This window comes from Burkholderia sp. 9777_1386 (assembly GCF_015712265.1).
GTDB lineage: Bacteria > Pseudomonadota > Gammaproteobacteria > Burkholderiales > Burkholderiaceae > Burkholderia > Burkholderia cenocepacia.
The window spans coordinates 1-49,533 of sequence record NZ_JACCQB010000047.1; the positions used below are offsets into that span (position 1 = coordinate 1).

Below are 49,533 nucleotides of genomic sequence, written 5' to 3' on the forward strand. Positions count from 1 at the left end.
GTGGGGGGACTCGAGTGGAGCGGGCGCACCGGCGGTGAGGCAGCCGGCGTTGCCGCCGCTTACGCGCTGAAAGCGACGCCAGGACGCCGATCCGCTGTTGCGGGTCGGGCCGGCGTGCGGGCGGTTCGCCTCACCTCACAGTGAGCGAGAGGGAATGCGCGGCGCGCATGGCCGCTCGGCGTCGATCGGTTTCGGATGCCGCCGTTCGAGATGCAGCACCGTCGGCAGCGTGCCTGACAGGATCACGCGCAGCCACGCGAACGCCATTACGCGGTCACCGGTTTCGAAAGCGTCGCCGATCGACATGAGGTGTCCTTCCCGCTGGCCGCGGCTTGACGCTCGCCAGCCCGTCGCCCACACTGGGCCGCACGACGGCCACGCGTGCGGGTGCGCGCGAGCGGCCTGTCATGCGCGCGTCATGCGGTACGGCTCCCGCTCCGGCGCGCGGCGCTGACGTCCTGCAACGAACGCGCGGAGAGCTTCGACGTGGTGCGTTTTCCTTTCCGATGGACCGGCTGCCTGTTCGCGTGCGCCGTTGCGCTCGGCGCGGGTACGGCCGTGGCCGATACGCGCGACTCACACGACACGCGGGACGCCCGCGACGCGGCCGATATGGCGCCCGTCACGCTCGTCAGCGACGTCCACGAATTCGTGATCCAGCACGACGGCTCGCTCGACGAGCACGACGATTCGACGCTGCGCGCGAACGACGCGAACGGCATCGATGCCGTTGCGCAGCGCTACGTGTGGTACGACAAGAATCTCGAGAAGGTCGAGCTGCTCGCGGCCGAGACGATCGACCGCGACGGCGTCGCGCATCCGGTCGGCGCGGACGGCATCCGCGACGTGCAGGAGCCGCGCTCGGCCGGCGCACCGACGTTCCAGGACGGGCTGCTGCGCACCGTCGTGTTCCCCGGCGTCGAAGCCGGGTCGAGCACCCGCGTCGCGTTCCGCAAGACCCGCACGAAGCCGGTCAATCGCGGCTACTTCGGCTACACCGTCGAGCCGTCGCGCGAGCCGGTCGACAGTCAGCGGCTGATCTTCGACGTGCCGGCCGACATGCCGCTGTATGCGGATGCACGCGGCTACGTCGCGCTGCCGCCCGTCACGGCGAACGGCCGCACGCGCTACGAATTCGACTACCGGCACGGCGCGTACGATCGCATCGAGAGCGGCTCGGTCGGCTATCCGACCTACGGCGACCGGCTCGTCGTGTCGACGCTGCCCGACTACGCGGCGTTCGCCGCGCGCTACCGCAACGCGGCCGTCGACCCGAGCGCGAACGATGCGGCCGTCGTGCAGCTGGCGCGTGCGCTCACGGCGAATGCCGCCGATCCGCGCGACAAGGCGCGCATCCTGTACGACTGGGTGCAGGCGAACGTGCGCTACGTCGGGTTGTTTCTCGGCGAGACGGCCGCCGCGCCGCATCGCGTGACCGACATCCTGCGCAACCGCTACGGCGACTGCAAGGATCATGTCGCGCTGTTCGGCGCGTTGCTCGCGGCGGTCGGCATTCGCAGCGAACCGGTGCTGATCAATCTCGGCGCCGTGTACACGCTGCCGTCGGTGCCCGGCTACGGCGCCGGCGCGATCAATCACGCGATCACGTGGCTGCCCGATCTCGCGCTCTACGCGGATACGACGACGGCCGGCATCGCGTTCGGCTACCTGCCGCCGATCGTGATGGATCGCCCGGCGCTGCTGGTCGATACGGGCGTGCTGTCGCGCACGCCGGCCACGCAGCCGCGCGCCCGCACCGCGCGGATCTCGATCGATGCCGCGCAGCCGGGCGCCGCACGTGTTCAGGCCTATGTCGAGGACGACGGCTGGACCGCCGAACTCGAACGCAACCTGTTTCGCCGCGCGTCGCGCGAGCGCATCGCGCAGCTCGCGACCGAGCGCCTGCGGCAAAGCGGCCTGCGCGGCCGCGCGCAACTGTCGACCAGCGACCGGCGCGTGACGGACGGGCCGTTCGACGTGACCGTCATCGGCACGCTCGATCATTTCGTCTGGCCGGACGGCACGACCGCGTTGCCCGCGCTGTCGAGCGTCACGGGCGGTATCGCGACCCAGGTCGAGACCTGGCTGGCCGAGCCGGTGCGCACGCAGCCGTGGGGCTGCATCGGCGGCGCGTTCGACGAGACCGGCCAGATCGCGTTGCCGGCGGGCGTGGTCGTGACCGACCTGCCGGCCGATACGGCCGTGCACGACCGCTTCGTCGATTTCACGTCGCATTACGTGTTCGATGCGGCCGCGCGCGTCGTGCAGGTCACGCGGCGGATGAACGCGGATTTCGGGCGGCAGGTCTGCACGCCGGACGAATTCGCGGCGCTGCGCGCGTCGCTCGAGCGCATCGAGCGCGACACGCAGACGCAGATCGTCGTGCGGGCGAAGCAGCGTTGAGCGGCGCGGGCACGGCATTCGCTCCGGACGGGCGAATCACCGGAATCGCCGACGCGCAGGAGGGACATCATGACGGAACGGGATCACGAGATCGCCGAACTCTCGAAGGAATTGCTGGGCCGGATCGTGCAGGGTACGGTCGCGGCCGGCGCGCCCGTCGACGTGGAGCAGTGCGCGGCGCTCGCCGTGCAGTGCGCGACGGCGCTGGTCGACCGGCTCGACGCGTTGAAGTGACGGCCTGCGGGCCGGCACCGCCGCCGGCCCCGCGCGCCGCGCGTTACGCTTCGGCGGGTACGTCGCCGTCCGCGCGCACGGCGCCCGGCGGCTTGCCGACCACGCGCTTGAACGCACGGCTGAACGCCGCGAGCGAACCGTAGCCGAGCCGGTACGCGACCGCTTCGATCGTCTCGCGGTCGCGGGCGATCCATTGCGCGGCGAGCCGCATCCGCAGCTCGGTGAGGTAGCGCACGGGCGTCATCCCGGTGGCCGCGAGGAAGCGCTCGGCGAACACCGAGCGCGACACGCCTGCCTCGGTCGCGAGCTCCGCGACGCTCCAGTTGCGGCCCGGGTCGCGATGCAGCGCGACGATCGCGCGGCCGAGCTTCGGCTCGCGCAGCGCCTGCACCCAGCCGGTCGCATCGCCGCATCCGCATTCGACCCAGCCGCGCACGATGAACGCCGCGACCACGTCCGCGAGCCGCGCGAGGATGCCCGCGAAGCCCGCGCGCGCCGTGCACGCCTCGCGTTCCATCGCATCGAGCATCGGGCGGATTTCCGGGTAGCGCGCGAGCAGCGTGCCCACGTGCATGAACGCGGGCATCGTGCCGACCAGCGGCTGCATGCCGCCGAGGTCGAGTTCCATGCAGGCGCTGAAGATCAGCGCATCGCCGGCGCCGGGTTCCTTCGTCGCGCAGCTCGTGGGCGACACGCCGGCCGACGCCACCGACGCGACCGTATCGCAGATCTTCGCGACCTCGAAGCCGTCGATCTCGCGGCACGGCACATCCGGATCGGACACCAGTGCGTGCATGCCGCCGTGCGGCAACAGGATCGCGTCGCCGGCCTCGAGCCGCATCGTCTCGCCCGTCGCGTCGCGCAGCAGCACGGGCCCGCGCACGATGAAATGGAACTGCGCGCGGCCCGTCCCGTGGCCGAAACTCAGTCCGAACGGCCGCGCGACCTGGATGCGGCGGTACTGGACGCCGCTCAGGCGCATCCCCAGCAGCAGCTCGCTGACGAGGTCGTGCGTGTCGGGAATCGGGGGCAGAAGGGGCTCGGACATATCGAGATACGGACGTTCGATCAACAAGAACGGATTGTATGTCATAGACCGTCCTGCCGCCGTTCCTTACGATACGCCCTCATCAGTACTTTCCCTAACCGACACGGAACCTCGCATGAATCCCGGAATCTCCTCGGCCGCCTCGACGGCGGCCCCCCACGAACCGGCCTGGGGCGCGGTATTCGCGATGGCGCTCGGCGTGTTCGGGCTCGTCACGGCCGAATTCCTGCCGGCGAGCCTGCTCACGCCGATGGCCGAGAGCCTCGGCGTGACCGAAGGCGTGGCCGGACAGGCCGTCACGGCCACCGCCACGGTCGCGCTCGTCACGAGCCTGCTGATCTCGGCGCTCACGCGCACGATCGACCGGCGGCGCGTGCTGCTGGTGTTCTCGGTGCTGCTCGTCGCATCGAATCTCGCCGTCGCGTTCGCGCCGAATCTGGCGATGCTGCTGATCGGCCGCGTCGTGCTCGGCATCGCGCTCGGCGGCTTCTGGACGATGGCGACCGCCACCGCGATGCGGCTCGTGCCGACGGCGATGGTGCCGCGCGCGCTGTCGATCATCTTCAGCGGCGTGGCGGTCGCGACCATCGCGTCCGCGCCGATGGGCAGCTACTTCGGTCACCTGATCGGCTGGCGCAACGTGTTCCTGATCGCGGCCGTGCTCGGCGGCCTCGCGTTCGTGTCGCAGCTTGTCACGCTGCCGTCGATGCCGCCGAGCGGCACGACGCGGCTGCGCACGCTGATCGACGTGCTGCGCCGGCCGACCGTCGGCCTCGGGATGTTCGCGACGATCCTCGTGTTCACCGGCCATTTCGCGTTCTTCACGTATCTGCGGCCGTTCCTCGAACAGGTCGCGGGCGTCGGCGTGAACGGGCTGTCGGCGATCCTGCTCGGCTACGGCATCGCGAACTTCGTCGGCACGTCGCTCGCGGGCCGCGTGCTCGAACACCGGCTGCGGCCGATGCTGATCGGCATGCCGGCGCTGATGGTCGTGCTCGGCATCGCGCTCGTCGTGCTCGGCCGCGCGCCGATGATCGACGCGGTGCTGGTCGCGTTGTGGGGGATGGCGTTCGGCGGCGTGCCGGTCGCGTGGTCGACGTGGGTCACGCGCACCGTGCCCGACGAGGCCGAGAGCGCGGGCGGGCTGATCGTCGCGGCGATCCAGCTCGCGATCGCGACGGGCGCGGCCGCCGGCGGCGTCGTGTTCGACGCGAACGGCGCGGCAGGCGTGTTCGTCGGCGCGGCGATCGTGCTGGCGGTGGCGGTCGCGACGATCGTGACCGGCGTGCCGAAGCGGGTCGGCGTGGTCGCGTCCTGACCGGCCCGGCGGCCCGCAGCCCGCGTGGTACGGGCCGCCAGGCGATCGTCCGCGCGTCAGGCGGCGCCGGCGCCCGCGATGCGGTCGAGTGCCGCGAGCGCGTCGGCCGGCAGATCGAGGTCGGCGGCCGCGAGATTCTCGCGCAGATGCGCGACCGACGACGTGCCGGGAATCAGCAGGAGATTCGGCGCGCGGCGCAGCAGCCACGCCAGCGCGACCTGCATCGGCGTCGCGCCGAGGCGACCCGCGACGCCGGACAGCGTCGACGACTGCAGCGGCGAGAAGCCGCCGAGCGGAAAGTACGGCACGTACGCGATGCCGTCACGGGCCAGCGTGTCGATCAGCGCATCGTCGCCGCGATGCGCGATGTTGTAGTGGTTCTGCACGCAGACGATGTCGCAGATCCGCCGGCCTTGCGCGACCTGCGCGGGCGTGACGTTGCTCAGGCCGATGTGCCGCACGAGCCCGCGCCGCTGCAGCTCCGCGAGCGTGGCCAGGGGTGCCTCGATCGATCCTTCGGCCGGCCCGTGCGTATCGAACATGATGCGCAGGTTGACGACGTCGAGCACGTCGAGCCCCAGGTTGCGCAGGTTGTCGTGCACGGCCCGCTCGAGCTCGTCGGGCGTGAACGCGGGCAGCCATGATGCGTCGTCGCCGCGTCGCGCGCCGATCTTGGTGACGATCACGAGATCGTCGCGATACGGATGCAACGCGTCGCGAATCAACTGGTTCGTCACGTGCGGGCCGTAGAAGTCGCTGGTGTCGAGATGGTCGACGCCGGATTCGACGGCTTCGCGCAACACGTTCAATGCGGCTTCGCGATCTTTCGGCGGGCCGAATACACCGGGGCCCGCGAGCTGCATCGCGCCGTAGCCGATCCGTCTGACGTGGCGATCGCCGAGCCTGAAGGTGGCGGTGTGGCGAATATCGGGCATGACCTTGCTCCTGTCGAAGAGATGAATGCGTTCAGCATAAGGACGAGTCGCCTGCGCGATAAGCCGGCATAATTCGCACGGGTTGTACGAAAAGGCGAACAATGCAAACCGATCTGGGCGATCTGAACGCGTTCATGGCCGTGGCACGCGCCAGGGGATTCCGCGATGCCGCACGCGTGACGGGCCTCAGCGCGTCGGGGCTGAGCGAGGCCGTGCGCCGGCTGGAAGCGCGGCTCGGCGTGCGGCTGCTGCACCGCACGACGCGTAGCGTCGTGCCCACCGAAGCCGGCGAGCGCCTGCTCGCGCGTCTCGCGCCCGCGCTGACCGAAGTGGCGGCGGCGCTCGATGGGATCGACGAATTCAGGGGCCGACCGGCCGGCACGCTGAAGCTCAACGTGCCGGTCAGCGCATCGCGGCTCGTGTTGCCGGCGATCGTGCCGCGCTTTCTCGAGGCGTATCCGGACATCCGGCTGGAAGTGACCGCCGACGAAAATTTCGTCGACGTGCTGGCGGCCGGCTGCGACGCGGGCATCCGCTACGACGAACGGCTCGAACAGGACATGATCGCGGTGCCGATCGGCCCGCGCATCCAGCGGTTCGCGACCGCGGCGGCGCCCGGCTATCTCGACCGGCACGGCCGGCCGCGGCATCCGCGCGACCTGCTTGGCCATCGGTGCCTGCGCGGACGCTTCGCCAGCGGCGCGATGCCGCCGTGGGAGTACGAGCGCGACGGCGAGGTCGTGCGGGTCGAGCCGGCCGCCGGGCCGCTGCTGGTCCAGATCGGCGGGGCGACGGAGCTGATGGTCGACGCGGCGATCGCCGGGACGGGGATCCTGTATCTGTTCGAAGACTGGGTGCGCCCGCATTTCGAAAGCGGTGCGCTCGAACCGGTGCTCGAACCGTGGTGGCGGCCGTTCTCGGGGCCCTTTCTGTATTACCCGGGGCGGCGTCTCGTGCCGCCGGCGTTGCGCGCGTTCATCGATTTCGTCAAGGCATCCTGAACGTCGGTCAGCGCACCGGCGCGTGCGCGTCGAGCAATTGCCGGTGGCGCGCGTCGGTCGCGTCGTCGGCCGGAAACATGCACTCCATGCGCAGCTCCTGCGCGGCCGCGCTTTGCGGCGTACCGATCGTCGTGATCGGCGAGAAGTAGCGCAGCACGACGCCTGCGTGAACAAAGCCGATCGGGATGACCGACAGCGACGGCGCGGCGGCCGCCCGCCGCCCCGCGAATCCGTCAGCCGCCTTGCTTGACCAGCGCCGCCAGCGTCTTCATTGCCTGCAGATACGGATACGGCCCGTGGCTGATGCGCGCCACGCCGTACTCCGCGAGTTCCGCGAGCGTCGGCGTTTCCGCGACGCGCATCACGTTCACCGGCAGCGGCGACGCGGCCGTCAGCGCGCGAATGAGCGCCGGCGAGCGCAGGCCGGGCACGAACAGGCCGTCGGCGCCGGCCGCCGCGTACGCGCGGGCGCGCGCCAGCGTGGCGTCGAGCAATCGTTCGTCGTGCGTCTCGGTTGCCGCCTTGAAGAACACGTCGGTGCGCGCGTTGATGAAATAGTCGACGCCCGCGCGATCGGCCGCCTGCCGGGCCGCCGCGATACGGGCCGCCGCTTCGTCGACGTCACGCAGTTCGCCCGTCGACGGAAAACTGTCTTCGAGATTGCAGCCGATCGCGCCGGCCCGGATGCTCATCGCGATCGTCTCGGCGACATCTTCCGGCCGCTCGCCGTAGCCGCTTTCGAGATCGACGGTGACGGGCAAGTCCGTCGCACGCACGATCCGCTCCAGCACCTCCATCATTAGCGCGCGCGGCATCTGCTCGCCGTCGACGAAACCGTTGGCTGCCGCGACCGACCAGCTGCCGGTGGCCAGCGCGACGGCGCCGGCGTCGGCCACCGCGCGCGCACTGCCGGCGTCCCACACGTTGAACAGCGCCAGCGGCTGGCCCGCGCGATGAAGCGACCGGAAAATCGCGCACTTCTCGTTGTTGCCCATGCTCGTCTCCTTATGGATACCGGATCGGTTGTCGTGCCGAGCGATATTGCCATCGAATCGGGCGGTGCGACGGACGCCGGCAATGTCTGCTGACAGCGCGTGACAGCAAGTGCGCATGATCGCCAGCGCTGGGCGATCCGCGCGCCGCCTCAGTCGCGCGAACCCGGATCGATCGACAGCGTGCGCAACTGGCCGCGCAACTGGTCGACTTCGCCCGGCGCGAACGGCCGCTCGATCTCGGCATGCGTCTGCTGCCACAGCGGGAACGCTTCGGCCAGCAGCTCGTGCCCGGCCGGTGTCAGTTCCAGCAGGCGGCTGCGCCGGTCGTCCGGGTCCTGCGTAATCGTGACGAGGCCGCGCCGCTCGAGCGGCTTGAGCGCCGCGGTGAGCGTGGTTCGGTCCATCGCGAGCAGCGACGCAACCGATTTCATCGGGGCCGGTTGCGGCCGGTTCAACGACATCAACAGCGAAAACTGGCCGTTGGTGAGGTCGAGCGGGCGCAGCACATCGTCGAAGATGCGCGCCAGATTGCGCGCCGCGCGCTGCATGTGCAGGCACAGGCAGCAATCGCGCACCATCAGCGTCGTTTCGAAGGGAAGCTTTTCTTTTCGTGCCATGTTGCAATTGTGTTGATATCAACCTATCTTGTCAAGGTCGAGGCGCGGCAACCCGCCGTGCCCGTCATCGGAGGAGAAGGCATGAGTGCGCAACAACAGTTGTATCTCGCCGTATTTCTCGGAACCCAGGATAGCCCGGCGATGAAGGCATGGATGGCGCTGCCGGAGGACGAGCGGCGCACGCGCGAGCGCGACGGCATCGCCGCGTGGCATGCGTGGGTCGAGCGGCATCGCGACGCGATCGTCGAGCTGGGCGGCCCGCTCGGCAAGACCAAGACCATCGACGCCGGCGGCATCCGCGACACGTCCAATGCGCTGAGCGGCTTCAGCGTCGTGCGGGCGGCATCGCACGAGGCGGCCGCCGCGCTGTTCGAAGGTCATCCGCATTTCACGCTGTTCCCGGGCGTGTCGGTCGACGTGATGCCGGTGCTGGCGATTCCGGGCGCATGAGCGACGCGTGAGGCCGGACACGACGTGTCGCCCGATGCGATGCGCGTGGTCCGGATGCAGACATTTTCCCGACATTCTGGATGGAGATGGGCGATGAAGCTTTACGGATTTGCCGGCACCCGCTCGCAGCGGGCGCTGTGGGGTCTGAAGGAACTGGATGCGGATTTCGAATTCGTGTCGGTCAACCTGCTCGAGGGCGAGCACAAGCGGCCCGAATTCCTGCGCCTGAATCCGGCCGGCAAGGTGCCGGTGCTGGTGGACGGCGACCTCGTGATTCCCGAATCGGCCGCGATCGTGCTGTATCTCGCGGACAAGTACCCGGAGAAGGCGCTGCTGCCGGTCGAGCCGGCGCTGCGGGCGGAGGCCTATCGATGGGTCATGTTCGCGGTGACGGAGCTCGAGCAGCCGCTGTGGCGGATCACGCGGCATACGTTCATCTATCCGCCGGAGAAACGCTCGCCGGCCGATATCGAACTGGCGCGCGAGGATTTCACGACGATGGCCGCGATTCTCGACACGCATCTCGAAGGGCGCGAATTCATCGTCGGCGATTCGCTGACGGTGGCCGATTGCGTGACGGCTTACCTGATCGACTGGGCGAGCGAATGCCACCTGATCGAACCGTTCCCGCAACTGCGCGCGTATCTGGAGCGGTTGTATGCGCGGCCGAAGGCGCCGCAGCGGATCGCGGAGGCGCGCAAGGCGGCGTGACAGTGAAACGGGTGCCGGGTCATGCGCCGCATCGGCACGACCCGCCGCGTCCGCGTGCGATCACGACACCGTATCGGGTCCGCCGAGCGCACGACACAGCATCGCCAGATCGCGCAACGTGAGATGCGGTGTCGCCGCCTGCGGCGGAGCCGGTTCCCCGTCCGCCCGAGGCTCGCGCACGACCCACGCGGCCTGAAGCCCCGCATTCAGCGCGCCGACGATGTCGAGGTGGAAGTCGTCGCCCACATGCAGCAATTCGGCCGGCCGCACGCCGAGTGTGTCCGCCGCCGCATGGAAGATTTCGGGTTCCGGCTTGGCGAAGCCGAATGCACGTGCGCTGAGCGTCGTGCGGAAGAATTCGTCGCCGCCGGTCAGCCGGAGGTCGGCATTGCCGTTGGTGACCGCGATCAGCGGAAAGCGGGCGCTCAACCACGCCAGCGCCGGCAGCGCGTCTTCGTAGAATTCGACACGATTGCGCGCCGCGTAGAAGACGTCGTAGGCACGATCGGTCAGCGAGGCATCTTCGTTCGCGCGTTCCAGCGCAAGCCGGATCGAGCCGATTCGCATCGCGCGATAGTCGCTGGCGAGATCCGGGCGCAACTGTTCGTATTCCTCACGGAGCGCGCTGAGTGCCTGTTGCGTCGGCAACACGCTCGCGGTATTGGGCGCGTGCTCGATCAGCCATGTGCGCAGCGTCGCCTCGGCCCGGACGACGGACGGCCCGAACGGCCACAGGGTGTCGTCGAGGTCGAACGAGAGGGCGGAAACTTTGGCGAGACGCATGGCGGTTGAAAGCGGGAAGTCGTTTTACCAGGGCCACGGAACGGAGGTTCCGCTGCCGTTGTCGAGCGCGTGTCGATACAGGAAGCGCGCGACGGTCAGATCCTGCAGCGCGAGCCCCGTCATGTCGAAGACGGTGATCTCGTGCGCGGAACGCTCGACCGATGCCGCACCCGCGAGGATGTCACCGATTTCCGTGCGCGGCAAATCCGGCGCCCACTGGCACTCGCCGATGCCGCGCGCCTGATCGTGATCGTCCACGACGATGCGCGCGCGTTCCAGCACGCCAGGCGGTAGTTCGCGCTTGCCCGCGGTATCGGCGCCCACGCAGGTCAGGTGGGTGCCCGGCCGAACCGCATCCGCGTCGAACAACGGCCCGCCGCCGGGCGTGGCCGTGATCACCACGTCGCTGTGGGCGACCGCATCGTTCCGGTCGCGCGCCACGCCGATCGTGCATCGTTCGACGAAGTGCGATTCGAACGCCGGGTCCGGCTCGCCGCCGACGTTCACGTATTGCACCGTGCACCGCTGCGGCAGCAGCCGGAGCGCGTAGTCGAGCTGCACGCGCGCCTGCACGCCCGTGCCGAACACGCAGATCCGCGTGCTGTCGCGGCGTGCGAGCTGTTGCAGCCCGAGGCCGCCCGCGGCGCCGGTCCGCGCGGTGGTGATCGCGTTGCCGTCCATGATGCACAGCGGGCGGCCCGTCGCCGGATCGAACAACGCGACGGTCGCCTGATGCGGCTCGCCGCCGCGTGTACGGTTGCCGGGCCAGAACCCGGCCGCCTTGAAACCGAGCAGATCCTGGCCGGCGACGTCGCCCGACTTGATGCCGAACACGCCGCCGGTATGCAGCTTCTCGCGCACCACCGGGAATACGCGTCCGGCCCTTTGACTGTGCAGCACGAAGGCTTCGCGCACGGCCGCCATCACTTGCCCGGCTTGCAGGGCGGGCTCGACGGCATCGCGGTCGAGGAGAAGGAGGCGGGCGTCGGTCGGCATGGTCGGGGGTGCCTGTCCGGCACGAGACGAATCGAGGGTGTTTAAAGTTTGTCCAGAACTGGATAAATAGTCAATGCGCGGATGGCGCGGCATGGGCGCCGGACTTCGCTCACCACCCGTAGAAGCGTGGCCACGTCTGCGCGGCGTCGTCGTCGCCGATCGCGTGGTAGTCGGGATGTTGCGCGCCGGTCGCGCACGCGTGATTCGGCAGGATGCGCAGGCGCGTGCCGATCGGAAACCGCCGCGCGATGTCCGTATCCGGCGTGCCCGCGCGCGACACGATCCCGTGTTCCTGGTTGGCGGCGCTCATCAGGTAGTCGTCGAGCACTTCGCCGGCTTCGGTGCAGATTTGCCCGTAGCCGAAGTCGCGTGCCTGGCGCTGCGTGCCGCGGTCGCGGCTCATCGCCATCCAGCCCGCGTCGACGATCGCCCAGCCTTTCTTTTCCTGATGACCGATGACCGTGGTCAGCACCGACAGCGCGATGTCGGACTGTTCGCACACGCCGATGTTGTGCATCACGAGGTCGAACATCACGTACACGCCGGCGCGCACTTCGGTCACGCCATCGAGCCGCTCCGCCGCCAGCGCGGTGGGCGTCGAGCCGATGCTCACGACCGGGCACGGCAACCCGGCGGCCCTCAGACGCTCCGCGGCCCGCACGGTGCGGCTGCGCTCCTGTTCGGCGATCGCGGCCAGCGCGTCGGGCGTGTCGTATTCATAGCTGGAGCCCGCATGAGCGAGCACGCCGCCGAGCAGCATGCCGCCGCCGGTCAGCGCGCGGCCGACGTCGATCAGCAGGTCGGCTTCGGGCGGGATGCCCGAGCGGTGGCCGTCGACGTCGACTTCGATCCATACGTCGAACCGTTCGCCGTGCTCGCGCCCGAAGGCGGCGATCGCCTGCGCGGCCGGCAGGCTGTCGGCGACGATCTTCAGGTCGCAGCCCTGCCGGCGCAGCGCGAGCGCCTGCCCGAGTTTGGCGGGCACCATGCCGACCGCATAGACGATGTCGCGGATGCCGTGCGCGAAGAACTGCTCGGCTTCCTTGAGCGTCGACACCGTGATGCCTTGCGCGCCCGCCGCGATCTGCGCGTCGACGACGTGCCGGCATTTGGTGGTCTTGACGTGCGGCCGGAACCGGACGCCGAGTGCGTCCAGATGCGTTTGCATGCGCGCGATGTTGCGCTGCATGCGGCCGACGTCGATCAGGGCGGCCGGGGTATTGAGCGTATGAAGGTTCACGAGGTGTCCGATGGCGTGGTTGCCGATGCGGACACTGTAGGGCGGTTGGGCCGCCTCGTGTTTAATGCGCGGCTAATCTGCCATTAAGCCATATTTAACGCTTATGCCTTGCCGCGCCACGGCGGCGGATCGAGAAACCGCCGAGCGGCGTCGAGAAACACCCGCTGCCGCGCGGAGCGGCCGGTACGCGACGGCAACAGCGCGGTCACCGGCGCGGCCGGCAGGTTCCAGCCGGGCAGCAGCCGCACGAGCTTGCCGTTCGCCAGCAGCGGCGCGACGTCCCACTCGGAGCGCTCGACGATGCCGAGCCCGGCGAGCGCCCATTCGGTGATGACGGTGCCGTCGTTGGACGACAGCGCGCCGCTCACGCGGATGACGGTAGCCCGCCGCGATTCGCCCTCGATGCCGCTGCCGGGCGAGAAGCGCCAGCGCGGGATGTCTTCGTCGTTCTCGCGCAGGCACAGGCAGTCGTAGCGCGTCAGGTCGGACGGATGCTTCAGATCCTTGAGGCGGCGCGCGTACGCGGGGCTCGCGCACAGGAAGCGCTCGTTGGGGGCGAGCGGATAGCCGATCCACGACGACGACTTGAGGCTGCCGACATGGACGACCACGTCGGCCCCCGCCGCGCTCGTCAACGGGCTTTCCGACAGATGGAGCGAGATGTCGAGTTTCGGATGCGCGCGCTGCAGGTCGCGCACGATCCGTGCGACGTATTTGCGGCCGAAGCCGAGCGGGGCGACGACGCGCAGCGTGCCCTGCACGTCGCCGTGGTCGCCCGCGAGGCTGCCCGGCAGCGCTTCCACGCGCTCGAGAATGCCGACGGCTTCCTGGTACAGCCGCTGCCCTTCGTCGGTCAGCGCGATCCCTTTCGGCTGCCGCACGGCGAGCCTTGCGTTCAGCCGTGCCTCCATCCGCTGCAGGCGAATCGTGACCGCGGGCGGCGTGAGGTCGAGCAGCCGGGCGGCAGCGGCCAGGGAGCGCGACGTGCCGATCGCGCGGACGAGTCGAAGGTCGTCGAGGTCGAGCATTTCATGGCTCTTAATGCCGGTGATGTCGAGCATTAAACCGCACATCGTGCGGCGAAGCCATCGACGCGGCGTCGAGGGGCGGCGACAAGCTCGACCGGAACGCGCCTGTCACATTCGCCCGATACATTGAATTTTTCGATGCCATCCGGCATTCGGCACGTATTTCCCGATCGATTTGACCGCCCGTCATGACACTGACCCAGCTTCGCAGCTTCATTGCCGTCGTCCAGTACGGCGGTTTCACCGCGGCCGCCCGCGCGCTGTCCACCAGCCAGACGACGATCACGTCGCAGATCCAGACCCTCGAACACGAACACGGCGTCGAGCTGTTCCACCGCCGCGGCCGGCGCGTCGAGCTGTCGGCGGTCGGGCTCGAATTCCTGCCGATCGCGCGCCGCATCTGCAGCGACGAGAGCGATGCCGCCGCGCTGCTGCGCGACAGCGGCGCATTGCAGCGCGGCTCGCTGAAGATCGGCGCGGTCGGCCCGTTTCACGTCACCGAGATGATCGACGCGTATCACAAGCTGCATCCGCACATGCACCTGTCGGTCGCGCTCGGCAATTCGGAAACCGTCTTGCGCGATCTCGACGAGTACGTGTGCGACGTCGGCGTGGTGGCCCGCGCGTTCGAGGACGCGCGCTACTTCACGCAGCGCTATGCGAGCTTTCCGGTGATCGCGTTCGTGCGCTCGACGCACCGCTTCGCGACGCGCGACGCGATCACGCTGCACGAACTGGCCGGCGAGCCGCTGCTGATGCGCGAACCGGGCTCGACGACGCGCCGCGCGCTCGAAGACGCGATGGCGGCGGCCGGCCTGACGCCGCGCATCGCGATGGACATCGGCAGCCGCGAGGCGTTGCGCGAGGCCGTCACGCGCGGGCTCGGCGTCGGCACGGTATCGAAGGCCGAATACGTGCCCGACGAGCGGCTGCGGCCGCTGCGCATCGACGGCGACCCGGTCGAAACCCATATCCACGTGTGTTGCCTGAGCGAACGGCGCGGCAGCCGGCTGGTCGCGTCGTTTTTCGATGCGGTCGCGCGGTGCCGGCCGCTCGACGCGTGACCGCGGGCAACGACGCACCGGCATGCGGCGGCGATCGATCGAAAAATTCGGTCGATCCATAGCCGATGACCGGGATTTTCGATCATGAACGCGTCATCGCGGATGCCTAACCTGATGCTCGTCCCCATTCCATTCAGGTGCGAGCATGTATTGCGCGGAAGATCGGTTTTTCGTATTGGTTCGTCATGCAGAATATCGGGTCGTGAACGGACAAGTGTGCGATACGCGGCGTCGCGCGGGAGCGGCGGCATGAGCGACTGGCACTTCCACAATCCCGTGCGGATCCGCTTCGGCGTCGACGCGCTCACGGATTTGAGCGATGCGCTCGGCGGACGCAGCTATGCGATCGTCACGTATCCCGATGCCGTGTTCGCGCGGCTGGCCGACCGTGTCGAAGCGCAGCTCGGGCCGGCGCTCGCGCGGATCGACTGCGTCGAGGCGAACCCGTCGGTGCCGATGCTGCGACGCGCGTGCGAGCGGCTCGCCGCGCTGTCCGCCAAACCGGACGTGCTGATCGCGCTCGGCGGCGGCTCGGTGATCGATTCGGCGAAAGTGCTCGCCGCCGAACACGGCGATTTCGATCGCGTGCTGCGCATCCTGTCCGGCGCCGCGGGCACGACGGGCGACGCACCGGTGCGGCCTGCGCTGCCGATCGTCGCGATCCCGACCACGGCCGGCACCGGCAGCGAAGTGACGCGGTGGGCGACCGTCTGGGATCCGCACAACGCGCGCAAGCTGTCGCTGTCGCGGCCCGATCTCTTTCCGGAAACGGTGATCGTCGATCCGCGCCTGATGGTCGGCCTGCCGATGCAGCCGACGCTCGCCAGCGGTCTCGACGCGTTGTCGCACGCGCTCGAAAGCATCTGGAACGTCCATGCGAACCCCGTCACGCGCGGCCTTGCCGTGCAGGCGGCACGCGAACTGATGCACGGCCTCGGGCGCGTGAATGCGCACCCCGACGATCTCGACGCGCGCAGCGACATGGCGCTCGGCGCGCTGCGCGCGGGGCTCGCGTTCTCGAATACGCACACCGCGCTCGCGCACAGCATTTCCTATGCGATCACGCTGACGCGCGGCGTCGCGCACGGCATCGCGTGCTCGTTCTGCCTGCCGGCCGTGATGCAGGCGGCGCTCGGCGTCGACGCCGCGTGCGACGCCGCGCTGCGCGAGATCTTCGGCGATACGGCGTCCGCCCCCGCGCAGCTCGTCGCATTGCTCGACGCGCTCGGCGTCGCGAGCCACCCGGCCGCGTACGGGATCGACGCGCCCGAATGGGCGCGCATCGTGGATCACGCATTCGACGGCGCACGTGGGCGCAACTTCATCGGCACCCGCGCGCGCTTCCCGCATTTCGACTTCAGCCCGGAGCAGCCCGAGCGGGCGCTTCACTGACGAGGAGCCCTCATCATGCAACCGTCTCATCCGATCGAAACGGACGCGCTCACGCGTCTCGACAACCTGCCGTGGACCCGCTTCCACACGCTGATGCTGGTCGCGCTCGGCGTCGGCTGGGCGCTCGATTCGTTCGAAACCAACATCATCGGCAGCGTGTTCGGCGTGCTGAAGTCGCACTGGCACCTGAGCGCCGCGCAGGGCTCGCTCGCGGTCAGCATCTGGGTGTTCGGGATGCTGGTGGGCGCGATCGCGTTCGGCTATCTCGCCGACCGCTATGGCCGCAAGCGCCTGTTCCTCGCGACGCTGCTCTGGTACGCGTGCTTCAGCGTCGCGACCGTGCTGTCGTGGAACTACGAATCGTTCCTGTTCTTCCGCGCGATGACGGCGCTGGCCGTCGGCGGCGAATATTCGGCGGTGACCGCGACGATGGGCGAATTCATTCCGACGCGCCATCGCGGCCGGACCGACGCGCTGATCCTGTCGGGTTTTCCGGTCGGCGCGCTGCTGTCGGCGGCCGTGTCGTATCTGGTGCTGAACCAGTTGCCGCCCGAGTGGGCATGGCGCGTGGGCTTCGGCCTCGGCACGACGATGGCGCTGGTGTTCTTCTGGATCCGCCGCGTGATTCCGGAATCGCCGCGCTGGCTGATCCAGCAGGGGCGCGTGGCGGAAGCCGAAGCGATCGTCGAGCAGATCGTCGCGAGCGTGGCGCGCGCGCCGCGCGCGCAGGCCGACCGCGCGCAATTGACGAAGCGCTACACGCCGACCCGCTTCGCGCACCAGGCGCCCGCGTTCTGGCGCAACGTCGGCGAACTGTTCGGCGCGTATCGCGCGCGCTGCGCGCTGGCCGGCGCGCTGAACTTCTCGCAGGCGGCCGTCGTGTACGGCGTGCTGTCGCTGATGGCGCTCGTGCTGCTGCCGTACCTGAAGGTGGCGTCGACGGACATGCCGATCTACTACATGATCGGCAACGCCGCGGCGCTCGCGGGCGGCATCGTCGCGGCGTTCCTGGTCGAGGCCTGGGGGCGGCGCGCGTCGTTGTTCGCAAGCTATACGTTCACCGTCGCGGCGATCGTCTTCATCTATGCGATGCATGCATTGCCCGGCATGGTGTTCGGCTACTGCCTGATCCAGTTCGGCGTCACGTGGGCGTACATCTCGGGCTATGTGGTGTCGTCCGAAATCCTGCCGACGCGGATTCGCGCGACGGGGCTCGGCGTGTCGGTCGCGATCGGCCGGCTCGGCGCGGTGATCGCGCCGCTGATGCTGACGAATGTTTACGCAATATCGGGCTCGCCGTCGGCCGCGCTGGTCGTGCTGCTGGTGCTTGCGCTGCCGGGGCCGCTCGCGGCCGGCCTGTGGTGGCTCAACGGGCGCGAGACGCGGCGGATTTCGCTGGAAGCGTGCAGCGCCGAGGGGGACGCGCAGCCGGCGGTGGACGCCGCGCCGCGCGCGGCGTGACGCCCGGCTGCCCATCCACCTACGCGTCCAGCCCGAAAACCAGCGACCGGTGCGCGCCCACGCCGGCCGCCACACCCGATGCCGACGCGAACGTCGCGTTGGTCATCAGGCTCGACGCGTCGCCGGCCGCATATACGCCGGCGACGCTCGTCCGCTTCCACGTGTCGACGCGAATCGCGGTGCCGAGCGGCCCGTCGTCGAACGCGCAGCCGAGCTGCTGCGCAAGGTCGCTCGCCATGTCGGTGCGCGCGCCGATGAACAGTGCGTCGATCGACACGAGCTGACCGTCGGCGAGCCGCAGCGCGTCGATACGCGGCGCATCGCCGAGGATCTCGACGACCGGCGAGCGCTCGATGCGCACGCCGCGCGCGGCGAGCAACGCGGCTTCTTCGTCGTTCGGTTCGACCACGCCCTGCGTGAACCACGTCGTCGGGCCCCAGTCCGGAATCAGGATCGCCTGATGGACCGACAGCGGATGCGTGGCGAGCACGCCGAGCCGCTGGCCGCTGACCTCGTACCCGTGGCAGTACGGGCAATGCAGCACGCTGATGCCCCAGCGTTCGGCCAGCCCCGGCAGCGCGGGCAACGCGTCGCGGATGCCGGTCGCGAGAATCAGCCGGTCGGCGCTCGCGCGGCTGCCGTCGGCCAGCGTCACGTGAAAGCGCCCGTCCGCGTCGCGCTCGGCGGTGCGTGCCTCGCCGTCGATGCGCTGCACGGTCGGATACGCGGCGAGCTGCGCACGCGCTTCGGCGACGATCTGCGCGGGCGGCTTGCCGTCCTGGCCGAAGAAGCCGTGCGCGTGTTCGGCAAAGCGGTTGCGCGGCCGACCGGCGTCGATCACGAGCACGCGGCGGCGTGCCCGCGCCAGTTGCATCGCGGCCGACAGCCCGGCGAAGCTGCCGCCGATCACGATCACTTCATGATGGGAATGCATGCATCAACTCCTTTCTGGACCTGCGTGAATGATCCACGTGCTCCGCTGGCGGCCAACTCATGAAACACGAGAAGTTGCATGATAGGGCGATGGTATCATTCATGCAACTTCAAAAGTTTCGAGAGAAGGGGAGCCTCGCCCGTGAGAACCGACAGCCGTTTGTCGCGCATGCTGCATGCGCTGATCCACATGGACCAGGCCGACGGCCCGCTGACGTCGGAGACGATCGCGACGATGCTGTGCACGAACCCGGTCGTCGTGCGGCGCCTGCTCGGCGGGTTGCGCGACTGCGGCTACGTGCAGTCGGAGAAGGGGCACGGCGGCGGCTGGGCGCTGAGCGTCGCGCTCGACGACATCACGCTGCTCGACGTCTATCGCGCGGTGGGCGAGCCGCCGCTGTTTTCCGACCTGGTGCCCGAGGATGCACCCGAATGCCTGGTCGAACAGGCCGTCAACGCGCACCTGTCGGCGACGCTGAAGGAAGCCGAAGCGTCGCTGCTCGCGCGCTTCGGCGAAGTCACGCTCGGCATGCTGTCGCGCGATTTCGAAGCGAAGGCGGCGCGGCTGAGCAAGTCGCGCTGACGCGTCGCAGCATCGCGCTCGATCGCATCTGACGCGCGATCCGGCGCGGCGGAAACCGCCGCGCCGCCATGTTCTGTCCCCCGACTTCTGCCCGGTTCGTCCGCCACAGGGCAAAATACGGGTTTTCCGCACCCGCGAGGGTGCGTTCGAATCACGCGCCGGGCGGCGCCGGTGCGCATGCCGCACGCCGCCGCCGGGCGCCCAGGCAAGAAACGCTCGCCGTGCTGCGAGCCCACAGGAGTCCAGACCCCATGCCCGAATCCAACCTGTCCTTCTTCGGCCGGCTGTCGCTGGCCGTCGGCACGTTCTTCTCCGTGCTCGGCAATCGCGAGTTCGCGGCCGAAGTGCTGCGCGTGCGCGATGGCGCGCCGGCCCCGGTCGCGCCGGCCCCGACCCCCGCGCCGGCTGCCGCGCCGGTCGCCCCCGCGCCGGTGAAGGCGCCGGCGCCCGAGCTGCGCGAAGCGAGCCCGCAGGCCGCCCTGCAACTGCTCGGCCTGCTGCAACGCGATGCGCGCTTCATCGATTTCGTCGAGGAAGACATCGCCGGCTATGCGGACGCCGACATCGGCGCCGCCGCGCGCCTCGTGCACGACGGCTGCCGCGCCGCGCTGCGCGAACACTTCACGATCGTGCCGGTGCGCGACGAAGCCGAAGGCAGCCGCGTGACGCTGCCGGCCGGCTTCGACGCGACCGCCGTGCGCGTGACGGGCAACGTGGTCGGCTCCGCGCCGTTTACCGGCACCGTCAGCCATCGCGGCTGGCGCGTGTCCGACGTGCGCCTGCCGAAGCTGACGGGCAGCCACGACGCATCGGTGATCGCACCGGCGGAGGTGGAACTGTGAGCGATCCGCGCTATTCGATCGGTATCGACCTCGGGACGACCCATTGCGCGCTGTCGTACGTCGACAGCAGCACGAGCGATGGCGAAAAGATCGTGCAGCAGGTGCTGCCGATCGCGCAGCTCACCGCGCCCGGCGCGCTGGAATCGCGCGACCTGCTGCCGTCGTTCCTCTACCTGCCGCATGAAAGCGAGCTGACCCAGGGCGACCTGACGCTGCCGTGGACGGCCTCGCGCGCTTTCGCGGTCGGCGAGATGGCGCGCACGCGCGGCGCCGGCACGCCGATCCGCCTCGTGTCGAGCGCGAAGAGCTGGCTGTGCCATCCGGGCGTCGACCGCCGCGCGGCGATCCTGCCGAGCGATGCACCGCCGGAAGTGGCGCGCGTGTCGCCGCTGGAAAGCTCGATCCGCTACCTGACGCACCTGCGCGAAGCGTGGGACCACGCGCATCCCGACGCGCCGTTCGCCGACCAGGACGTGACGGTCACGATCCCCGCGTCGTTCGATCCGGCCGCGCGCGAACTGACGGCGGAAGCCGCGCGTGCCGCCGGTTATTCGCGGATGACGCTGCTGGAAGAGCCGCAAGCGGCGCTGTACAGCTGGATCCAGAAGAGCGAGGGCGGCTGGCGCAAGCAGGTGCAGGTCGGCGACCTGATCCTGTGCGTCGACGTCGGCGGCGGCACGACCGACCTGTCGCTGATCGCGGTGGTCGAGCGCGACGGCAATCTCGAACTGCATCGCGTGGCCGTCGGCGAGCACATCCTGCTCGGCGGCGACAACATGGACCTCGCCCTCGCGCACGTGGTCGCACGCAAGCTCGCGCAGCAGGGCACGCAGGCCGATCCGTGGCAACTGCGCGCGCTGACCTACGCGTGCCGCTCGGCCAAGGAAACGCTGCTGTCCGACCCGACCACCGATGCGGTGCCGCTCGTCGTGCCGAGCCGCGGCTCGAAGCTGATCGGCGGCTCGATCCGCACGGAACTGACGCGCGCGGAACTCACGCAGACGATCCTCGAAGGCTTCTTCCCGCAAGTCGATGCCGCCGCGCGGCCGGTGAGCCGCGCGCGTGTCGGCCTGACGCAGCTCGGCCTGCCGTATGCGCAGGACGCCGGCATCACGCGCCATCTCGCGGCGTTCCTCGGCCGCCAGGTCGCGGCGCTCGACACGCTCGAAGGCGTGCAGCGCACGCTGCCGCAGGGCGCGACGTTCCTGCATCCGACCGCCGTACTGTTCAACGGCGGCGTGTTCAAGTCGACGCTGCTCACGCAGCGCGTGCTCGACACGCTCAACGGCTGGCTCGCCGCCGAAGGCGCGCCGCCCGCGCGCCTGCTCGAAGGCGCCGATCTCGATCTCGCGGTCGCGCGCGGCGCGGCGTACTACGGCTACGTGAAGCGCGGCCGTGGCGTGCGCATTCGCGGCGGCACGGCGCGTGCGTACTACGTCGCAATCGAATCGGCGATGCCCGCGGTGCCGGGGCTCGAGCCGCCGGTGCAGGCGCTGTGCGTCGCGCCGTTCGGGATGGAGGAAGGCTCGGATGCGGCGCTGCCGCCGCAGGAGTTCGGCCTCGTCGTCGGCGAACCGGTGCAGTTCCGCTTCTTCGGTTCGTCGGTGCGCCGCCAGGATCAGGTCGGCACGCTGCTCGACTACTGGTCGCCGGAAGAGCTGCAGGAGCTGGAGGAAATCCAGGCGACGCTGCCCGCCGAAGGGCGCACCGTCGGCGAAGTCGTGCCGGTGAAGCTGCACGCGCGCGTGACCGAAGCCGGCACGCTCGAACTCGAGGCGATCCCGAGCGGCACGAACGAGCGCTGGAAGGTCGAGTTCGACGTGCGCGGCGCCGCCTGAGCGCGATGAAGCGTTATACGGTCGGCATCGACCTCGGCACGAGCAATACGGTCGTCGCGTACGTCGAGGCCGGTTCCGACGCGATCCGCGTGTTCGACGTCGAGCAACTCGTCGGGCCCGGCGCGGTGGCCGCGCAGCCGCTGCTGCCGTCGGTGCGTTATCACCCGGCGGCGGGCGAGCTGCCGCCGGACGCGCTGCGGCTGCCGTGGGCGGCCGAGCCGAAGGCCGACACGAAGGCGGGCGCGGTCGGCGCGCCGCCGGCCGTGATCGGCCGCTACGCGCGCACGCTGGGCGCGCAGGTGCCGGGCCGGCTCGTGTCGAGCGCGAAGAGCTGGCTGTCGCACGCGTCGGTCGATCGGCTCGCGGCGATCCTGCCGTGGGGCGCGGCCGACGGCGTCGACAAGGTGTCGCCGGTCGAGGCGAGCGCGAGCTATCTCGCGCATGTGCGCGACGCGTGGGACGCGCATTTTCCCGACGCGCCGCTCGCGCGGCAGGACGTGATCCTGACGGTGCCCGCGTCGTTCGACGACGGCGCACGCGCGTTGACCGTCGAGGCCGCACGGCGCGCGAAGCTGCCAGCGCTGCGGTTGCTGGAAGAGCCGCAAGCCGCGTTCTACGACTGGTTGTACGGCCAGCGCGACACGTTGCGCGAGACGTTCGCCGCGGCGCGGCGCGTGCTGATCTGCGACGTCGGCGGCGGCACGACCGACCTCACGCTCGTCGACGTCGCGCCGGGCGACGATGGCGAGCCGACCTTCACGCGCGTCGGCGTCGGCAACCACCTGATGCTCGGCGGCGACAACATGGACCTCGCGCTCGCGCGCCTGGTCGAGTCACGGCTGACCGAGCCCGGTACGCGGCTGTCGGCCGCGAGCCTGTCGCAGCTCGTCGAGCGCTGCCGCGCGGCGAAGGAGCGGCTGCTCGGCGACGACGCGCCGGCGTCCGTCACCGTCACGCTGCTCGGCGCGGGCAGCAAGCTCGTCGGCGGCGCGCGCTCGGCCGAGCTGACGCGGCAGGAAGTCGAGCAGATCGTCGTCGACGGGTTCTTTCCGCAGGTCGAGGCCGGCGAACTGCCGCGCCGGGCGCGCGCGGCGATCGTCGAATTCGGCTTGCCGTATGCGAGCGACGCGGCCGTCACGCGCCACGTCGCCGCGTTCCTGAATCGTCATGCGGAAGGCCCGCTGCCGGACACGCTATTGCTCAACGGCGGCGTGTTCCGCGCGGGCGCGCTCGCCGGCCGGCTTGCGCAGACGCTCGGTGCGTGGCGCGGCGCGCCGCTCGACGTGCTGCACAACGCGCATCCCGACGTGGCCGTCGCGCGTGGCGCGGTGGCCTACGGGCTCGCGCGTGCCGGCCATGCGCCGCGCATCGGCGGCGGCTCCGCGCGCAGCTATTTCCTCGTGCTCGACGACGGTGCGGACGATTCTGCCGCCCGCGGCGTCTGCCTGCTGCCGCGCGGCGCGGAAGAGGGACGCGAGATCCGGCTCGACGATCGCACGTTCGCGCTGCAGCTCGGGCAGCCGGTGCGGTTCCACCTCGTATCGACGGTGGCCGACACGAAGTACCGGCCCGGCGATCTCGTCGATCTCGACGGCGGCGATTTCGTGCGGCTGCCGCCGATCGCGACCGTCGTCGACGCGAAGGCGGGTGGCGACGCGCGCGAAACGCCGGTGAAGCTCACCGCGTCGCTGACCGAGGTCGGCACGCTCGAAATGCATTGCATCGCGACCGACGACGCGGCGCGCCGCTGGCGGCTCGAATTCCAGTTGCGCGGCGATGCGCCGGGGCACGGCGACGATGCGGCGTCCGCGCGGCATCCGCGGCTCGACCAGGCGATCGAGCTGATCGAGCGCTCGTTCGGCAGCAAGGTCGCGGGCGTGACGCCGAAGGACACGCGCCGGTTGCGCGCGCAACTCGAGCAGGTGCTCGGCGCCCGCGAAGACTGGGACGTCGCGCTCGCGCGCGAACTGTTCGACGCATTGCTCGCACGGGCGCGGCGGCGCCGTCGCTCGGCCGATCACGAGCGCGCGTGGCTGAATCTCGCCGGCTATTGCCTGCGTCCGGGATTCGGTCATCCGCTCGACGCGTGGCGCATCGAGCAACTGTGGCCGCTGTTCGACGACGGCATTCAATACGTGACCGATGCGCAGGTGTGGTCCGAGTGGTGGACGCTGTGGCGGCGCGTGGCCGGCGGCCTCGACGACGATGCGCAGACGCAGGTGCGCGACGCGATCGCGTTCCTCGAACCGTCCGACGACAAGCGGCGCAAGCTGCCGTTCGATCCGGCCAAGGTCGGGCCGGCCGACATGACGCGGTTGTCCGCGTCGCTCGAACGGTTGCCCGTCGAGCGCAAGGTCGAGCTCGCCGAGCGCCTGATCGTGCAGCTGCAGAAGCCGGCCGAACGCGCGTTGTGTGCATGGGCGCTCGGGCGGATCGGTGCGCGGCGGCCGTTCTATGGCAGCGCGCACAGTGTCGTGCCGGCGGAAATCGTTGGCGGCTGGCTCGATGCGCTGTTCGCGCTCGACTGGAAGCAGGTCGAGCCGGCCGCGTTCGCGGCCGCGCAGATCGCGCGGATGACGGGCGACCGCTCGCGCGATTTGCCGGACGACACGCGCGAGGCCGTCATCAAGCGCCTGTCGGCCGCGAATGCATCGGCGGCGTGGATCGACATGGTCCGTGAAGCGATCGCGTTCGACGAAGCCGATACGGCGCGCGTATTCGGCGAAACGCTGCCGGCGGGGCTGAAGTTGCTGGCCGATTGAAAGTACGACCGGATGCTTCGATCTCGTTCGCAGATCGAAGCATCCGGTCGCGTCAACGGTAGCGCGACGTCAGAACCCGCTACAGTCAGGCGTGCGACACCGCTTCGCGCTCCCGTCCCATCGATTCGATTGCCGCGCCGTCGCGTGCCGCCATCGAGCGCCGCGCGAGATGTATCCCCGCGAGCATGCAGCGCACCGACCCGCCGGCCAGCTCGATCGTCGGCACGTCGAGCGGCAGCAACCGCGCGGAGCGTTCGATCACCGCGCGCTGGTCGTGCGTGAGACAGTCGAACGCACGCCGCGACAGCGCGAGCACGCGCCCATCCTTTCCCGACAATTCCAGCGTATTCCCCGCGAAATTCGCGATTTGCGATGCATCGAGCGCAATCACCGCGCGCCCCGTTTCGCTCAGGCGTTGCGCGATCTCGCCACGGCGGCGGCTGTCGGCGATCAGGTCGAGGCCGACCATCGCGAACTCGGTCGCGACGCTCATCATCACGTTCGTGTGATAGATCGGCTTGCCGTTCGCGTCGGCCGTGTCGAAGCAGATCGGCTCGAAGTTGAAGTGCGTGCAGAAGCGTTCGAGCGCGACCGGATCGGCACGGCGCGAGCGCGCGGTGTACGCGATCCGCGCGACGTGGTCGAGCGCCATCGCACCGGTGCCTTCGAGGAACACGTCGTCGTATTCGAGGCCCGAGTAGTCGATCACGTCCTGCACGCGGTACTCGGCCTTCAGCATCTCGATCACGTCCGCCCGCCGCTCGCGGCGACGGTTCGGGCTGTGCATCGGATACAGCGCGACATGGCCGCCCGGATGCGTCGAGAACCAGTTGTTCGGGAACACGGAGTCGGGTGTGTCGCGCTCGCCGTGGTCGTCGAACACGTGCACGCGCACGCCCGCATCGGCGAGCGTGCGCGCGGCGGCCGTGACTTCGTCGCGCGCGGCGGCCGATATCGACGAGGTGTCGCAAGCACCGCCTGCGGCCGTGCACTGGAACGCGTTGTCGGCCGCGGTCTGCGGGTTCGGCAGGAAGCGGTGCGGCCGGATCATCACGACGGCGGATGGCGCCTGGATCGATACGAGATTCATGAAGGGCGGGAGCGGAGGGAGGAAAACGGGCGGCGCAGGGGCCGCCCGCCGCTGACGGTCAGCGCGCGAACGCGGCGACGGCTTTGGTCACGAACGCCGCTTGGCCGTGCGCGATCGCGGCCGGGTCGTCGATCAGCGCGAACAGGTTCTTCGGATCGACGGCCGGCGGAATCAGCGCGATCTCGACGCCCGCGTTGTGCTGCTGCGCGAGCGCGTACAGGTAGCGCAGCGCCGAGTAATCCTCGAGCGCGAAGCCGACCGAGTCGAACACCGTGACTTCGTCCGCGCGCTCGCGGCCAGCCGTTTCGCGCTGCAGCACGCGCCACAGCTCGGTGACGGGGAAGTCGGCCGGCATCTGCTGGATCTCGCCCTCGATGCGCGACTGCGGCTCGAATTCGACGAACACGCGGCCCGCGTGCAGCACGCCCGCCTCGAGTTCGGTCTTGCCCGGGCAATCGCCGCCGACGGCGTTCAGATGCATGCCGGGCTCGATCATGTCGGCCGTGACGATCGTCGCGTATGCCTTGTCGGCGGTGACGGTCGTCACGATGTCGGCGCCGCGCACGGCGTCGGCGGTCGAGGCCGCGCGCACGACCCGCAACTTCGGGTACGCGGCGAGATTTCGGACGAGCTTGTCGGTTGCGCGCGGATCGACGTCGAACACGCGGATTTCGTCGATGCCGAGCAGCGTGTGGAACGCGATCGCCTGGAATTCGCTTTGCGCGCCGTTGCCGATCAGCGCCATCGTGCGCGAATCGGGCCGGGCGAGCGCCTGCGCGGCGAGGACCGACGTCGCGGCCGTGCGCAGCGCGGTGGTGAGCGTGAGTTCGGCGAGCAGCAGCGGGTAGCCGGTATCGACTTCGGCGAGCGCGCCGAACGCCATCACCGTGTGCATCCCGCGCGCCGCATTGACGGGATGGCCGTTCACATACTTGAACGCGAACAGCGACGCGTTCGCGACGGGCATCAGCTCGATCACGCCGTCGCGCGAGTGGCACGCGACGCGCGGCGACTTGTCGAAATCGGCCCAGTGCAGGTAGTCGGCGCGCAGCGTGTCGACGAGTTCGCGCAGGAACGTCGTGACGCCGGTCCTGGCGATCAGGCGGGCGGTGGCGGGAACGTCGAGGAAGCGAGTCATCGGTCTGTCTCCATATTCGGTGCCGGTACGGGTGTCCGGGCGTTCTGGTCGACCGGGCGGGGTGTCGGCGCGGATCCGGGCTTGCTGAAAAAGCAGCGGCGCGGCGGGTCGGCCGGTCGATGGAGTCATTATTTCCGTGAGTCGAGCCAACAAAAAGACGGCAAAAGTGGCAGATTTCTCGATAGACTTGGCAAATTGCCAGCCATTTCCGGCACTTTGAACAGTTCACGCTGGCCGGAACGGGTGGCCTCCGGCACGCTGGCGGCCGGTTCACGCTCAACAGGAAAGCCGTTCATGATCACGCTCGACGACGTCGACCGTCAGCTCATCGCGCTGCTGCGCGACAACGCGCGACTGCCCGTCGTCGCGTTGGCGAAAGAATTGCGCGTGGCGCGCGCGACCGTGCAGAACCGCCTCACGCGGCTCGAGAAAAACGGCGTGATCGTCGGCTATACGGTACGGCTCAAGCCGGCCGCCGAACGGCACCGGATTCGCGCGCTGATGTCGATCGCGGTGCAGGGCAATCGCGGCGCGGAGGTGGTGAAGGTGCTGCGCGGGCATCCGAACGTCGCGTCGATCCACAGCACGAACGGGCGCTGGGATCTCGTCGCCGAACTGCATGCCGATTCGCTCGAACACTTCGATCGCGTGCTCGGCGCGATCCGGCTGATCGACGGAATCGCCAATACCGAGACGAGCATCTTGTTGTCGACGCACAAGGCGTGACGCGGGCGGGGCCCGCGCCACCTCTTTCGCTGCGGTCAGGCCGTGGCTGCCGGTGCCGGGAACACCGGCTCGCCGAGCGTCAGCATCAACCGGTTCGCCCACGCGAAGATCGCGATGGCGTGCGACAGGTCGAGAATCTCCTCGTGCGTCAACCCTTCGACTTCGAGCGCCGCAATGTCATCTTCGCCGATCGCGTCGGGCCGTTCGGTCAACGCGATCGCATAGCGGACGATCGCGCGTTCGCGCGCCGTCGTGCCGGCCTTCGCCGGATCCTCGAACACCTGTTCGATCGCATCGGTGCGTTTCGCGAGCTGCGCGAAGCGCTGCGCATGCACCGACGCGCAGTACACGCAGCCGTTCACGCGCGACACCGCCGTGCTCGCCAGTTCGCGCTCCGCGCGCGACAGCCCGCCGGGGCCGTACATGATCGCGTTGAATACGCCCGAGCGTTGCCGCAGGATGTCGGGAAGGTGGACGAGCAGCAGGTAATAGTCGGACGTCTTCGCTTGCGGGTGGCTCGCTTCCAGCACCGCGAGCTGATCGGGTGTCGCCGTGTCGAGCGATACCGTGTCGAGCCACGCACGCCAGCCGAGCGTGTCGGACGTGAAGCCGTGGGCTGCCGTCGTCATGCGGCCTCCGCGGCACGTGCCTGAAGCGCCCGCGCGGCCGCGGCGACGCGCAACTGATACGCGACGAACGCGACGAGCTGCGACAGCGCGACGATCGCGGATGTCGTGAGCCCGGCCGATTTCAGCGCGTCGAGATCGGATGCGCGCGCGTCGGCCGGGGCGTGCGTCAGGCGCTTCGCGTGCAACAGGATCGCGCCGAGGCGGCGCGGCAGTGCGTCGAGCGCGTCGGCATCCGCCCGTTCGATGTCGTCGAGCGTGCCGCCCGCGTCGAGCAATCGGGCGCGATAGATGTCGGCCAGCGCGTGCGCATTCGACTGCCGTGCGACATACCGCGCCGCATGCAGCCGCTCGATCAGCGAAAGATCGGGTAACGCGGGATCGAACAGCGCGGCTTCGCTCAGTTGTGTCGGCAGCAGCACCTTGTCGCGGGCGCGGCGCAGCGCGGCGACGGCGTCGCCTTCCCGCAGGCCGGCTGCCGCGTCGATCGTATCCGGCCCGGCGGCCGGCGTGATGGAGTCAGTCATCGTTTCGGTGTTCCTTCGTCGTCAAAGTGATCGAGGGCGTTGGCGTCGCGCCATTCGTCGCCCTGCAACTCCGCGTTCGCGTAGGCGACGAGCGCGTCGTAGTGGCGGTCGCGATCGGCATCGAACAATCGGCTCGCAATTCCGCGTGCCAGCCGCTCCGCGCCCGCGCTGATGGCCGGGATGTCGCCGGACAGCTTGCCGTGGCTCAGGCTCGCCGCATGGTTGAAGCAATGAATCCGCGTGACGGCCGGGCACGCGCCGCGCTCGCGCTCCTGGAACGCGAACGCGGGGCCGAGATCGGGCGACTCGGCGAGCTCGTCGAGCCGCAGCGCCGGGTCCGGCTGGTAGCGATCCTTCCAGCGCCGCACGTGCGCGCCGAACGACGCGAATTCGTCGCGCGTCGTCCAGTCCGAATGAAAACCCGTCGCGAAGATCAGGAAATCGACCGTGTAGCGGCCGCGCGGCGTCGTTACTTCCAGCCCGTCCGCATGGTCGGCGAGCGTCTCGATCGGGCTGCCCGCATGAAAGTGCGCATGGTCGTGGCGCGAGACGCGCAGCACGCTGTCGCGCGGCGGCGGCGTTTGCGACGTCAGCGCGTAGTGCATGAAGCGCCACTTCGTTGCGTCGTCGAGATCGGCGTAGCCGTGCACGAGGCCCGGGCTGCCGATGCCGGTCAGCTTGTTGATGCGCGGAATGTCCGCGCGACGGAAGAACAGGTCGATGCGCGCGGCGCCCGCTTCCAGCGCGGTGCCCGCGTTGTCGAACGCGGACGCGCCCGCGCCGACCACGCCGACGCGCTTGCCCGCGAGCGCGGCGAAGTCGATCGGCTCGGACGAATGGGCCCAGCGCGTGCGCGGCGCACGTTGCGCGACGGGCGGCACATACGGGCCGCCGAGCCCGTCGCGGCCGGTCGCGAGCACGACGTGCCGCGCGAGCAGCGTCTGTGCTTCGCCGTTGCCGCGCACGTCGAGCGCGAGCAGCCCGTCGTCGCGCGGGCGCAGCGCGACGAGCGTCGTGTCGTTGCGTACCTGCAGGTCGAGCACGCGCCGATACCAGCGCAGGTAGTCCATCCATTGCGGGCGCGGGATCTTGTAGAGCGCGTCCCACGCGTCGCGGCCGTATTGCGCTTCGAACCAGGCGCGGAACGTCAGCGCGGGCAGGCCGAGCGCGGGGCCCGCGAGCTGCTTGGGCGAACGCAGCGTCTCCATCCGCGCGAACGTGACCCACGGGCCTTCGTAGCCGGCCGGCGCGCGGTCGATCACGCACTGGTTGTCGATGCCGAGCAGGCGCAGCTCGGCGGAAGCCGCGAGCCCGGCCATTCCGCCGCCGACGATCGCGACGTCGAGCACGCGCACGCCGTCCGCTTCGCGCGACGGCACCCACGACGGCGCGGGCAGGTCGAGCCAGCGCAGGTCCTGCGCGAGCCGCGCTTCGAGTGCGTCGAGCTGGCTCGTCATGCGGCCTCCGGGCGCGCGCGGCGCGCACGTGTCGTTCGAACGGGGCGCGACCCCCGCTCGGTGCGCAACCGGTCGCCGCGCAGCAGCGCATCGTGCGCGGCGGCGTCGTGAAAGATCACGTCGTCGAGCAGCGCGCGCGTCGTGCGATGCAGCGCGTCGAGCAGCGCCTCGACGGCCGCCGTGCGCGTCTTGCCGGCCGGCGTCGCGACGCCGAACGCGAACGGGATGTCGACGTCGAGCGGGCGTGCGACGACGCCGTCCACCGGCAGCGCGACGCCCGTGGCCGGATCGACGATGCCGATCCCGATGCCCGCGCGCGCGGCCATCACCGCATTCAGCGACGCATTGGTTTCGATGAACACGCGCGCATCGACGCGCGCGGCCGCGAATGCCGCGTCGATCCGCTGACGCAGCCGATGCCGGTTCGCGACCGTCACGATACGGCGCCGCGCGAGGTCGCGCAGTGCGATGCGCGGTTTCGCCGCGAGCGGATCGTCGGCCGGCAGCACGGCGACGCACGGCGTTTGCGCGATCCAGTGCACGTCGAGCCCGGCATGCGCCATCGGCAGCGTGACGACGCCGACATCGGCCGTGCCGGCCAGCACCTCGTGCACGACGTGCTCGGCCGATTCGCTGCGCAACTGATAGTGCGGCGCATGCGCGTCGTCGGGCAGCGCGGCGAGCGCGGCCGGCACGAGCGTGGCCGCGAGCGACGGCGTGGCCGCGATGCGCACGGGTTCGGCGGTTTCGTCGCCGAGCGCGCGCGCCCGCGCCTCGATCGCACGCAGGCCGACCAGCGAGCGTTCGACTTCCTCGTACAGCAGGAACGCGCGGCGCGTCGGCGTGACGCGCGGACCATGCCGGTCGAACAGCGCGTAGCCGAGATCGGCCTCGAGTTCCTGGATCTGCCGCGTGACGGCCGGCTGCGAGCGGCCGAGCAGTTCGCCCGCGCCGGTCACGCTGCCGGCCGACATGACTGCGGAAAAAGCTTCGAGTTGATGCAGCTCCATGACGCGTTCCGATGATGCAATTTGCGCATTGTAGGGGCGCGAGCATGCGTGATTCATATAATGATTTTTGCTATCGACAGCGGGAAAACTGCGAAGGGCGCGATCGTCGCGGCGGCCGGTGGTGCGCGTATGCGCGCCGGTTGCGCGAGGTCGCGAGAACGAAACGCCAATCGAATCAATGCGATGCGATGCAGGCCCGTACTTCGCCTGATGCGCGACGGACAGACGACCGTTCGCGAGCGTCGCTTGCTTCGCGCCGCATGCGATATCGATATGCGCAAAACTTCGTTGGATCGTCCTGAACCGGATGGTTACATGCCCTCACTCTTTTCGACTGACTGAAGCTGGGGGACGCATGAACGTTTCGGGGAACGACGCGCGCGGCGCATGGCGACGCGTGCTGGGCACGGTGGCGGCACTCGCTGCCGCATGGGGGCTGTCGACGGGCGGCGCCCTCGCGGCCGGCGTGTCGGGCGAGCCGGTGGTGATCGGCGTGAGCGGCCCGCTCACGGGCCAGGACGCGCAGTACGGCGAGCAGTGGAAGCGCGGTTTCGATCTCGCGCTCGACGAGATCAACGGCAGCGGCGGCATTCATGGCCGCCCGCTCGCGATCGACTTCCAGGACAGCCGCAGCGACCCGCGCCAGGCGGTGGCGATCGCGCAGAAGTTCGTCGCCGATCCGCGCATCGCGATCGAACTCGGCGATTTCTCGAGCGCGACGTCGATGGCCGCGTCGCCGATCTACCAGCGCGGGCAACTGATCCAGTTCGGCTTCACGAATTCGCATCCGGATTTCACGAAGGGCGGCGATTATCTGTGGAGCACCGCGCTGAGCCAGGCCGAGGAGCAGCCGCTGCTCGCGCGCTATGCGGTGAAGGAACTCGGCTTCAAGCGGATCGCGGTGCTGTACCTGAACACCGATTGGGGCCGCACCAGCAAGGACATCTTCGCGAAGGCGGTGGCGGGGCTCGGCGCGCAGGTCGTCGCGGCCGAAGGCTACCAGCCGGCGGAGAAGGATTTCCGCTCGACGCTCGTGCGCATCGGTGAATCGAAGCCCGATTCGATCGTGTTGATCTCCTATTACGCCGACGGCGCGCAGATCGTGCGTCAGGCGCGCACGTCGGGCGTGGCACTGCCGATCGCGGCGGTGGGCTCCGTGTATTCGCCGAAGTTCCTCGAACTGGGCGGCACGGCCGTCGAAGGCGTCTACACCGAATCGAACTTCTTCCCGGCCGAACCGCGCCCCGAGGTGCAGGCGTTCGTGCAGCGCTATCGCGCGAAATTCCACGCGGATCCCGATTCGTTCGTGGCGCGCGCGTACGACGCGCTGATCCTGTCGGCGGAAGTGCTGCGCCGCTACGGCACGACGCGCCAGGCCGCGCACGACGGCTTCGCGAAGATCAGCGACGTGCCGAGCGTGATCTTCGGCAAGGTGCGCTTCGATCCGCAGACGCGCCGCGTGGCGGGCGCGCGCACCGTGTATCTGGTGGTGAAGCAGGGGCAGTGGGCGCTGTGGGACGGCGCGAAGCCGCAGCTCGCGGCGCGCTGAACCCGACCTGAACCGCCTGCACCTGACGGACGCATCGTAATGGCTTCCTGGCTCGACTACACGCTCAACGGCCTCATCGTCGGCAACATCTACGCGCTGCTCGCGGTCGGGCTCGCGCTGATCTTCGGCGTGTCGCACCTGATCAACTTCGCGCACGGCTCGGTGTACATGGTCGGCGCATTCATCGGCTGGCTGTGCCTGACGCGCTTCGGGCTGCCGCTACCCGTCGCGCTCGCGGCGGTCGTGGTCGGCTGCGGCGCGCTCGGCATCGCGATCGAACGGATCGGGCTGCGGCCGCTGCGCCATGCCGCGCGCATCGCGCCGCTGCTCGCGACGATCGGCATCAGCTTCATCCTCGACCAGCTCGCGCAACTCGCGTTCGGCGCGGACCCGCGCGCGGTGCCGACGCCGCTGCCCGACTGGCACGTGCGGATCGCCGGCGCGACGCTCGGCTCGCTCGACCTGCTGATCGCGGGTATCGGCATCGCGGCGGCCGCGCTGCAGTACGGTTTCCTGCGCTTCACGCGGCTCGGCTGGGCCGTGCGCGCGACCGCGCAGGATCGCGACGCGGCGCTGCAGATGGGCGTCGACGTCGATCGCGTGAACCAGACCGTGTTCGCGATCGCGTGCGCGCTCGGCGGCGTGAGCGGGCTGCTGGTCGGCATGTACTACAACAGCATCGATCCGGCGATGGGTTTCCAGGCGACGCTGAAAGGCGTCGTCGCGCTGCTGATCGGCGGGCTCGGCAACGTGCCGGGCGCGATCGCCGGCAGCCTGCTGCTCGGTCTCGTCGAAAGCTACGGCGTCGCGCTGTTCGGCACCAGCTATCGCGACCTGTTCGCGTTCGGGCTGCTGATCGTGTTCCTCGTGTGGCGGCCGAACGGCTTGTTCAGCGCGAATCGCGCGCTGCCGCCCGAGCCGATGACGGGCACCTTCCTCGCCGCCGCGAAAGCCGTGCGCGTGCCGCGCCCGGTGCTCGTCGTGCTGATCGCGGCGGCGGCCGTGCTGCCGTGGCTCGGCGCATCGCCGTACGTGTTGCAGACGCTGACCAACGCGTGGCTGTACGGGCTGCTCGCGCTGAGCCTCACGCTCGTCGCGGGCACGGTCGGGCAGATCTCGCTCGGCCACGCCGCGCTGCTCGTGATCGGCGCGTATGCGTCGGCGCTGCTGTCGTCGGATCTCGGCTGGTCGCCGGCCGTGACGATTCCGTGCGCGGGCGTGATCACCGCCGTGCTCGGCACGCTGCTCGTCTATCCGGCGTTCCGGCTGCGCGGGCACTACGTGTCGATCGCGACGCTCGGCATCGGCGAAGTGGTGAGCCTCGTGATCCTGAACTGGGACGGCCTGACGCGCGGCCCGCTCGGCATCACCGGCATCGCGCCGTTGCCGTGGGCGACCACCGCGCGCGCCGCGTACTGGTTCACGTTCGCGGTGCTCGTCGTGTTCGCGCTCGTGCAGGTGCGGCTGCTGCGTTCGCATCTCGGCCGCACGCTGCGCGCGGTGCGCGAGGACGATGTGGCTGCGCGTGCGCACGGCATCGCGCCGAACCGCTACAAGGCGATCGCGTTCGCGGTCGGCGGCGTCGCGGCGGGCGTGAGCGGCGGCATTGCCGCGCATCTGTACAGCTACATCAATCACCAGACCTTCGATTCGCAGGTGTCGATCCTCGCGCTGACGATGGTGATCCTCGGCGGGCTCGGCAACGTGCTCGGCGGCATCGTCGGCGCGATCGCGCTGATCGGGCTGCCCGAGCTGTTCCGCTGGGCGGCCGACTACCGGATGCTGATCTACGGCCTCGTGCTGCTGCTGCTCGTCCGGTTCCGGCCGCAGGGCCTGCTCGGCACGGTGTGAGGAGGAATGCGATGATCACCACTCGACCCCTGCTCGACGTGCAGGGCCTGACGCGCCGCTTCGACGGCGTGACCGCGCTCGACGGCGCGAGCCTGACGCTGGCCGACGGCGAACTGCTGAGCGTGATCGGCCCGAACGGCGCGGGCAAGTCGACGCTGTTCAACCTGATCGCGGGCGCCGACCGGCCCGACGCCGGCCGCGTGACGTTCGACGGACGCGACATCACCGGCACCGCACCGGAACGGCTCGCGGCGCTCGGCATCGCGCGCACGTTCCAGCACGGTCGCGTGTTCGGCAACCTGAGCGTGCTCGACAACGTGCTGATCGGCGCGCATGCGCGGCTGCGCGCGGCACGGCCGGGCTGGCCGGCGCTCGGCGCGGCCGCCGAAGTGCTGCGCGCGCTCGTGCGGCCCGCGTCGGTGCGGCGCGAGGAAGCCGAACTGCGCGAAGAAGCGCGCGCGATCGTCGCCGGCTTCGGCGAACGGCTCACGCCGCGCATCGATCATCCGGCGCACAGCCTGTCGTATGCGAACCGGCGGCGCGTGGAGATCGGCCGCGCGCTCGCGCTGCATCCGCGCCTGCTGCTGCTCGACGAGCCGACGGCCGGGATGAACGAGACGGAGACGGCCGAGATGCTGCAACTGATCCAGTCGCTGAAGGCGCGCGGCCTGACGATCCTGCTGATCGAGCACAAGCTCGAACTCGTGATGCGCGTGTCCGACCGCGTGATGGTGCTCGACAACGGCGTGAAGATCGCCGAGGGCGCGCCGCGCGACGTGCGGCACGATCCGCGCGTGATCGAGGCCTATCTCGGCCGCCGTCATGCGGGCGGCACGTCGGCCGATCGGACCGTGCAGGCGGCCGCATGAGCGTACTTTCCCCGGAACCCCATACGACCATGACCGATGCGCTGCTGAAACTCGAACATCTCGACACGTTCTACGGACCGGTGCAGGTGCACTTCGACGTGAACTTCGCAGTCGGCCGCGGGCAGATCGTCAGCCTGCTCGGCGGCAACGCGAGCGGCAAGTCGACGACGATGAAGCTGATTCTCGGGCTGATGCGGCCGAAGCGCGGCGTCGTGCGTTTCGACGGCGACGACGTGACGGCGCTCGCGACGCCGCAGCGCGTGCGGCGCGGGATCGCGGCCGTGCCGGAGGCGCGGCGGCTGTTCGCCGACATGAGCGTGCGCGAGAACCTGCTGATGGGTGCATACACGCGCGGCGATCGCGCGGCGGTGGCCGACGACTACGAGCGTGTGCTCGACCTGTTTCCGCGGGTGCGCGAACGGCTTGCGCAGCGCGCGGGCACGCTGTCGGGCGGCGAGCAGCAGATGCTCGCGATGGCGCGCGCACTGATGGCGCGGCCGAAGCTGATCTGCATGGACGAGCCGACGATGGGACTGTCGCCGCTCTACGTCGACAAGGTGCTGGAGCTGATCGACGCGATCAACCAGCAGGGCGTGACGGTGTTCATGGTCGAGCAGAACGCGAGCCTCGCGCTGGAGATCGCGCACTACGGGTACGTGCTGCAGACGGGGCGCGTCGTGCTGGAAGGGCCCGCGAAAACGCTGCTCGACGACGAGCGCGTGCGCGATGCGTATCTCGGTGGGGAGGCGGTGGCGGTGTAGGTGGACGAGCAGGTGCTGCCAAGCGTCGTCAAATGTGGGGTAGATTGGCGTTCTGTCGCGATCGACACCACGGAGAGCACCGCGCCATGTTGACCTGTTCCATCCAGAAAGTCGGCTACGATTTCAATCAGCTCGATCAGCAGGGCGCGACCGACTACGCGTCGTTTGTTCACGCATTCGATGCGTTCCCTTGGGCGGCCCAGCACGTCGAATGGAACGAGACGCAGGACGGCCCGCTGCCGGCGCTCGTGCTGCAGCAGGCCGACGATCAGCGCGAGCTGTGGGTGACTGCGTTGACGGATGCGCATTCGGACGGCTTCCAGCTGAATGTGGTGTCCATGCGGATGAAGAAGGGGCTCTTCGGGATCGGCAAGGGAAAACTGGAGCAGCACGTCGAGACGATCGACGTGAGAAGGCGCGTCGACGTCGATGCGTTGTGCCGGTTGTTCTGCGACCGTCAGTACGACGCGCTGGATCAACAGGTTGCGCGACACGCGCAGCGCAACGCCGACGACGATCGGGACAGCGACGACTGAACGCGTGTCGCCCGGCGGCGTTCGATCGAGCGTACCTGCGCCGGATCCGCGGTTGTCTAAGCGTCGCGTGCGGCGTGCGTCGTCGCCGGCCGCGGAAACGTCAGCACCACCGCGAACCCGCCCGCATCGGGAAATGCGAACCCGACGCGCCCGCCGTGCGCCTTCATCACTTCCTGCACGATCGCGAGCCCGAGCCCGGACCCCGTGCGCCGCTCGCTGCCGTCCGGCGCGATCCGCACGAACGGCTGCAATGCCGCGTCCCAGTGCTCGCGCGGTATCCCGCGCCCGTTGTCGATGGCGGTCAGCGTCACCGCTTGATCCGCGTTGCCCTGGGTCGCGACCGACACGACGATGTCGTCCGCATGGCCATGCAGCAGCGCGTTGTGCAGCACGTTCGACAATGCTTCCTGCAGGCTGATCGCATCGCCGTCGATCCACGCATGCGGCGCGTCGCTCGCGAACGCGACGGCCACGTCGCGCTCGCCGGCGAGCGGAATCGTGCGGCCCAGGACCTCCTTCGCGAGCGCGACGAGGTCGACCGGTTGCAGCGGCACGGCCTCGGTGCGATGAATCACCATCGCGTGATTGAGCAACTGCCCGGTGAGCCGGCCGACGTCCGACGAGGTCGCGCGCAGCGCATCGAGCCGCGCCGCGTGACGCGCGGGGTCGGATTCGCCGTCGAGCAGCTCGATCTGCGCGTCGAGCCGCGCGAGCGGCGTGCGCATCTGGTGCGCGGCGTCGGCGATGAAGCGCTGCATCGCGTTGATCCGCTCGGCGAGGCGGTGCATCAGGCCATTGATCGACCCGATGATCGCGTCGATTTCGCTCGGCGTATCGACGGCCACGGGCCGCAGGTCGGCCGGGTCGCGCGCGGCGATGATCGCGCCGATCTGCGCGAGCGGGCGCAGGCCGCGCCGGATCGCGAGGCCGCTCGCACCGACCGCGAGCACGCTCATCAGCAGGATCAGCGTCCACACCTTGAGGCTCATGTCGTTCGTCAGCTGCTGGCGCGCGTTGGTTGTCTGCGCAACCGTCACGAGCGCCCAGCCGGGCGTGCTTTCCTCGGGCATGTAGCGTGCGATCGTCGCGGTGCGGATCCGGTGACCCTGGTAGACGGCGTTCGCGAACGCGGGGCCCTGCTTCGCGGCGGCGAGCGTCGCGGGGCTCGCGAGGTCGTGGTAGCCGGCCACGACGACGCCGCGCGAATCCACCACCTTGTAATAGACGAGGTCGTAGCGCGACAGTGTCGACAGCGCGGCCACCGGCGGATTCAGCGCGAGCACGCCGCCTTGCACGTACAGGTTTTCCGCGACCTGGATCGACGCGCCCGCCAGCAACTGGTCGTACGCGCGTTCGGCCGCGACGCCCGCGTAGTAGCGCGCGATCGCCGCGAGCGCGAGCGCGCCGGTCGCGACGACGAGCGCGATGAACAGCAGCGTGCGTCCGAACAGCGTCTTCGGAAACCAGTCAATGCGCGGCAATCTGATACCCCATCCCGCGGGCGGTGCGGATCTCGACCGAGCTGCCCTGCAGCTTCCTGCGCACGCGCGTCACGTATTGCTCGACCGCGTTCGCGGTCGGCTCGTTGCCGAAGCTGAACAACTGGTTCAGCAGTTCTTCCTTCGAGAAGATGCGCTGCGGGCGGCTCGCGAGGATTTCGAGCAGCGCGAATTCCTGGCGCGACAGCGACAGCGGCTGGCCGTCGAGTTCCGCGAGGCGGCTGCTGCGGTCGATCACGAGGCCGCCGAGCGTCAGCACGTCGTTCGCGTGGCCGCTGTTGCGACGCAGGAGCGCCTGCACGCGTGCGTCGAGCTCGCGGTAGTCGAACGGCTTCACGAGGTAGTCGTCGGCGCCGAGGCCCAGGCCGCTCACACGGTCGTCGATCGCCGAGCGCGCGGTGACGAGCAGCACGGGCGTCGTGCTGCCCGACGCGCGCAGGTTGCGCAGGACCGTGAAGCCGTCCATGCCGGGCAGATTCGCATCGAGCACGACGAGATCGAAACGCTCGACGCGCAGCAGCCCGTTCGCGGTCGCGCCGTCGGTTTCGAGATCGACGGCGTGGCCGAGCCGGGCCAGGCGGCCGCGGATCGCCGCGCCGATTTCGGCATCGTCCTCCACGACGAGAATACGCATGGTGCCGTTTGCAGGTAGAGGGGTTAGGGGTTTTCCCGAGGCCGGGATGTCAGCATTTTCTCAGACTCGGTCGATAACCTGTGTCGAGCCGGAAGCAGGATGCAAGGACGGCATTAATACCAGAAATATTCAAGGAGACGGCAACATGCAGCATGTCACGGGCACGACGAACGCGCGCCGCGGCGCTACGCCGGCCCGCGCGTGGCGGCTGGCCGTTCGCCGCACGTCGACGGTGCGTGCATGACGACGTCGCCGCGTCGCCGCGCGTTGATCGCCGCCGGGCTCGGCGTGCTGGGCGTGCTCGGGGCGCCGGCGCTGGTGCGCGCGAAGCCGCGCACGGTGCGGATCTCGAAAGGCTATGGCGTGCTGTACCTGCCGCTGCTCGTGATGGAGAAGCAGCGGCTGTTCGAGCGGCATGCGGCGCGCCACGGCGTGCGCGACGTCGCGGTCGAATGGGTGCTGCTCGACGGCGGCAATTCCGTCAACGACGCGATGATGGCCGGCACGCTCGATTTCGCGGGCGCCGGCGCGCCGGGTTTCATCGAGCTATGGGCGCGGGCGCGCGGCATTCCGAACGTCGAGGTGATCGGCATCAGCGGGCTGTCGACCACGTCGCTGTCGCTCAACGCGAACCGGCCGGGCCTCGTGTCGCTGCGCGACTTCGCGCCGTCCGACCGGATCGCGGTGCCGGGCATCCGCACGTCGCTGTCGGCGGTCGTGCTGCAGATGGTCGCGAGCCGGCAGCTCGGCCCCAGGCATTTCGCGCAGCTCGATTCGATCACCGTGAACCTGCCGCATCCGCAGGCGATGCAGGCGCTGATCCGCCGCGAGAACGGCGTGACCGCGCACTTTACGTCGCCGCCGTTCTCGACGCTCGAATTGCGGCAGCCGGGCATCCATCGCGTGGTGAGCTCGGTCGACGTGCTCGGCCCGATGACGCTCGACGTCGTGTTCGCGCCGAAGCGGCTCGTCGATGCGGAGCCCGCGCTCGCCGTCGCGTTCCTCGGCGCGCTCGACGAAGCGAATCGCCTGATCGCGCAGGACCCGCGTGCGGCGGCGGCGCTGTATGCGACGTCGTCGGGCGTCGGCGTGTCGCACGACGACGTGATGCGGATGCTCGCCGCGCCCGACACGCGCTTCTCGGCGCTGCCGAACCAGCTGATGGACTACGTCGAATTCCTGTACCTGGCCGGCACGATCAAGGCGAAGCCGCGCGCGTGGCACGAGATGTTCGCGCCGATGCTCGACGACTACCGGTCGGGTTGAGCCACGCCTGCGGCCAACCGAATCCATTCATCGAACCCGCTGACGCCGGCGCATTCGTCACGCGCGACGCCGAATCAACCCGCCGATTCAACCGATATGCAACCGATTCACGCAAGGAGCCTGAAGTGAACGCTACCGACACCCTGGACCCCGCGTCCGCCGAAGAACAGCGCATCATGTCGAAGATGGCGCGGCGCTTGCTGCCCATCCTCGTCGTGATGTTCCTGATCGCGTTCATCGACCGGCAGAACGTCGGTTTCGCGAAACTGCAGATGGTGCACAGCCTCGGAATGACGGAAGCCGCGTTCGGACTCGCGTCGTCGCTGTTCTTCATCGGCTACCTGCTGTTCGAGGTGCCGAGCACGCTCGCATTGCATCGTTACGGCGCACGCGTGTGGCTCGCGCGGATCATGCTGACGTGGGGGCTCATCACGGTGCTGATGGGCTTCACGACGTCGATGCCCGCGTTCTGTTCGCTGCGCTTCGTGCTCGGCATCGCCGAGGCCGGTTTCTATCCGGGCGTGATCTATTACCTGACGCTGTGGTTCCCGCAGAGCTACCGCGCGAAGGTGCTCGGCATCTTCACGCTCGGCAGCGCGCTCGCGAACATGCTCGGCTCGCTCGTCGGCGGCCTGCTGCTGAGCCTGAACGGCGTGTGGGGGCTCGCGGGCTGGCAGTGGGTGTTCGTCGCGACGGGCATTCCGGCCGTGGTCGTCGCGATCGTCGTGTTCCGCGTGCTGCCCGCATCGTTTCGCGAAGCGCGGTTCCTCGACGAGCGCGAGAAGCAGATCGTCGCGGCCGCGCTGGAGCGCGAGAAGCCGGCGCAGGCCGAGCACGGCCAGCCGTGGAAGGCGCTGCTCGATCCGCGCGTGATGCTGTTCGCGGCGACCTACATGCTGATGTCGACGTCGCTGTACGGCGTCACGTACTGGCTGCCGACGATCGTGAAGTCGTTCGGCGTGTCGAGCACGACGAACGGGTTCCTGAGCATGCTGCCGTGGGCGCTCGCGGTGGTGCTGCTGGTGTGGCTGCCGTCGAAGCTGCGGCGCGCGAAGAGCATCCTGCGCACGATCGCGATCGTCGCGGCGCTCGGTGCGCTCGGTTTTCTGCTGAGCCTCGTGCTGCCGTCGACGCCGCTGCGCTTCATCGCGCTCGTGCTCGGCGGCGCGTGCATCCCGCTGCTGTATCCGTGCTTCTGGTCGATGCCGCCGCGCTATTTCACCGGCGCGCGGGCGGCCGCGAGCGTCGCGGCGATCAACTCGATCGGCAACCTCGGTGGCTTCTTCAGCCAGAACCTGATGCCGTTCGCGGGCAAGGTGACGGGCACCGCGTTCGGGCCGATGATCGTGCCGATCGTGTGCCTCGCGCTGCTCGGCGTCGGCGCGCTGGTCGCGTGGACGCGCTCGGAGCGGGGGATGGTGGCGGCGCGGGCGTGATGGGGCGCGGCTTGGCCCGGGATACGTGGGTTAGGCCGAATGGCTGACTGCACGCGAAAAAGTGAGTGTGCTACCATGCATTACATATGTAATACATGGAGTGTGCGATGAAAACCGCGACCATGCCGGCGCTGCGTGTCGATCCGCAATTGCGGGAGGAGGCAGAGTCGGTCCTTGAGGAAAACGAGACGTTGTCTGCGTTCATGGAGTCGGCGCTGCGCGACGGGATCGCACGTCGCCGTCTGCAACGCGAGTTTGTAACCCGTGGCCTCGCATCGCGCGACGAGGCGCGTCGTACCGGTGAATACGTCGATGCCGCCGACGTGCAGGCCGAACTCGAGGGTATGCTGAAGGCTGCGCGTGCAGCGAAGGCGGCTGATTGATCTATCGGGTCCGATATACACGTGCGGCCCGTGAGGATCTGGTACGGATGTATCGATACTTGCTCGAACGTGATGTGGATGCGGCGGCGCGGGCTGTGGACGCGATCGAACCAGGTGTCGCCATGCTCCGCATGTTTCCGTTCACATGCCGCAAGGTCGATCACGGAAATCCATTTTTGCGCGAGCTGATCGTGTCCTTCGGCACGTCGGGCTATGTCCTGCTGTTCGAGATTGAAGCAGCCGAGCAAGTTACGATTTTAGCCGTACGACACCAACGGGAAGATGATTACCACTGATACGTGACGATGCGGTGGTTGTCGTTGCGCGTTGGTCAGCGATTGATTCGCGAATCCCCGTCCACGCCATGCGCGACCGCCACAGGCGCCGGCACCCGCGGAATCTCCACCTCGACCGTCGTGCCTTCGCCGAGCGTCGTCGCGATCCGCAGCGTGCCGCCGACCAGATACGCACGCTCGCGCAACCCCACCAGCCCGAATGAACTCGACTTGCGCGGCACCGCGGGATCGAAGCCCGCGCCGTCGTCGCGTATCGTCAGCGCGATCGCTTCGCCGCCGCACACGAGTTCGACGTTCGCATGCGACGCGGCCGCGTGCCGGGCGACATTCGCGAGCGCTTCCTGCGCGATGCGGAACACGGCCGTCGCATACGGCTCGTCGAGCTGCAATTCGGGCGGCTCGACGTGCAGCGCACACGCGATCCCGTGACGGTGCCGGAAATCCTCCACGAGCCATTGCATCGCCGCCGCGAAGCCGAGATCGTCGAGCATCAGCGGGCGCAGGTCCGACGCGATGCGGCGGGTCGCGGCCACCGCGCCGCGCGCGAGCGCATGCATCGCCGCGATCTTGCGCGCGAGCGACGCGTCGTCCTGCGGCACGCGGTCGATCAGCCATTCGAGATCGTTCTTCAGCGTCGCGAGCGTCTGCGCCAGTTCGTCGTGCAGTTCGCGCGCGATGCGGCGCTGCTCGGCTTCGCGCGCGCTGGCGCTGATCGCGGCGATGTCGCGCAACTCCTCGCGCGACGCCTGCAGCGCCCGCTCCGCGCGCACGCGTTCCTCGACTTCGCGTCGCAAGTCGCGGTTCGACGCGCTCAGCTGCGCGGTGCGCGCGGCGACGCGCTGTTCGAGCCGTTCGTTCGCCTCGTTCAACTGCGCGCTTTTCTGCGCGACGAGCAGATGCTGGTAGCGCGCGCCGGCCAGCGCGCGCACCGTCTGCGCATGCAGCCGGCCGTTCTCGAACAGCATCGCGAACAGCACGACGCCCGACGCGACGAGACCGTACGCACGCCCCGCATAGAAGCCGAGGTCGAAGCGGCCGTGATTCAGCATCGACGACAGCGCGATGTCGAACAGCCACGCGACGAGCACCGTCATCACCCACAGATCGAGCACCGAATGGCGGCGCCGCTGCCGCCACATCAGCATCAGCGCGACGAGGTTCAGCCCCCAGACGACCGTGATCGCGTTCGTCATCGTCGCGGTCATCCTGTTGCCGCTCATGATGCGCGGCAACAGGTCGTGGCCGGCGGTCGCGAGCAGCGCGAGCGCGACCGTCGCGCCGATCGCGGCCGCGATGCAGAGAACGACCGGAATCGCCGCGCGGCGCTGCGGGGCCGGAGCCACGCGCCCGCGCGACGCTGCGCGCAGCAGCGCGTACGCGGCGACCGACAGCGGAAAGCCGCCGTGCCAGAACAGGTACAGCCACGCGGTGGTCTGTTCGCCGGCGCCGAGCAGGCCGCGCGGCGCGAACAGGCCGGGGAAGGTCAGCATGTGCGTGCCGGCCATGAACGCCGTGAACAGGTAGCCGCCCGCCAGCACGAGCAGCGGCTTCTCGCGCAGGATCGCGTACTGGCCGAGCAGCAGGCCGGCCGTCACCATGTCGTTGACGACGATCGCCGACTGGTACACGGGAATGAACGCCCAGCCCGGCGCGAGCGGCAGGGGGGCGAACGGTGCGAGCGCGGCGAAGATCACGGCCGAGACGAGCACCGTCGCGAGCGCGAGCCGCCGCTCGCGCCGGCCCGGCGGCAGCGACGACATGAACAGGCGCGACGTATCCGGATCGTCGTCGTTCGGCGGCGGCGGCAGCGGTGCGGAGGGGAAGCGGAAGGCGGCCATCATGCGTCGTCGGCGCCGAGGTCGAGATCGTGGCGCACCGCGTAGCGGATCAGGGCGGCTTCGTGCGGCAGCGCCATCTTGTCGAGGATGCGCGTCTTGTACGTGCTGACCGTCTTCGCGCTCAGCGCGAGTTCAAACGCGATCTGCGTGACCGTCTGGCCGGCGACGATGCGGCGCATCACGTCGAGTTCGCGCGCGGACAGTCGCTCGTGCGGCAATACCTGAGCCGGCGCGCGCAGCGTGCGAGCGAGGCTTTCGGCCGCGGACGGGCTCACGTAGATGCCGCCCGCGGCCACCTTGCCGACGGCTTCGACGAGCTCGGCGGTCGCACTGTCCTTCGTCAGGTAGCCGGTGGCGCCAGCCTTGAATGCGCGCGCCGCATACTGCGTTTCCGCGTGCATCGTCAGCACGAGCGTGCGCAGCGACGGCGCCTGGCGCTTGACCAGCCGGATCAGCTCGATGCCGGTCGGCGCGGGCATCGACAGGTCGAGCAGCAGCACGTCGGCGACGGTGCGCTCGGCCAGCGCGAGTGTGCCCGAGCCGTCGCTCGCCTCGCCGACGATCTCGAAACCGCCGGCCATCTCCAGGATGTGACGCAGTCCGTCCCGCATGACTGCGTGATCGTCAGCCAGAATTACCCTGATCATCTTCCAGCGATCCTCTTCGGGATGACGCCGCGTGTTGCCGTCCGGTTGTCGCCGCGGCCGTTCTTCTGACCAATATATGCCCCCGGACCCGAAAACGGTACTCGTTCGAGAAATTTTCGGGAGGGTTTAACGCGGAATGTGCACTGAAACGAAATAATTCACGGGAAAGGGTACGGCGCGACGCGCATCCGGATCCGGGTATTCCCGGGTGATCGTGGCACCCGCGCGGGGCCGGCGCGGCATCACGGCAACCGGTCCGCGAACCGGTCCGATTCGGGACTAAACTGGTGCCCGATGCCACTCGCGTCAACCAAGGAGTCCTGCGATGATCGACCTTGCCGATATCCTGCCGTCCGCATTGCCCGCCGCTGTCGCGTGGGCCGAAGCGGAGGCGGCGCGCGGGCTCGCGCGGGGCACGCCGCTGACGCCGGCACAAGCCGACGACGCGCGCACGGTGGGCGTCGCGCAACCGGAGCGGATCCGCGTGACGGCCGTCGATCGCATGCCGTTTCCCGACACGCCGACGCTTGCCGCGCTCGCCCGCGACACCGGGCTGCTCGCGCCCGGGACGATCGGCCTCACGCTCGGCCATGCGGTGTACGTGCTGCGCGGGCAGGACACGCGCCGCCTGCTGACTCACGAATTCCGGCATGTGCATCAATACGAGGCCGCCGGCTCGATCGGCGCGTTTCTTGCGCGCTATCTGCACGAAGTCGCGACGGTCGGCTACCACGATGCGCCGCTCGAGGCCGACGCGCGACAACACGAATTCGATTGACCCCTGACCCCGACACCGGCGCGAGCGTGCGCATGTCGCGATGAACGTATCCAATGCCCCTGCCGGCCCGCCGTTCGCGCGCCGGGCCGCACCGTTCGGGAGCGTGTGATGAGCGACACGATCCATGCGTGGATCGGTGCGATCGGCGCGCATCCGCTGCTCGTGCTGGCGATCGTGTTCGTGGCCGCCTGCGCGGAGGCGATCGCGTTGATCGGCACGATCGTGCCGGCCGGCGCCGTGATGTTCGCGGCCGGCGCGCTGATCGGCGCGGGCGCGCTCGACGCGTGGGCGACGATCGGCGTCGCGGCCGTCGGCGCGGTGATCGGCGACGGGATCAGTTACGAACTCGGGCGGCATTACCGCGGGATGATCCGCAACGCATGGGCGCGCTTCGGCTATGCGAACGCCTACGCGCGCGGCGAGGAATTCGTGCTGCGTCACGGCATGAAGAGCATCGTGCTCGCGCGTTTTCTCGCGCCGGTGCGTGCGGTGGTGCCGGTCGTCGTCGGCTGCGCGACGCTGCCGCGCCGGTCGTTCTATCCGGTCAACGTGATCTCGGCGCTCGTGTGGGCGCCTGTCCACGTCGCGCCCGGCATCCTGTTCGGCGCGTCGGCCGCGCTGGCCGCGGCGATCAGCGTGCGGGTCGCCGCGATCCTGCTGGTCGTCGCCGCGCTGGTCGCGCTCGTGTGGATCGGCGTGCGCATCGCGCTGCGGCGCGGCTGGCCGCTGCTGTGCCGTGCGCTCGCCGAAGCCCTGCATGCCTGCGCGCGCCGCTGGCCGCGGTTCGGCGCGCGGCTGCACGACGGGATCGCGTACCTGCGCGGGTTGCCGGGCGCGGTGCCCGTGCTCGCGCTGCTGTTCATCGGCTGTGTGTGGCTGTTCGCGGGCATCGTGCAGGACGTCGTCGCGAACGATCCGCTGATGCACGCGGACATCGCGCTGTACGCGTTCCTGCAGAACCTGCGCACGCCGCCCGTCGACGCCGCGATGAGCGCGCTCGCCGTGCTGCATGGGCACGACACGGGGCTGATCGTCGCGGCCGCGTTTCTCGTCTGGCTGATGATTCATCGCTGCTGGCTGTCGGCTGCGTGGTGGCTCGCGACGGTCGGCGTCGCCGTCGTGCTCGTGCCGGTGTTCGGCGGAGGCGTGCCGGGCGCGACACCCGCGAGCCTGCCGCCCGGCGCGCCGCACGTGGCGCTGCCCGACGCCGACGCCGCGTTCGCGATCCTCGCGAGCAGCGGCCTCGGCTGGGTGCTCACGCGCGACCGGCCCGCGTTGTGGCGCATTCCGGTCGTGACCGCGGTCGTGCTGTGGATCGTGCTCGGCGGTTTCGCGCGGCTGTACGTCGGCGACACCTGGTTGTCGGGCCTGCTGGGCGGATGGAGCCTCGGGCTCGCGTGGTTCGCGTTGCTCGCCGGCGCCTATGCGTACTGGCGCGTGCGCGAGCATGTGCAGCCGAGAGGCGCGCTCGTCGCGGTCGTCGTCGTGCTCGCGACGGCCGGCGTATGGACGGTGCCCGCGCAATGGCAGCTCGATCGCGCGGCGCGTCCGCATGTCGGCGACGTGGTCGCGATGACCGTCGACCAGTGGCTGCGCGGCGGCTGGCAGCGCGTGCCGACGCGGCGTACCGAGATCGGCGGCGACCGCGAGGAATATCTGCCGCTGCAATGGAGCGCGACGTCGGACACGCTCGACCGGCATCTCGCGCAGGCCGGCTGGCAGCGTGCGACGCCGTGGTCGCCGGCCACCGCGCTGCGCTGGCTGTTGCCGCAGGCGCCGACGGATACGCTGCCCGTGCTGCCGCGCTATACGCATGGCGAAAGCACGCGGCGCGTGTTCGTCCATATCGACCCGGCCCACCCGGAAAGCCGTTTCGTGCTGCGGCTGTGGCGTTATCCGTACGTGCTGCAGGATGCGCTCGGCATGCGGCCGCTGTGGTACGGCGCGCTGTATCGCGAGACGCTGCGCCGGCCGGCGCGGCTGATGACGATCGTGCGCACGACGACGATCGACGATGCGGCGGCGATCGCGCAGGCGCTGGCGGTCGAGCCGACGATCGCGCATCGGCCGGCGGGAGTGACGGTCGCGCCGGACGAGATGCTGCTGGTGTGGATGGTGAGGCCGTGAGGGGCCGCGCGTGCCGTGCGCCCCTTACGCGTGCGACGGCTGCGCGGGAACGACGGACAGGCGCAGGCCGACGGTCTTGAGCACCGCGAGCAGGGTCTTCAGCGTCGGGTTGCCGTTCGGGGACAGCGTGCGATACAGCGATTCGCGGCTGATGCCGGCTTCGGCCGCGACCGCGCCGAGCCCTCCATACGCTTCCGCGACCGTGCGCAGCGCGAGCAGGCCGGCCGCGCGGTTGTCCGGGTCGTCGAGCGACTCCATCGCGACGCGCAGATAGGCGACCGCGAGCTCGCGGTCGGCGCCGAGTTCGGCGACCTCTGCGTCGTGGTGCGATACCGCGCCTTTGAGCTTGTTCACATTTGCCTCCGTTTCCAGTTCGACCAGTGTTCCTTTGCGCGCCGGATGTCGTCGGATTGACTCGCCTTGTCGCCGCCTGACAACAGCAGCACCAGGGCGCTGTCGTGCCGGCCGAAGTACACGCGATAGCGGCGCCGACATGGACGCGCAGTTCGGCCACGCCTTCGCCGACCGGCTCGCAGTCGCCGAAATTGCCGGTCTGCACGCGGCGCAGGCGCTCGCGGATGCGTGCCTGCGCGAGCTTGTCACGCACGGCGTTCAGCCATTCGGTGAAAGGCTCGCGACCGTCGTCGCGCTGATAGCGAAGCAGTTCGAACTTGGAGAGCATTGTAACTTATAAGCTACAAAAAATCAATGGAACGAATCGGGTCGCATGCAATGGCTTCACAGCCGACGCGCATGCAGCGTCTTCATGGTTCGGCTTTCAGGGCATGGAGCGGACCTCCCGGACGACGATCATTGTTTCATCCGGTCGGGCGCGCGACGATTCGGCCAAATGGCCGGTATCGATGGCGTGATGAGGGGGGATGCGCTCGGAGACGGAGAGCGAGAGGAACGACTGGGTGGAGGGTTTGCCGGCTCGCGATGTGTACCGCGAGCCGGCAGATTCCCGCGCTACTGCTTCGCCGGCACGGCGGTCGCGACCTTGTCGAGCGCCGCCGGAATGTACGTATCGAGTTGCGCGGTCACCGATTCGTAGAAGTCGATCGGCTTGCCCCATGCGTCGGGCACGTCGACGTGTTTCCCGCTCGCGTACTCGGCCAGCGTGAACACCTTGCCGGCCGCCGACGGATAGAGCGCGAGCACCTTTTCCTTGTGCTTGTCGGTCATCGTCAGGATGACGTCCGAATGCTTGACGTCGTTCGCGTTCAACTGCGCCGCGCGATGCGCGGACGTGTCGATCCCGCGGCGCTTCATCAGGATCACGCCGTTCTCCTCCGGCTTTTCGTCGTACGGATCCTCGTCGACCGCGCGCGAAATCACCGCGACATGCGCGTGGCGCTGCGCGATCAACTGGCCGGCAATCGCTTCCGCCATCACGCTGCGCCCGGTGTTGCCCGTGTCGACGAACGCGACCTTCTTCGGTTCGTCGGCCCATGCCGACGTCGCGCACTGGATGCCGACGCCGCAGAGCAGCGCAAGCGTGCCGAGGGTGTGCCTTCTTTTCATGATGTCTCCGCCAGGGTGGGGTGGTTGCTCGCCCCGGTGACGCACCGGGGTTTGCGGGAAATCATGACGGCCGCATGCGGCGGAAAAAAATAAACGGCCGGTTTTTGAACTGCACCCCAAAAGTTGGACTAGATCCAACCTTTGGGGTGTTTTTCATGACGAAGTACGACGAACGTTTTCGGCGTCGAGTGGTTCAGGCGTACCTGGCTGGAGAGGCCGGCACCAAGACACTTGCTCACCGTTACGGAGTGGGCAGGACGATGGTGCGACGTTGGGTGGCGAGCTATCGCGAGCATGGTGAACAGGGGCTGCGTAAGAAGCACAGCCACTA

General features: G+C 69.3%; 48 protein-coding genes and 2 pseudogenes. 26 read left to right on the forward strand and 24 right to left on the reverse strand.

What is annotated here, in order from left to right:
- Positions 1–135: 135 nt before the first annotated feature.
- Positions 136–306, reverse strand: coding sequence for a hypothetical protein (locus tag H0X91_RS27080; protein ID WP_164530823.1), 171 nt, complete (start codon positions 304–306; stop codon positions 136–138).
- Positions 307–486: 180 nt separating this feature from the next.
- Between H0X91_RS27080 and H0X91_RS27085 the strand changes: the two genes are divergently transcribed.
- On the forward strand, positions 487–2,403 hold the full coding sequence (locus tag H0X91_RS27085) for a DUF3857 and transglutaminase domain-containing protein (protein WP_058902730.1): 1,917 nt from the start codon (positions 487–489) through the stop codon (positions 2,401–2,403).
- A gap of 69 nt (positions 2,404–2,472) precedes the next feature.
- The gene (locus H0X91_RS27090; RefSeq protein ID WP_164530824.1) at positions 2,473–2,637 is read left to right on the forward strand and encodes a hypothetical protein; all 165 of its coding nucleotides are present in this window, start codon (positions 2,473–2,475) and stop codon (positions 2,635–2,637) included.
- A gap of 43 nt (positions 2,638–2,680) precedes the next feature.
- Here H0X91_RS27090 and H0X91_RS27095 read toward each other — a convergent pair whose 3' ends face one another.
- Positions 2,681–3,730: an AraC family transcriptional regulator gene (locus H0X91_RS27095; protein WP_196433511.1), complete on the reverse strand. Its 1,050-nt coding sequence runs from the start codon at positions 3,728–3,730 to the stop codon at positions 2,681–2,683.
- A gap of 70 nt (positions 3,731–3,800) precedes the next feature.
- Between H0X91_RS27095 and H0X91_RS27100 the strand changes: the two genes are divergently transcribed.
- Positions 3,801–5,003 (forward strand): MFS transporter, encoded by a 1,203-nt coding sequence (locus tag H0X91_RS27100; protein WP_196433512.1) that lies wholly within the window; start codon positions 3,801–3,803, stop codon positions 5,001–5,003.
- 56 nt (positions 5,004–5,059) lie between these two features.
- Here the strand turns inward: H0X91_RS27100 and H0X91_RS27105 are convergent, their stop codons facing one another.
- Positions 5,060–5,938, reverse strand: a complete 879-nt coding sequence (locus tag H0X91_RS27105) for an aldo/keto reductase family oxidoreductase (protein ID WP_058902731.1) — start codon at positions 5,936–5,938, stop codon at positions 5,060–5,062.
- A 101-nt stretch (positions 5,939–6,039) separates the two neighbouring features.
- Between H0X91_RS27105 and H0X91_RS27110 the strand changes: the two genes are divergently transcribed.
- Positions 6,040–6,939, forward strand: a complete 900-nt coding sequence (locus H0X91_RS27110) for a LysR family transcriptional regulator (RefSeq protein ID WP_058902732.1) — start codon at positions 6,040–6,042, stop codon at positions 6,937–6,939.
- Positions 6,940–6,946: 7 nt separating this feature from the next.
- Here the strand turns inward: H0X91_RS27110 and H0X91_RS27115 are convergent.
- From H0X91_RS27115 to H0X91_RS27125, 3 genes and pseudogenes are all read right to left on the reverse strand, one after another.
- Positions 6,947–7,141, reverse strand: a pseudogene (locus H0X91_RS27115) (transcriptional regulator); the annotation flags it as partial.
- A 31-nt stretch (positions 7,142–7,172) separates the two neighbouring features.
- The gene (locus H0X91_RS27120) at positions 7,173–7,934 is read right to left on the reverse strand and encodes an isocitrate lyase/PEP mutase family protein (protein WP_196433513.1); all 762 of its coding nucleotides are present in this window, start codon (positions 7,932–7,934) and stop codon (positions 7,173–7,175) included.
- A gap of 149 nt (positions 7,935–8,083) precedes the next feature.
- Positions 8,084–8,551 carry a MarR family winged helix-turn-helix transcriptional regulator gene (locus H0X91_RS27125; protein WP_006479731.1) on the reverse strand — a complete coding sequence of 156 codons (468 nt, stop codon included), beginning with the start codon at positions 8,549–8,551 and terminating at the stop codon, positions 8,084–8,086.
- 81 nt (positions 8,552–8,632) lie between these two features.
- On the opposite strand from H0X91_RS27125, the gene H0X91_RS27130 reads away from it, so the two are divergent.
- The gene (locus tag H0X91_RS27130; protein WP_006495689.1) at positions 8,633–9,001 is read left to right on the forward strand and encodes a hypothetical protein; all 369 of its coding nucleotides are present in this window, start codon (positions 8,633–8,635) and stop codon (positions 8,999–9,001) included.
- Between the two features lie 93 nt (positions 9,002–9,094).
- On the forward strand, positions 9,095–9,712 hold the full coding sequence (locus tag H0X91_RS27135) for a glutathione S-transferase family protein (protein ID WP_058902734.1): 618 nt from the start codon (positions 9,095–9,097) through the stop codon (positions 9,710–9,712).
- A gap of 60 nt (positions 9,713–9,772) precedes the next feature.
- Here the strand turns inward: H0X91_RS27135 and H0X91_RS27140 are convergent, their stop codons facing one another.
- From H0X91_RS27140 to H0X91_RS27155, 4 genes are all read right to left on the reverse strand, one after another.
- On the reverse strand, positions 9,773–10,495 hold the full coding sequence (locus H0X91_RS27140; protein ID WP_058902735.1) for an HAD family hydrolase: 723 nt from the start codon (positions 10,493–10,495) through the stop codon (positions 9,773–9,775).
- A gap of 24 nt (positions 10,496–10,519) precedes the next feature.
- Positions 10,520–11,491, reverse strand: coding sequence for an ornithine cyclodeaminase family protein (locus tag H0X91_RS27145; protein WP_058902736.1), 972 nt, complete (start codon positions 11,489–11,491; stop codon positions 10,520–10,522).
- Positions 11,492–11,600: 109 nt separating this feature from the next.
- On the reverse strand, positions 11,601–12,731 hold the full coding sequence (locus H0X91_RS27150; RefSeq protein ID WP_196433514.1) for a DSD1 family PLP-dependent enzyme: 1,131 nt from the start codon (positions 12,729–12,731) through the stop codon (positions 11,601–11,603).
- A 101-nt stretch (positions 12,732–12,832) separates the two neighbouring features.
- Entirely contained in the window at positions 12,833–13,792 is a 960-nt protein-coding gene (locus H0X91_RS27155; RefSeq protein ID WP_034202766.1) for a LysR substrate-binding domain-containing protein, read from the reverse strand.
- Positions 13,793–13,947: 155 nt separating this feature from the next.
- Between H0X91_RS27155 and H0X91_RS27160 the strand changes: the two genes are divergently transcribed.
- The 3 genes from H0X91_RS27160 (at position 13,948) to H0X91_RS27170 (ending at position 17,676) form a co-directional block, all read left to right on the forward strand.
- Complete coding sequence (locus H0X91_RS27160) at positions 13,948–14,823, forward strand: LysR substrate-binding domain-containing protein (RefSeq protein ID WP_196433515.1); 876 nt, start codon at positions 13,948–13,950, stop codon at positions 14,821–14,823.
- A 249-nt stretch (positions 14,824–15,072) separates the two neighbouring features.
- Positions 15,073–16,215: an iron-containing alcohol dehydrogenase PsrA gene (gene psrA / locus H0X91_RS27165; RefSeq protein WP_006495681.1), complete on the forward strand. Its 1,143-nt coding sequence runs from the start codon at positions 15,073–15,075 to the stop codon at positions 16,213–16,215.
- Between the two features lie 15 nt (positions 16,216–16,230).
- Positions 16,231–17,676: an MFS transporter gene (locus tag H0X91_RS27170; protein WP_034202764.1), complete on the forward strand. Its 1,446-nt coding sequence runs from the start codon at positions 16,231–16,233 to the stop codon at positions 17,674–17,676.
- 19 nt (positions 17,677–17,695) lie between these two features.
- Here H0X91_RS27170 and H0X91_RS27175 read toward each other — a convergent pair whose 3' ends face one another.
- Entirely contained in the window at positions 17,696–18,610 is a 915-nt protein-coding gene (locus tag H0X91_RS27175; protein ID WP_006495679.1) for an NAD(P)/FAD-dependent oxidoreductase, read from the reverse strand.
- A 141-nt stretch (positions 18,611–18,751) separates the two neighbouring features.
- Here H0X91_RS27175 and H0X91_RS27180 point away from each other — a divergent pair, with 141 nt between their 5' ends.
- The 4 genes from H0X91_RS27180 to H0X91_RS27195 all read left to right on the forward strand — a co-directional run bounded on the left by H0X91_RS27180 (position 18,752) and on the right by H0X91_RS27195 (position 24,634).
- Complete coding sequence (locus H0X91_RS27180; protein ID WP_043205036.1) at positions 18,752–19,192, forward strand: RrF2 family transcriptional regulator; 441 nt, start codon at positions 18,752–18,754, stop codon at positions 19,190–19,192.
- 251 nt (positions 19,193–19,443) lie between these two features.
- Entirely contained in the window at positions 19,444–20,034 is a 591-nt protein-coding gene (locus H0X91_RS27185) for a DUF2760 domain-containing protein (protein ID WP_034202763.1), read from the forward strand.
- The gene (locus H0X91_RS27190; protein ID WP_006484308.1) at positions 20,031–21,872 is read left to right on the forward strand and encodes an Hsp70 family protein; all 1,842 of its coding nucleotides are present in this window, start codon (positions 20,031–20,033) and stop codon (positions 21,870–21,872) included. Before H0X91_RS27185 ends, H0X91_RS27190 begins: the two co-directional genes overlap by 4 nt.
- A gap of 5 nt (positions 21,873–21,877) precedes the next feature.
- The gene (locus tag H0X91_RS27195; RefSeq protein WP_196433516.1) at positions 21,878–24,634 is read left to right on the forward strand and encodes an Hsp70 family protein; all 2,757 of its coding nucleotides are present in this window, start codon (positions 21,878–21,880) and stop codon (positions 24,632–24,634) included.
- An 85-nt stretch (positions 24,635–24,719) separates the two neighbouring features.
- Here H0X91_RS27195 and ctlX read toward each other — a convergent pair whose 3' ends face one another.
- On the reverse strand, positions 24,720–25,724 hold the full coding sequence (gene ctlX / locus H0X91_RS27200) for a citrulline utilization hydrolase CtlX (protein WP_058902742.1): 1,005 nt from the start codon (positions 25,722–25,724) through the stop codon (positions 24,720–24,722).
- A 58-nt stretch (positions 25,725–25,782) separates the two neighbouring features.
- The gene (locus H0X91_RS27205) at positions 25,783–26,862 is read right to left on the reverse strand and encodes an ornithine cyclodeaminase (RefSeq protein WP_060267605.1); all 1,080 of its coding nucleotides are present in this window, start codon (positions 26,860–26,862) and stop codon (positions 25,783–25,785) included.
- 294 nt (positions 26,863–27,156) lie between these two features.
- On the opposite strand from H0X91_RS27205, the gene H0X91_RS27210 reads away from it, so the two are divergent.
- The gene (locus tag H0X91_RS27210; protein WP_006479718.1) at positions 27,157–27,588 is read left to right on the forward strand and encodes an Lrp/AsnC family transcriptional regulator; all 432 of its coding nucleotides are present in this window, start codon (positions 27,157–27,159) and stop codon (positions 27,586–27,588) included.
- A 35-nt stretch (positions 27,589–27,623) separates the two neighbouring features.
- On the opposite strand, the gene H0X91_RS27215 is transcribed toward H0X91_RS27210, so the two are convergent.
- From H0X91_RS27215 to H0X91_RS27230, 4 genes are read right to left on the reverse strand one after another with little or no spacing between them, the layout of a single operon-like run.
- Complete coding sequence (locus H0X91_RS27215) at positions 27,624–28,217, reverse strand: peroxidase-related enzyme (RefSeq protein ID WP_196433517.1); 594 nt, start codon at positions 28,215–28,217, stop codon at positions 27,624–27,626.
- On the reverse strand, positions 28,214–28,741 hold the full coding sequence (locus tag H0X91_RS27220; protein WP_034202758.1) for a CMD domain-containing protein: 528 nt from the start codon (positions 28,739–28,741) through the stop codon (positions 28,214–28,216). The genes H0X91_RS27215 and H0X91_RS27220 overlap by 4 nt, the downstream gene beginning before the upstream one ends.
- Complete coding sequence (locus H0X91_RS27225; RefSeq protein ID WP_006495672.1) at positions 28,738–30,198, reverse strand: NAD(P)-binding domain-containing protein; 1,461 nt, start codon at positions 30,196–30,198, stop codon at positions 28,738–28,740. Before H0X91_RS27225 ends, H0X91_RS27220 begins: the two co-directional genes overlap by 4 nt.
- The gene (locus H0X91_RS27230; RefSeq protein WP_034202756.1) at positions 30,195–31,208 is read right to left on the reverse strand and encodes a LysR family transcriptional regulator; all 1,014 of its coding nucleotides are present in this window, start codon (positions 31,206–31,208) and stop codon (positions 30,195–30,197) included. Before H0X91_RS27230 ends, H0X91_RS27225 begins: the two co-directional genes overlap by 4 nt.
- 355 nt (positions 31,209–31,563) lie before the next feature.
- On the opposite strand from H0X91_RS27230, the gene H0X91_RS27235 reads away from it, so the two are divergent.
- The 5 genes from H0X91_RS27235 to H0X91_RS27255 all read left to right on the forward strand — a co-directional run bounded on the left by H0X91_RS27235 (position 31,564) and on the right by H0X91_RS27255 (position 36,774).
- The gene (locus tag H0X91_RS27235) at positions 31,564–32,757 is read left to right on the forward strand and encodes an ABC transporter substrate-binding protein (protein ID WP_048988388.1); all 1,194 of its coding nucleotides are present in this window, start codon (positions 31,564–31,566) and stop codon (positions 32,755–32,757) included.
- Positions 32,758–32,796: 39 nt separating this feature from the next.
- Entirely contained in the window at positions 32,797–34,608 is a 1,812-nt protein-coding gene (locus H0X91_RS27240; protein WP_196433518.1) for an ABC transporter permease, read from the forward strand.
- A gap of 11 nt (positions 34,609–34,619) precedes the next feature.
- Complete coding sequence (locus H0X91_RS27245; RefSeq protein WP_034202754.1) at positions 34,620–35,477, forward strand: ABC transporter ATP-binding protein; 858 nt, start codon at positions 34,620–34,622, stop codon at positions 35,475–35,477.
- Positions 35,474–36,238, forward strand: coding sequence for an ABC transporter ATP-binding protein (locus tag H0X91_RS27250; protein WP_196433519.1), 765 nt, complete (start codon positions 35,474–35,476; stop codon positions 36,236–36,238). The genes H0X91_RS27245 and H0X91_RS27250 overlap by 4 nt, the downstream gene beginning before the upstream one ends.
- 86 nt (positions 36,239–36,324) lie before the next feature.
- Positions 36,325–36,774 (forward strand): hypothetical protein, encoded by a 450-nt coding sequence (locus H0X91_RS27255; RefSeq protein WP_084751305.1) that lies wholly within the window; start codon positions 36,325–36,327, stop codon positions 36,772–36,774.
- A gap of 56 nt (positions 36,775–36,830) precedes the next feature.
- Here H0X91_RS27255 and H0X91_RS27260 read toward each other — a convergent pair whose 3' ends face one another.
- Both H0X91_RS27260 and H0X91_RS27265 read right to left on the reverse strand, forming a co-directional pair.
- Positions 36,831–38,255: a sensor histidine kinase gene (locus H0X91_RS27260; protein WP_112750758.1), complete on the reverse strand. Its 1,425-nt coding sequence runs from the start codon at positions 38,253–38,255 to the stop codon at positions 36,831–36,833.
- Complete coding sequence (locus H0X91_RS27265) at positions 38,242–38,907, reverse strand: response regulator transcription factor (protein WP_006486117.1); 666 nt, start codon at positions 38,905–38,907, stop codon at positions 38,242–38,244. The genes H0X91_RS27260 and H0X91_RS27265 overlap by 14 nt, the downstream gene beginning before the upstream one ends.
- Positions 38,908–39,147: 240 nt before the next feature.
- Here H0X91_RS27265 and H0X91_RS27270 point away from each other — a divergent pair, with 240 nt between their 5' ends.
- From H0X91_RS27270 to H0X91_RS27285, 4 genes are all read left to right on the forward strand, one after another.
- Positions 39,148–40,173, forward strand: a complete 1,026-nt coding sequence (locus H0X91_RS27270) for an ABC transporter substrate-binding protein (RefSeq protein ID WP_196433520.1) — start codon at positions 39,148–39,150, stop codon at positions 40,171–40,173.
- A gap of 125 nt (positions 40,174–40,298) precedes the next feature.
- Positions 40,299–41,609: an MFS transporter gene (locus H0X91_RS27275; protein WP_027808611.1), complete on the forward strand. Its 1,311-nt coding sequence runs from the start codon at positions 40,299–40,301 to the stop codon at positions 41,607–41,609.
- A 107-nt stretch (positions 41,610–41,716) separates the two neighbouring features.
- Positions 41,717–41,992, forward strand: a complete 276-nt coding sequence (locus tag H0X91_RS27280) for a YlcI/YnfO family protein (RefSeq protein ID WP_006482105.1) — start codon at positions 41,717–41,719, stop codon at positions 41,990–41,992.
- Entirely contained in the window at positions 41,989–42,288 is a 300-nt protein-coding gene (locus tag H0X91_RS27285) for a type II toxin-antitoxin system RelE/ParE family toxin (RefSeq protein ID WP_060267626.1), read from the forward strand. The genes H0X91_RS27280 and H0X91_RS27285 overlap by 4 nt, the downstream gene beginning before the upstream one ends.
- Positions 42,289–42,323: 35 nt before the next feature.
- On the opposite strand, the gene H0X91_RS27290 is transcribed toward H0X91_RS27285, so the two are convergent.
- Together H0X91_RS27290 and H0X91_RS27295 are read right to left on the reverse strand one after the other, a co-directional pair.
- On the reverse strand, positions 42,324–44,129 hold the full coding sequence (locus H0X91_RS27290; protein WP_196433521.1) for a sensor histidine kinase: 1,806 nt from the start codon (positions 44,127–44,129) through the stop codon (positions 42,324–42,326).
- Complete coding sequence (locus tag H0X91_RS27295) at positions 44,126–44,773, reverse strand: response regulator (protein WP_006495658.1); 648 nt, start codon at positions 44,771–44,773, stop codon at positions 44,126–44,128. The genes H0X91_RS27290 and H0X91_RS27295 overlap by 4 nt, the downstream gene beginning before the upstream one ends.
- Positions 44,774–45,098: 325 nt before the next feature.
- Here H0X91_RS27295 and H0X91_RS27300 point away from each other — a divergent pair, with 325 nt between their 5' ends.
- Together H0X91_RS27300 and H0X91_RS27305 are read left to right on the forward strand one after the other, a co-directional pair.
- A complete protein-coding gene (locus H0X91_RS27300) occupies positions 45,099–45,551 on the forward strand; it encodes a hypothetical protein (protein WP_006482104.1) in 453 nt (150 codons plus the stop codon).
- A gap of 108 nt (positions 45,552–45,659) precedes the next feature.
- Entirely contained in the window at positions 45,660–47,678 is a 2,019-nt protein-coding gene (locus H0X91_RS27305) for a VTT domain-containing protein (protein ID WP_006493340.1), read from the forward strand.
- 24 nt (positions 47,679–47,702) lie between these two features.
- On the opposite strand, the gene H0X91_RS27310 is transcribed toward H0X91_RS27305, so the two are convergent.
- The 3 genes and pseudogenes from H0X91_RS27310 to H0X91_RS27320 all read right to left on the reverse strand — a co-directional run bounded on the left by H0X91_RS27310 (position 47,703) and on the right by H0X91_RS27320 (position 49,202).
- On the reverse strand, positions 47,703–48,032 hold the full coding sequence (locus tag H0X91_RS27310; protein WP_006479699.1) for a helix-turn-helix domain-containing transcriptional regulator: 330 nt from the start codon (positions 48,030–48,032) through the stop codon (positions 47,703–47,705).
- Positions 48,029–48,360, reverse strand: a pseudogene (locus H0X91_RS27315) (type II toxin-antitoxin system RelE/ParE family toxin). Before H0X91_RS27315 ends, H0X91_RS27310 begins: the two are co-directional and overlap by 4 nt.
- 287 nt (positions 48,361–48,647) lie before the next feature.
- The gene (locus tag H0X91_RS27320; protein ID WP_006495654.1) at positions 48,648–49,202 is read right to left on the reverse strand and encodes an arsenate reductase/protein-tyrosine-phosphatase family protein; all 555 of its coding nucleotides are present in this window, start codon (positions 49,200–49,202) and stop codon (positions 48,648–48,650) included.
- A gap of 155 nt (positions 49,203–49,357) precedes the next feature.
- Between H0X91_RS27320 and H0X91_RS27325 the strand changes: the two genes are divergently transcribed.
- Positions 49,358–49,533: helix-turn-helix domain-containing protein (locus tag H0X91_RS27325; protein WP_196432814.1), on the forward strand; the 176-nt coding region annotated here is incomplete at its 3' end.

Coding starts and splice junctions, on each gene's coding strand:
- H0X91_RS27080 (WP_164530823.1), bottom strand. CDS start 306: ATGTCGATCGGCGACGCTTTCGAAACCGGTGACCGCGTAATGGCGTTC.
- H0X91_RS27090 (WP_164530824.1), top strand. CDS start 2,473: ATGACGGAACGGGATCACGAGATCGCCGAACTCTCGAAGGAATTGCTG.
- H0X91_RS27095 (WP_196433511.1), bottom strand. CDS start 3,730: ATGACATACAATCCGTTCTTGTTGATCGAACGTCCGTATCTCGATATG.
- H0X91_RS27100 (WP_196433512.1), top strand. CDS start 3,801: ATGAATCCCGGAATCTCCTCGGCCGCCTCGACGGCGGCCCCCCACGAA.
- H0X91_RS27105 (WP_058902731.1), bottom strand. CDS start 5,938: ATGCCCGATATTCGCCACACCGCCACCTTCAGGCTCGGCGATCGCCAC.
- H0X91_RS27110 (WP_058902732.1), top strand. CDS start 6,040: ATGCAAACCGATCTGGGCGATCTGAACGCGTTCATGGCCGTGGCACGC.
- H0X91_RS27120 (WP_196433513.1), bottom strand. CDS start 7,934: ATGGGCAACAACGAGAAGTGCGCGATTTTCCGGTCGCTTCATCGCGCG.
- H0X91_RS27125 (WP_006479731.1), bottom strand. CDS start 8,551: ATGGCACGAAAAGAAAAGCTTCCCTTCGAAACGACGCTGATGGTGCGC.
- H0X91_RS27130 (WP_006495689.1), top strand. CDS start 8,633: ATGAGTGCGCAACAACAGTTGTATCTCGCCGTATTTCTCGGAACCCAG.
- H0X91_RS27135 (WP_058902734.1), top strand. CDS start 9,095: ATGAAGCTTTACGGATTTGCCGGCACCCGCTCGCAGCGGGCGCTGTGG.
- H0X91_RS27140 (WP_058902735.1), bottom strand. CDS start 10,495: ATGCGTCTCGCCAAAGTTTCCGCCCTCTCGTTCGACCTCGACGACACC.
- H0X91_RS27145 (WP_058902736.1), bottom strand. CDS start 11,491: ATGCCGACCGACGCCCGCCTCCTTCTCCTCGACCGCGATGCCGTCGAG.
- H0X91_RS27155 (WP_034202766.1), bottom strand. CDS start 13,792: ATGCTCGACATCACCGGCATTAAGAGCCATGAAATGCTCGACCTCGAC.
- H0X91_RS27160 (WP_196433515.1), top strand. CDS start 13,948: ATGACACTGACCCAGCTTCGCAGCTTCATTGCCGTCGTCCAGTACGGC.
- psrA (WP_006495681.1), top strand. CDS start 15,073: ATGAGCGACTGGCACTTCCACAATCCCGTGCGGATCCGCTTCGGCGTC.
- H0X91_RS27170 (WP_034202764.1), top strand. CDS start 16,231: ATGCAACCGTCTCATCCGATCGAAACGGACGCGCTCACGCGTCTCGAC.
- H0X91_RS27175 (WP_006495679.1), bottom strand. CDS start 18,610: ATGCATTCCCATCATGAAGTGATCGTGATCGGCGGCAGCTTCGCCGGG.
- H0X91_RS27185 (WP_034202763.1), top strand. CDS start 19,444: ATGCCCGAATCCAACCTGTCCTTCTTCGGCCGGCTGTCGCTGGCCGTC.
- H0X91_RS27195 (WP_196433516.1), top strand. CDS start 21,878: ATGAAGCGTTATACGGTCGGCATCGACCTCGGCACGAGCAATACGGTC.
- ctlX (WP_058902742.1), bottom strand. CDS start 25,724: ATGAATCTCGTATCGATCCAGGCGCCATCCGCCGTCGTGATGATCCGG.
- H0X91_RS27205 (WP_060267605.1), bottom strand. CDS start 26,862: ATGACTCGCTTCCTCGACGTTCCCGCCACCGCCCGCCTGATCGCCAGG.
- H0X91_RS27210 (WP_006479718.1), top strand. CDS start 27,157: ATGATCACGCTCGACGACGTCGACCGTCAGCTCATCGCGCTGCTGCGC.
- H0X91_RS27215 (WP_196433517.1), bottom strand. CDS start 28,217: ATGACGACGGCAGCCCACGGCTTCACGTCCGACACGCTCGGCTGGCGT.
- H0X91_RS27220 (WP_034202758.1), bottom strand. CDS start 28,741: ATGACTGACTCCATCACGCCGGCCGCCGGGCCGGATACGATCGACGCG.
- H0X91_RS27225 (WP_006495672.1), bottom strand. CDS start 30,198: ATGACGAGCCAGCTCGACGCACTCGAAGCGCGGCTCGCGCAGGACCTG.
- H0X91_RS27230 (WP_034202756.1), bottom strand. CDS start 31,208: ATGGAGCTGCATCAACTCGAAGCTTTTTCCGCAGTCATGTCGGCCGGC.
- H0X91_RS27235 (WP_048988388.1), top strand. CDS start 31,564: ATGAACGTTTCGGGGAACGACGCGCGCGGCGCATGGCGACGCGTGCTG.
- H0X91_RS27240 (WP_196433518.1), top strand. CDS start 32,797: ATGGCTTCCTGGCTCGACTACACGCTCAACGGCCTCATCGTCGGCAAC.
- H0X91_RS27245 (WP_034202754.1), top strand. CDS start 34,620: ATGATCACCACTCGACCCCTGCTCGACGTGCAGGGCCTGACGCGCCGC.
- H0X91_RS27250 (WP_196433519.1), top strand. CDS start 35,474: ATGAGCGTACTTTCCCCGGAACCCCATACGACCATGACCGATGCGCTG.
- H0X91_RS27255 (WP_084751305.1), top strand. CDS start 36,325: ATGTTGACCTGTTCCATCCAGAAAGTCGGCTACGATTTCAATCAGCTC.
- H0X91_RS27265 (WP_006486117.1), bottom strand. CDS start 38,907: ATGCGTATTCTCGTCGTGGAGGACGATGCCGAAATCGGCGCGGCGATC.
- H0X91_RS27270 (WP_196433520.1), top strand. CDS start 39,148: ATGACGACGTCGCCGCGTCGCCGCGCGTTGATCGCCGCCGGGCTCGGC.
- H0X91_RS27280 (WP_006482105.1), top strand. CDS start 41,717: ATGAAAACCGCGACCATGCCGGCGCTGCGTGTCGATCCGCAATTGCGG.
- H0X91_RS27290 (WP_196433521.1), bottom strand. CDS start 44,129: ATGATGGCCGCCTTCCGCTTCCCCTCCGCACCGCTGCCGCCGCCGCCG.
- H0X91_RS27295 (WP_006495658.1), bottom strand. CDS start 44,773: ATGATCAGGGTAATTCTGGCTGACGATCACGCAGTCATGCGGGACGGA.
- H0X91_RS27300 (WP_006482104.1), top strand. CDS start 45,099: ATGATCGACCTTGCCGATATCCTGCCGTCCGCATTGCCCGCCGCTGTC.
- H0X91_RS27305 (WP_006493340.1), top strand. CDS start 45,660: ATGAGCGACACGATCCATGCGTGGATCGGTGCGATCGGCGCGCATCCG.
- H0X91_RS27320 (WP_006495654.1), bottom strand. CDS start 49,202: ATGAAAAGAAGGCACACCCTCGGCACGCTTGCGCTGCTCTGCGGCGTC.